This is a genomic window from Chitinophaga lutea (assembly GCF_003813775.1).
GTDB classification, from domain to species: Bacteria; Bacteroidota; Bacteroidia; order Chitinophagales; family Chitinophagaceae; genus Chitinophaga; species Chitinophaga lutea.
Genome location: NZ_RPDH01000001.1, coordinates 57672 through 115342, shown reverse-complemented (window position 1 = coordinate 115342; position 57671 = coordinate 57672). Strand labels below are relative to the sequence as shown.

Here is a 57671-nt window from a genome sequence, read left to right as displayed (position 1 = left end):
AGCGCATCACTGTGTACCGGTCGCGGTTACCCTGGTCGCCACCGATGCCGTTGCCGCTGATGGTGATTTTGATCCTTTCTTTCTTTTTCAATGACTGGGCCACGATGTAATAATATTGGCCGGGTAACAGGTTGGGGTAATAAAAGGTGCCGTCGGGCCCGGTGACCAGCTGCATCACCTTGCTGGTCCGCGATTCCACCAGCCATACCGTGGCGCTGACGGGCTGGTCTTTGTCATTCACCACACTTCCCGTCAGTACGTTCTGCACATCAGGGAAAAATTTCAGTTTGTTTTCCCGCTCGATCTGCGGGAGGTAATCGAAATAACGGTAGCCGTGCGTGAGCATCACAAGGTCTAACGCCGCAGTGGCTTTCTGTTCGTCTTTTTTGAAATAAAACTGGGGCTCGTCGATCTTTCCCCGCAGTTCGGAGCTCATCATCAACCAGGAAATAATATGGTCCTGTTTATCGTCTGCAAACGTCCAGAGTTTGTCGTCCATCACGGTCAGCGACAGGTTGGCCGGAACGGGGTTCCCTTTATCGTCTGTGGTTTTCAGCGTCATTGTTACCTTTTCCCGGGGCGTGTACGTGTTTTTGTCCGGCGTCAGCGACACATACAGCATCTGGCGGCTGTTGAGGAATATCACCCTTTCCGCCAGCGGCAGCCCGTTGGCCTGCGATACCGTAAACCGGGCGATGCCGGCGGGGAAGAGCTGCGGATCGATGGTGATGGACTGTGTGCCTTTCCGGAGGCGCATCTTTTTGGTGAAGTATAATTGCTCTTTGGTGGAGCCGGTGATATTGATATCGGCATTCTGTGTGGAGTGGATTTCCATCCGCAGTTCGTTGCCGGCCATCGACATTTGGAGAGACAGGCCTTTCGGTGCTGCCTTGGGCAGTTCGTACCGTTGTGTGATACCCGCCGGGCTGTTGAGCACCACTTCGTACCGGTTGCCTGCCTGTGGGGTGAAGGCAAACTTTCCCATCCCGCCGTGAAAACTCTCCAGCGTGGTCACCACGTTGCCGTGACCATCGCGCAGTTCACCTTTGATATCCACCGGTTTGCCGAACTCGTTCAGGGCCCTGAAAGCCACGTTGGCCGGCAGGCCTGCCACCAGGGCGCCGCCTTCAGGCATCAGCCCGAGGCCCACTTTGTTGAGGGTGATGGGAATGCTGCGGGAGATGGCTTCGGTATAGGAAGCGTATTGTATGGTAATGTTCAGCAGGCCGTCGGTGACGGATAAATCGGCCGGCAAACGGAACTGTATTTTTGTTTTGCCCGCTGCATCCGTTTGCAGATTCCCTGAGTGCAGTTCGCGCCCTGCGATGGATATCGTGTATTTGACGGTATGGTGCCGGATCGGTTTGTCTGACAGATCGCGGGCGGAAAAATCGGCGCTGACGTCCGCGCCGGGCCCATAACCTTTCTGCGGAAAATCGAGCTTCATCAGTATCCGGGGTGAGATCACGCGCTGTAGCGTCAGTTCTTTTACGAAGAAGGTGCTGTCTTTTTCGTTTTTCATCCACGAGGTGTACGCCCGCAGTTTGTACACGCCGCCTGCCGCCTGGGGCGAAAAGGAATAAGAGCCTTCGGCATACCCGTTTTGCACGGGATAAGTGCATTGCTGCACTACGTTGCCTGAAGGGCCGATCACGTCCACATAAGCGATGGTGCTCACGGAGGACGGTGTGTTATCGCGCGCGCTGACGAGGTATAACTTGAAGAACACATCATCCCCCGGTTTCAGGAATACATGGCTCGTGTGCAGGTATATTTTTTCCTTGTTGGACGCATAATCCAGCACCTGTCCGAAACTTTGACCGATAAAAGCGCCGATGCAGAGCAGCAGCAAGCCGCAGTATTTCATAAGATCAGAATTGAAGTGAAACATTGATGCCATAGGTGCGTGTGGATGGCAAGTTGAAAAAATCGAGGCCGCTGGTATGGTCGAGCAGCAGCTGGTTGGGATCCGTACCTTCACTGGCCGTCCAGAGGACGATATTCGTGGCGTACGCCGCCAGGTCGATGCGGCGCAGCACTTTGCCGATATTCCAGCTATATCGCAACTCTACCATATTGAGACGGAGGCTGCCCGCATCACGGATGTAGTCTTCCGCCACGCCGCTCAGCCCATAACGCACCCAGCGGTTTTCGTCCAGGGGGTTGGCCGGATCGTAAAAGCTGACCGGGATGGTGTTGGGATGGCCGTTTTCGAGCACGCCTTTAAAAACGTGCCCGGAGGTGTTGCGTTGCGCCGCACTTTCCGCCGAACGCCCGTAGTAATCCAGCGTCGCCTGTGTGCCGTCCCATATCTGGCCGCCTTTTTTCCATTCCAGGTCAGTGGCGAGCGTGAATTCTTTCCAGAAGAGGCTGTTGCTGAGCTTCATCACAAAATCGGGGAGGGGATTGCCGATCACGGATGGTGTTCCATCCACCAGCGGAAACCCGTCTGCGCCGATGATCACATTGTTTGCCGCATCGCGCCGGTAGCGGTTGCCCACGATGGCGCCCAGCGTTTCACCTGCGATCACGGCTTTGTGCACATTGGAGAAACCGGCAATGGGTGTGCCGTTGTAGCCGTCAGCCACCTGTGTTACACGATGGCGGTACCGCAGAAAGGAGAGCGTATTGCTGGTGCGCAACGTTTTTTTCTGGATAGGCGCATACTGGTTCAGCTGCAGTTCAACGCCCTGCCGCCGGTGCCCGGCGATGTTCTGCAGTTGGAGGCGGCCGTTATCATAGATGGGGAATGCATCGTCGCGCACGTCTTTCCGGAACCATTCCGCGCTCAACGCGAATTTATACTTATACCGGAATACCGCTCTGCCGGTATAGGTGCGGTTGTAGGCTGCCCGCAGCCGGTCGTAGCTACCGGTTTCCAGTAAAGGAAAATATTGCATGAAATGGCCGGTGGAGTATTGCAGCAGGTTCGTGTAGGCCATGGAGTTATCGACCGGCAGTTCGCTGTTGAGCGCCTGCATGGAACCGGTCACTTCCAGCTGATAACGGTTGTATCCGCCGAAATGGAACGACGCGTACACATTCACGAGCGGGGCGAACTGTTGTGGACGAACGGCCGTGTTGGAGAAATAAAACGCATTGCCTGCGGTAGCTTCCAGCAGCGTGTTTTGCAGGTGACGACTGACCTTGTACCGGAGCTGCAAATGACCATTGCTGCGCTGGTATTGATAGCGCAGTTGTTGTGGCTGGTAACCGGTGGAAGAGCGGTCGTCCGTGAACAGGAATATCCCTTCCACTCTCATGCTGCCGTGGTCCCAGTAGTTGGGGATCCGCGCGTCGGCTTCCGCTTTCAGATAATAGCTGCGGTCGGTTTTATCCCGTTGGGTGTTTATGCCAGCGGGGAAAAATGCGGCCCCCGGCTGATAGGTCTCCCCGCTTTTTTGCGCTATGTTCTCATACGCCTGCGTCACGATCACTTCCACATCGTTCCAGTCGTATTTAACCATCAGCCCCGCGTTCCGCTGCGTTTGCCGGTAATCGTTCCCGCTGTTGCCGAGCAGGCTCAATGGATTGTCTGCCCCGTTGCCATAGGCCCCGCTTTTGTAGCTATTGTCGAAGCTTGCCGGCGTCAGCAGGGCGTTCATATATGCGCGGTTCAGGAAACCGTTGCGGTTGCTGTTGGATAACTCATCGCGCAGGTACTGATAACTGCCGGTGAACGTAAAGTGCGGGATGGTTTTGGTAACGGAGGCAGAGAGATTCCGGGAGCTGTTTTCGTTGTGGCGGATGAAGGTGTTTTCGCGGCTGTAGCCCAGTTTGGTGTTAAATGCCCAGCGACCCTGCCGGGTAGACCGTATGCCGCCATTGAGGGAAAGGGATTGGGATAAATAGGACGCAGTTCTGAAAATACCGTTGTCGTAAGGTTTGGCGGGCTGGCCGTTGCCGGCGCCTGCCGGTACCAGTTTGCCGCCCGCATCGAAGGGATAAATACTACCGTCGAATTCCAGCGCCGTCATGGCCGGGCCGAAGCTGAACATTTCACCCGTTTCCGCGCCGCGCCAGGTAAGGGCACGGCCCTGGGCGTATGTATTTTGAAGGGAGGGCCCGCGGTTGGCCTGCCGCAATTCCAGCGCCGTATTCAGGCTGCCGGTGAGCCATCCGTTCAGGGTGTTGGCCGGCGCTAAGCTGACCGCATTGCCGCGCACTTTCAGGCTGCCCACGTTCGAATGGAAATAACCGCGGCGAGCCAGGCGGAAGATACGCATCGACGAATCCGCGACCGGTTCAAGCGCGGCGCGGGGCTTGCGGATAAGCTCGAGGTAATCGGCCGACAGCACCGGTTCCACAGGTTTTTCCCATTGGCCGTGCGCCAGGGAAGGCAGCAGGAGGAAGGGTAATAAATATTTCAAGGGACGCGCTTTGATTCAGGAGCAGGATGCCCGGAATCCCGCGAATCCATAAAACGCTGTTAAAATTTTTTAGTTGTCGGCGTATTCCCATGCGCTGCGGTATGCCTCCCGCTGCTCGGCATAGGCTATAAAGTTGGCGTAGAAGGGCAATTGCGACAGGGTGGCGCTGTCCCCGATCACCACGAGCTTTTTACGGGCGCGGGTCATGGCCACGTTCATGCGGCGTATGTCTGCCAGGAAGCCGATTTTGTTATCCGGGTTGCTGCGCGTCATGCTGATGTACACCACGTCGCGTTCCTGCCCCTGGAAGCTGTCGATCGTATTGACCGAAATTTTGTGCAGGTACGGCTGGAGGGCCGGGCTATGGCTGAGCTGTTCCTTCAGCAGCGCGATCTGCTGGCGGTAGGGCGAGATGATGCCGATATCCGGAAAGCGGTCTGCGGTGTAGTGCGGCGCCAGTTCGCTCACCAGCTGTGTGAGGTGTTTGAAGAGGAACGCCGCTTCTTCCGGGTTGGTGGTGCTGGTGCCTTCCGTAGTTTCATCGAACCCGCAGCCGGCCGTATCCACGAATGCCAGGGGCGTATCTTCCGGGTGGAGCAGGTGGCCGGCCACCGATGCGTGCGCCGTGAGCCGGCTCTGGTAAAATACGGAGGAAGAATAACCCATGATCATTTCGTGCATGCGGTACTGTTCCTCCAGCAAAACAACGGACTGCGGGTGCAGGGCCGCCGTTTTTTCCAGCAGGGTATTGGCGAGGCCGTTGCGGGCCGCTTCGGCGGATTTGATGGTGGGCGAGAGCTGGCAATGGTCGCCGGCCAGCACAACCTTCTCCGCTTTCAGCAGCGGTATCCAGCAGGCCGGTTCGAGGGCCTGGCCCGCTTCGTCGATCACCAGGGTTTTATACCGCAGGTTGCGCACCGTGTAATGATTGGTGCCCACCAGCGTGGCGGTGATCACCTGCGCTTTGGCGACGAGGTCGTCGATGATGTATTGTTCCGTGTTTTCGACGGATTTCATGATGTTGCGCGCTTCGTCGAAGAGCGCTTTCCGCTGGTCGCGTTCCGCCTTCCCGAAGTTGCGTTTGTATTTGTGCGCCATGTCGCGGAACTCGGCGGCCTGTTTCTTGAGACGTTTGATTTCTTTGGTGCCCGGGTGGGTGCTCATTTTCGCGTCGAGGGTGAGCGACATCAGCCGGTCAGACACCCTGGCCGGGTTGCCTACCCGTAATACGTTGAGGCCTTCGTCCGAGAGTTTTTCGCTGAGCAGATCCACCGCCGCGTTGCTTGGCGCCACTACCAGCACCTGCTGTTTTTCCTGCCGGATGATGGCTTTGATGGCCTGCACCAGCGTGGTGGTTTTGCCCGTGCCCGGAGGGCCGTGCACAATGGCCAGTTCGTTGGCAGCCAGGATGCGGTTCACGGCTGCCTGCTGCGACCCGTTGAGATTGGGAAAAGCGGCGGGCGCCAGCGTTTCGTTGAACGTGGGTGTTTTTTCGCCGGTGAGGATGCGGGCCAGGTGCCCTTCTTTTTTATCGTAGATGGCAGCCGCCTGTTTGAGGGCGTTCTGCATTTCGTCGTAACTGTTGTCGTCGAACAGCAGGTCGATGCCCAGTTTGCCGTTGCGGCTCCATTCCGGCAGTTCGTCCGTTTTGAGGGTGAGTTTGAGGCGGTTGCCGCTTTGCCAGGTTACGACCCCTTCCACCGTATCCGTTTCCGGATCGTGATTGGAGAACAGCATGGCGGACACACCGAAACGCAGCTGATGGGGCACGTCGTGGTGGGTGGTGCGTTCCAGTTCCACGGTGAGATAGTCGCCGCGCCCCATTTCAGTATCCCTGATCGCTACCGGGTACCAGCTGAGGCCTGCCGCCCGCCGGTCGCCCACCGAGCTGGTGGTAACCAGCTGCTGATACGATTTCCGGTCTTCTTCCCGCTCTGTCTTCAGTAAATCAAGGAGTGCTGAAAAATAATTCATCCCGCAAAGGTACGTGCGCGGGGCTGATTTAGGTTTATTTTAACATTAGATTGGGTAAATTAAAAGTAAAAATAATCCCATGCGATTCTTCAGGAGCAAACCCCAGCCGGGAAAGAAGAAATCGGCCCTGCGCGAGTGGCTCGATGCCGGCGTTTTCGCCATTATCGCCGCCACCATCATCCGCCTATTCATTTTCGAGGCGTATTGCATCCCCAGCGGTTCCATGGAAAAAACGCTGCTGGTGAACGATTACCTGTTCGTGACCAAGGTGGATTACGGGCCGAGGCTGCCCAACACGCCGCTGGCCATGCCGTTCGTGCATAACAGGATGCCGCTCACCCGGTACAGCCCATCGTACAGCACGGCCGTGCAATGGCCTTACAGGCGCCTGCCCGGGTTCACGGAAATACGCCGTAACGACATCGTGGTGTTCAACCTGCCCGAGGGCGATACGGTGGCGCTGGAGATCGAGGAGAACAGTAACTACTACGACCTGGTGCGGCGTTTCGGCCGCGAGGAGGTGTGGAAGCGGTATCATATCCTGGCCCGCCCCGTGGATAAAAGGGAGAACATCATCAAACGCTGCCTGGCTGTGGCCGGGGATAAAATCGAAATAAAAGACGGTGTGGCATATGTGAACGGCGCCGTTGCCGCCATCCCGCCCGACGGTAAAACCGGTTATTGGGTGCAGACCACCGGCGACCGGCTGAACCCTGCGCGGCTGGAGGAAATGGGCGTTACCGATCCCCCGCAGACCGGTCCGCGCGAGGGATTGTATCTCTATACCCTCACCCCGCAGCAGGCCGCCGCGTTATCCGCTTTCCCCATTATTGAAAGCACCGTGCCCGATGTCAGCAAGGGATTCGCAGACCCGGAAGTGTTCCCGCACGACACCGCGCATTACCGCTGGACGGTGGACAATTACGGCCCGCTGGTGGTGCCTGAAAAGGGGCAGACCGTGGCGCTGCATCGGGAGAATATCGCGATGTACGACCGTATCATACGTGTATACGAAAACAACCGGCTGGAGGAGAAAAACGGCCGGTATTACGTCAACGGACAACCCGCGGACCATTATACCTTCAAGATGGATTATTACTGGATGATGGGTGATAACCGTCATAATTCCATTGACTCGCGGTACTGGGGATTTGTGCCGGAAGACCATGTGGTGGGCAAAGCCTGGATAACCTGGTTCAGCCACGGGGAGGGCGGTATCCGCTGGAACCGGCTGATGCGGGGGATTCACTAAGGCGCTCAAACCTGTTTTACAGTAAAGAGAGGCTTATCCCCCGGTAGAAAAAGCGCGATCATTTTTATATAATTTTGCAGGGGCTATCATTAACACACTCCGGATGCATCATACCCTTGCGAGAATCAAATCTGTTTACCCGCTGTCGGACGACCGGCTGCAGCACCTTTCCGGCCTGCTCGAGGCTGTTGAGCTGAAAAAAGGGCACCTGCTCTTCAGGGAAGGCAAAACCTGCGGCGACCTGTATTTTATTGAAAAAGGCATTGCCCGTGCGTATTGCAGCAGCGGGCTCAGCGATCTCACGTTCTGGTTCGGGATGGAAGGCGATCTCCTCATGTCGTTCAACGGCTACATCAATAAAACGGCCGGTTACGAGACCATCGAGCTGCTCGAAGACGCCCTGTTGTACAAAGTGCCCATCGCCGAGCTCGAACATCTTTTCCAGACCGATATACAATTTGCCAACTGGGGGCGTAAGCTGACGGAGAAGGAACTTATCCAGACCGAAGAGCGTTTCATCGGCCGCCAGTCCAAAACCGCCACGGAGCGTTACAAATCGTTGCTCGAAGAAACGCCTGAACTGTTGCAGCGCGTGCAGCTCGGGTATATCGCCTCTTACCTCGGCATTACACAGGTTACCCTCAGCCGCATCCGGGCCGACCTGAAATAACTTTTTATCATTTGTAAAATATTTACCGGCCGTGAAGGCAGACCTTTGCAGGGCAATTAAAAGCACGAACAATGAACTGGATTATTTTGATTATTGCAGGGCTGTTCGAAGTAGCGTTCGCCACCTGCCTCGGTAAAATGAAAGCAACCACGGGTAATGAAACCATCCTTTGGGGTGCGGGCTTTTTTATCTGCATCACCGTGAGTATGCTGCTGCTGTACAAGGCGCAGCAGACGCTGCCCATCGGCACCGCCTATGCCGTGTGGACCGGTATCGGCGCAGTGGGTACCGTGCTGATGGGCATCCTGGTGTTCAAGGAGCCCGCGACTTTCTGGCGTTTATTCTTCATTACCACCCTTATCGGATCCATTGTAGGGCTGAAGGTGGTGGCTTCCCACTAAATTTTTCAGAACGGATGGATGCGCGCGTCCGCAACGGCTGCTGGCTGTTGCGGACGTGCCCCGTTTTGGGGTCATTATTTCCGTTCTTTTTCTTCCAGGATGGAAAGGATATTCCCTGCCGGATCTTCAAACCAGGCGATGAGCGGGCCGCCGCCCCGGAAGATGCCTTTCTCATCCGTTTTCAGCTCGCCTTCGTATTGGAGGAAACGTACGCCTTTGCCGATGAGCTCATCGGCTGTTTTGTCGATATCGTCTACCGGGAAGTTCAGCACCGTATAGGTGGCCGGCTTGTGATCCGGTTTATGGTAGATCATGATGCGGTGGCCGTCTTCCAGCTGCAGTTCCAGCAGCGGCATGCCCATTTCGTCGAGCGATTTGGCCCGGAGCCCCAGTGTTTCCCCGTAGAATTGTTTTGCTTTTTCGATATCATCAGCCGAAAAGCTGGTGAATGCTTTGGTGTGTGTAAACATTACTTCGCTGTTTGACGGTGAATAATAGCGGTGTTGGCACAAATTTACGGCCAAAAGGAACGGGCAGGAGGGAGCAGGATAGTTGAAAGCGGTGAATCGGTTAAATTGCCTTAACAAAAGAAAATTATCCCACGTCTACATTTTTTTGTCAACTAACAAGTTTGTACCTCATCTGTTAATGATTTCACTGTCAATTCATTGCTGCAACAACACAAAGCTGTTTGTGTGAATTTTTACGTTGGATGACTGTAAATTTAAAAAAAGACTTTCCTTTGTCGTTCACCCTGTACACTTCAAAATAGCGTCATAGTACAGAGCAGCTTTAGATTATGGATAAAGAATATATTCAGGAACTACTTCTCAAGGAACACTACGGCCTTCTTTCACCGGAAGAGCAGGAGGAGCTGAATGCTTTGCTTGCCACGAGTGAGGAGGTGCGGGAGATGCGCGAAGAGCTGCAGCGGGATGTGCCCAAGGGGGAAGCGATGGAAGCGATGGAAGCTTTCGACGTGAACCGCAACCTTGCGTATATCGAACATGAGGTAGCTGTTCAGCGTAGCCGCAGGCGCCGGCAGGTGTGGAGCAGTGCGGCAGCGGTGGTACTGGTGTTGCTGGGCGTTGCCTGGTTGCTGCTGAAACCCGGAGGCAGCGAAGAAGCCGTCCTGGCCGCGAACGGAGACGGGCCGGCCAATGGTGTTACGCTGAAGCTGGCCGATGGCAAGAAGATCGCGCTGAGCGACAGCGGCCGTCAGACCATTAACCTCGACGCCGCTACGCTGACCGCCAATAACCGGGTACTGGAGTACAGCGGCGAGGGGGAAGCGGCCGGTGGCTGGAACACCCTCACGGTGCCGCCTAAACTGGACTTCCAGGTGAAGCTGGCAGACGGGACGATTGTTTGGCTCAACAGTTTATCAGAGATAAAATTCCCGTTCCATTTTACGGATGCAAAGCGGGAAGTGTATATAAAGGGTGAAGCTTACTTCAAGGTGGCGCAGGATGCAGGGAAACCTTTTGTCGTGCATACCAGCAGTACCAGTATTACGGTGCTGGGTACGGAGTTTAATGTGAATGCCTATAACCAGGGGATCATCACCACGTCGCTGGTGAGCGGGAAAGTGGCTGTGTCGGCAGACGAGCGCCGGGTGGAACTGAGGCCCGGGACCGAGGCGGTGGTGCATGGGATGGAGGAGATCAGGGTGCAGCCTTTGAATGCTGACATGATTGCCTGGCGGAGCGGCACCTATTATTTTGCTGACCGGCCTATGCGGGAGATTGCCGCCATGGTGGAGCGCTGGCATGATGTGAAGGTGGTGATGGACAATGCCGCTGCGGGGGAACAGCGTTTCCGTGTGAAGCTGTTCCGCGGGCGGCCATTGCAGACGTTCATTGACAACGTGAACGAGACGGGCGAGGTACAATTATATTGGAACAATGGTGTATTACATTGCAAATAAATAACGCTTGAGCAGGGAGTCTATCCCTGATCGCTCTTTAAGTACATTTAGCACATAAATAGAAACCGGGCCTTTCCAGGCCCGGTATTTTTGTTAAAAACGGCCCCAAAACGGGGTGAAACGAACCCACTTTATTTTTAAAATACTTTTCCACAACCGGATGAAACGCCCTGCTGTAGCGGACTTTCTAATAAATACAATCAAGTTTGCGAATGAATTGTTAACGTTCGCTTAACAACATCTTCCGGATCAAATTAACATATTGCAGGTACATTTTACAATATTCATTGTTGTAGAAAAACGGACCAGCATCGACTCGTTTCTCTTTCAAAATAGCCCTTCAGACAAAAATGCGCGCCAAAAACAATCTATGAGTTCATTTATCGGATTTTTCATCCGGTTATGGCGGCCCTCAATTAACTAAAATCTAACCTCGTATTCAGGGTATGGAAGATGTATTATTATTGGAAGGGCTAATAAAAAAAAGACAGGAGGCCTACAGCGAAGTGTACCGAAAGTACGCAAAATTATTATATGCGAAGGCATACCAGATACTGCAGAACAGGCAGGAGGCGGAAGAGCTTGTGCAGGACTTTTTTGTGAACCACGTGCTCCGGTTTTCGAAGTGGGGCCAGGTGGTCAATCTGAAATACTATCTGCAAAAGGGTATTCATAACCTATGCATTATTTACCTGGACAAGCAGAAGCGCATCAAAAGAAACCAATTGCAATTTTTCAGAGAAGAGCATGCTGCGTTCCCCAACTCCGGGGAGCCGGTTACCTATCAGCCTGCGATCGAGGAGTACGAGAAAAGCCTGCTCGATAAGATCCTTTCCTCTCTGAGCGACCAGCAGCAGACCGCCATGCGGTTGGCCCACATCGAAAAGTGTTGTTACAAAGAAATTGCTTCCATTATGAAAGTCAGCAGAAATACCGTCAAAACGCATTTGCGGCTGGCGCGGAAGAACATTGAAAAGTACCAGGCGTACCTCCAGACGATTCTCCAAGTGGCTTTAGTGATTGTATTTACAGGAAGTTTCGATTTATAGGAATGTGCTAAATTGTTAGCTAAATCTTGTTAATGAGTGGTGTTTTCTTGCTGTTTTTTCAGTATTTTAAAAATTTGTTAGAAAACATTCACCCCAAATACCAAGGAGCTTAATCTAATGATAAATCGAACTCAGACTAGCTACTAAACATTTTTAGAATGGAATCTCCTTACAGTATTAGTTCCTTGAAAGGGAAACGGCTTCTCATTTTCGTTACTGTACTTATATGTCAGGTTGCGTTTATACTCCAGCAGGATCCAGGAGTAAGAAAAAAACTTTTCTTGGGCAATCCAAATGTGGAAGGGGATAAGTCGATAAACGGAATTGTTCTGGATGGCTCCGTATTCGTTTATGAATCCGAATCTAAGGAAGAAAACCATGTTATATTGGAAAATGATTGTTCGATGCATTTGGCGTTGTTGCCTCGTTGTATGATTATTCGTTCTAATAATCAAATGAATTGTTTATGAAGGCTATTTTATCAATTCAATTTAGGCGCAGGCTTATGCTGGGTTTGTCTTTTTTTATTTCACTATCTATTAATGCAACGGCCAGTCAGGATAGCGCTCGCATTACAATTAATGAAAGTAATATTTCTATTGAAGCTGTATTAAGAAAAATCGAAGCACAAGCAGGTGTTGCATTCTATTATGCAATAAAGGATCTTGACGGACACGATATTCTACCAAATGTCTCTCTTAAGAAAGCATCAATTGATGAGGCCTTATCTGTTATCCTTAAAGGGAGAAGGCTATCTTGGAAGAATACGGACGGGGGAATAGTCTTATTTCCTCAAAGGATACAGACGCCTCAAAAAAATATGATAGAGTCGCCAATTTATGATACGATTTCCAAGCCGTTGATAAAGGGTACTGTAATATCTGATGAAGGATTACCTATGGTTGGCGCAACAGTATTGATTAAGGGGACGAATATTGGAACTGTAACAAACTCAAATGGCCAATTTGTCCTAAAGGATGGAGATGCGGGAGCCATTGTGATTGTTAGCTATACGGGATATGCAAGTCAGGAGTTAAAAGTGAGACCGCGTGAGGTGTTTTCCGTACGTTTGAATAGGGAAATAGGTTCCCTTGATGAAACAATTGTAATTGGATATGGTAATACCTCGCGTCGTTTTAATACCGGTTCGGTTTCTAAAGTTAGTAGCGAAGAAATCTCGAGGCAGCCGGTTTCAAACCCCATATCTACCCTTCAGGGCCGTGTGTCGGGTGCGTTTATTACAACTCAAAATGGGTTACCGGGTGGGAATGTTAAAGTGGTAATTCGAGGTAAAGGCTCGATCGCTGCTGGGACGGAGCCTTTATACATTGTTGATGGTGTGCCGTTTACATCCACTCCACTAAATACATTTAATCCGGAGTTCACAACCATTAATGGACCTGTAAGCCCGTTAAATAGCATTCCTCCATCGGAGATTGAGAGTATTGAAGTGCTTAAGGATGCTGATGCAACGGCTATTTATGGTAGTCGAGGGGCAAATGGAATTGTTCTTATTACAACAAAAAAGGGCAAGCCTGGGAGGACTACTTTAAATTTCAATTCCTATATTGGATTTAGTAAAATTGCCCGGAAACCGAAATTTTTGGACTTGAATCAATTTCTTGAACTTCGGCGGGAGGGGTTTAGGAACGATACTTTAATGCCTACTAGGGCCCTGGCTCCAGATCTTGTTCTGTGGGATACTACGCACCAGACTGACTGGTTTGACTATATTCTCGGAGGAACTGCTCCAATCAATCAGTACGAACTTTCTCTTACAGGAGGAAATAAGCAAACCAATTTTTCTATCGGCTTAAATTACAGAAGAGAAGGAACTATTTTACCTGGTGAACAGAAATACAAAAGGCTCGGAAGCCATTTAAATTTAAATCACACGAGTATCAATTCAAACTTTCAAATTGGCCTAACCGTTAGCTTTAGTGCTGATAAAAATACATTGATACGAAATATTGATGCAGTTGGCATTGCCTCCCTCGCTCCAAATTACCCCATTTATAATATGGATGGTTCATTGAATTGGGAAATTCCACTTAATCCTGTCGCATGGTTAAAGCAGAAATCAAATTCCGAGACGGATAATCTTATTGCTAATTTGTCTCTTCGATATACCGTTGTGCCTGGTCTAAATTTGAAGTTAAGTGGAGGGTATTCACGTTTAAATATGGATCTGATGTCTACTTTGCCAAAATCTTCGCAATGGCCTGTGTTAAGCCCCGTTAGTTCAGCTTCTTTTGGTAATGGGAGAAATACTAATTACCTATTGGAACCACAAGCTGAATATTCTACTCAAATTAAGAGGAATAATTTCAAAGTTCTGATTGGTGGCACATTGCAGCACAATGTATCTCGAAATAATGCAGTCAAGGGTACTAATTATTCAAATGAAACTCTTTTAGAGAATATTGGATATGCTGGAAATGTAGAATATGCAACAAATATAAGGTCGGAGTATAAATATTTGTCTGGTTTTGGACGTATTAACTACATATATAATGCTAAATATTTAATCAGCGCTAATTTTAGAAGAGATGGATCTACAAGATTCGGAAAGGATAATCGATATGGAAATTTTTGGGCACTTGGTGCCGGTTGGGTTTTTTCAAATGAAGAGTTCGTAAGAGATTTTAGAAGCCTTCTTTCTTTTGGAAAGCTAAGAGCTAGCTATGGAGTTACAGGGAATGATCAAATCGGCAACTATCAATATCTTGCTACTTACAGTTCTGGGATGCAGTATCTCGGAGCGGCGACTTTGCAACCGAGCCTTCTTGCAAACGCGGAATATGGTTGGGAGGCAAATAAAAAGTTTGAAACGGCGTTGGAATTGGGATTTTGTAAGGAGCGCATCTTTTTAACTATAGCAAGTTACTTTAATAGGAGTACAAATCAATTGGTTGCTTACCCTGTTCCTTTTAGCTCGGGTTTTGGAAGCTATCAAGCAAATTTGCCAGCAGTTATTGTTAATCGAGGATGGGAGATCGATGTTTCGTCGACAAATATAAATTCAAATGGATTTCTGTGGACTACTTCCTTTAATGTAACATTTCAAAAAAATGTACTAAGATCATTTCCGAATATTAAATATTCAAGTTACGCCAACACATACGTAGTTGGGGAGGATCTCAGTGTGGTGAAAAGATTACGATTCATGGGGATAAATTCTCAAACTGGAGTAGCAGCATTTGAGGATGTTAATAAGGACGGAAAGTTGTCCTTTCCTGATGACTATATACCAGTGGGGAAGATAAGTCCACAGTATTTTGGGGGACTAGAGAATAACTTGGCTTATAAGGGGGTTCAATTCAGTCTTTTCTTCCAATTTGTTAAACAAGATGCTCTTGATAATTTACTCCTTACTGGAACACCACCCAATTCAAGTTCTAATTCATACGCTAATGTTTTGTCCAGATGGAGAAGTCCAGGTGATATTACCGATATTCAACGTGCAACTGTGAAAAGCGGAACCACGGCTTACAATGCAATTCAAAGCTTAAGAAATTCATCAATGCAGTTAATCGATGCATCATTTGTTCGATTGAAGAATATTTCGATGAGTTACTCGTTTCCTTCTAGCTTAACGAATAAAATAAAAATTCAGAAGCTTCGGATATATGCTGAGGGGCAGAATGTCGCAACATTTTCTATTGCAAAAGACGTAGATCCGGAAACAGTAAACGGTCTCAACTTAACTGTTCCGGTTCTTAGAACATGGGCCGCTGGATTTCAAATAACTTTATAAATTCGCGAAAAATGAAGCGATTATTTTTTACTGTATCTATATTTTTTTTCGTCGGCTGTAATAAGTTATTGGATATTGATATACCACAAGATCGACTTTCGAAGGACCTCGTTTTTTCTAGCGACGCAAGTGTGAGTTCCGCATCCTCCGGCCTCTATAGTACTATTAATTTTAATGATGTTTATTTGCCATATATAGGGCTGTATGTAGACGAAATCTTACCTAATACTTCTGCTGCAGAGGCGCTTGTGTATTCAAGCAGCATTATTCCATCTAATAACACCTTTGTGTATTCTTTATGGAAAAAGCTATATGCAGGAATTTATCAAGCAAACGTGATTATTGAAAATGTACCAGATAATCTGCTCCTTTCGGATACTGTTAGGGCGAGAGCAGAAGGAGAGGCTAGATTTGTTCGCGCCTTTCAATATTTTCATCTAGTCAATATCTGGGGGGATGTTCCATTGATCAACTCGAGCGACATTCGCTTTGGGTTAAATGCTCCAAGAACAGAAGCGAAGGAAGTATATAAGTTTATCCTTTCCGATTTAAAAATCGCTAAAATTCTGCTAAAAGAACAATATCCAGGGGAGGAAAGAGCTCGGGCTACAAAATGGGCGGCGATTGCTCTCCTTGCTAGAGTTTACCTAACATTGGGTGATTGGAGTAATGCAGAATTAGAGGCAAGTTCGATTATTAATTCTGGCTTTTTTACTCCTTTACCCATGGCTTCGACAGCCTTTTTTAAGGGAAGTAAAGAAACTATTCTCCAGATTTGGAATCAAGGCGGTTTTACAAGTTTGGGTGGAGCGCTTGTTCCGAGCACAGCAAATACAGTACCTACATTTTCAATAACGGATTCTTTGATTATGTCATTTGATACTGCCGATGAAAGGAGGAGAAGTTGGATCAAAGATGTGTCTATTGGCTCGAAGACATATAGATATCCGTATAAGTATCGAAATCGCACAGTTACATCTGGAACAAATGGGGAGTATTTGATAATTCAACGAGCGAGTGAGATGTACCTTGTCAGGGCTGAGGCAACGGCTCAGCTCGGTAAAATGGGTGATGCTGCGAGAGATATAAATGTTGTTCGAGCGAGAGCAAATGTTAAGCCCATGGATTCTATTCTTTCAAAGGAAGACTGCTTGGCTATAATATTCAAAGAAAGAAGAAAGGAATTTTTTGTTGAAGGTTGGTTGAGATTCTTTGACCTGAAACGAACAGGACAAATTGACCACGTTATGAAGAAGGTTAAGCCTACCTGGACGACTGAGGCTGAATTGTTCCCGATTCCCCTAGAGGAAATCGGTCGAAATCCTTCATTGGTACAGAATAGGGGCTATAATTAAGACTTATTGGCTATTTCATCTAATGGTTGCATGAAGCAAACATTTGAAACGGTTTTGACTCCTTAATTGCGGCTCCCACAAAGCGAATTACTATATCTATTAGCCATTTTTTTGGTAGCGAACTCTGTCAATTAAAGAAACTGGTTGAAATGACTTTTTTTGACAAATGAATGAACTAATAATTCACCCAAAAAAAATGTCAAGATATCTAATATATGAAGAAAGATTCGCGTCTTTTTGACACATCGTGGTTGCTGGTTCAGAAGATAGCGCGACGGCGCATCGGAACGGGCTAAAGCATAGAGGTCTATCAAAATTGTAGGGGCGAAAATACCGTTAATTGAGAGTTAAAATTTAGAATATGATTATTCGCAGTATAGCATTTTTCCAATGCTTTTTGTTTTGCGTGATTGCGCGAGGACAAATGGCTGATACTCCTCGGCCAATCGATATTGGGGAGAAAATGCCAAATATAGTTATGGGTAGTTTTTATAATTATGGAACTCCTATGGATTCCGAAAAGGAGCCCAACAAATTATCGAGTTTTTATAAAAATAGGGTGCTGATTATTGATTTTTGGGGGCCATATTGTTCTTATTGCGTGGCAAGTATGCGAAGGACGGATTCACTTCGGAAGATATACAAAGAGGATCTGGAGATTATTATGGTTACTGAATCAAGTGGCCATACTGTAGATTCCTTTTTTAAAAAAAGACCGGATTTAAGGAGTTTGCAAATTCCAATGATTATAGGAGATAGTTTATTAGGGGTTAAGATGTTTCCTCACCAAGGGAAACCACACGTTGTCTGGATTGATAGTAAGGGAACTGTTTTTGCAATTACCGGAGGGAATTACATTACAGCTGAAAATATAGAAGCAGCGATAAGTGGTAGATCTTTTCGATTTGTAAGGAAAGTCGATAGTATGAATTTTGATGTTGCAAAAGAATTAGATCGAGGAAATGAGAATAACTTCATTTATCGATCTATATTGGAAAAGTCAGATTTATCAACTCCAGGAGCTATCTATGCTGAACCGATTTTCCCTGCCCATGTCTTGAACCCGAAAGTTAGGCGGATACTTGTTAATAAAGCTAGCATTAAGGAACTGTATTTGATTGCTGCATTTAAAAGGAAATATTCAATTTTTAATCCTTATATATATTCAATGGAACTATCTGATTCAACCAGGTACATTAATCCAATGCAACATAAGGAAGAATTTAAAAAATTTGGGTATGATCTATTGGAGGACTGGATGTCTGATAATATGTATACATATGAATTGATCTTACCTGAAAGTGTTCTGTATTTGGCCTTTTATGAGAACATGTTATCAGATTTGAACAGAGTCTTTTCTGTAACAGGGAAGATGGAATATCGCCCAACCCCGTGTTATGTAATCAGGCAAGGAAGTACGGTTTTAATGAGGACATCGGGAGGAGAATCCAGATTTATACATACGCCCCGAAAAACAAAATTTGATTATTTTGATGGAATACAAAACAAAAAAATTTCTGAACTTGTTGAAATGCTCAATTTAAATAATTTGGGTAAGCCGATTGTGGACAAAACTGGAATTGACTATCCTGTCGATTTGGAGATTAGTCTAAATATGATGAAACCAGATATTGGCGAGATTAGATCTGAATTATCAAAATATGGGTTGTTGATAGAGGAAGAGATTATACCTTTTGAGGTGCTTGTCATAAAGGAGAAGCACTAATTTTGGTCAGTAATTTGTTATTTTGAACCATTTTTAGCTTAAAAATTATTTCCAGTAAGGAATCTTCTGTTGTTGTGGTGGTGTTGCCGTTGTGCTCGTGTTATTCTTTGTATGTAAAAGGGGAAGCTCATAAAAGCCTCCCCCTTTAGATTTAGTTCCTAATGCTGTAAATTAGGGTTTGTAAACATCCAGAGCGGGCAGTCTGTATGCAGGATCACCAGCGTGACCAACTACATATGCTTTTGCGCAGATGGGGTTCAGTACAACCGGACAACCAAAAAAAGTAGATGCCTGAGCACGGGTGCCGGTAAATTCAATTGTCTGGTTGTCTTCCAGAATGTAGATAGCTTCGTCTTCAACGGCTGTTTTAGCCTGAGAAGGTTGGAAAGCGAAGGCTGCACAAGCAGCAACTGCGATTGCAAGAGCGGAAAAGCTCCATTTTGCTGTTTTCATGGACTTTTGTCTTTTAAAGGGTGAGAAATTTTAATATATGGCTGCTTGGGACAGGGGAGCCGTGCCCTGTTATCGCGCGAATATGTTTTATTATCTTTTTGATATTCTACCACATGTCTTTGTAAATATCTAAGGACGGTACTCTGTATATAGGATCATATTCATGACCTACAACATATGCTTTTGCGCATAGATTGGTAATTCCGTAACAATTATAGTATACTTTAGCACAATCCCTTGTTCCGATGAACCAAGTGGGATCAGATGGATCGGCGGAAACAAATGAGAATTCCATTCCTTCTGCATTGCACTCATTTTCAAGGTTGCCTGAGAAATTGTAAATTGGTGAAAGAGAGACAATTATTGATAATAAGATGCTATACGGGTTCATTTTTCTAGTATTTTCAGGTTCATGTTAAAACCTTTATATCTCGGTCTTTTCGATGAATAAGAAGAATTGCAATGACTGATGCTGCGATAAAGAATAAATTGAAATATAAATGCTGGACCCACGACATTTTGGAGATTATGCCACCGCACGTACAAGGGAGCTCGCTGCCAGAAAGAAGCATTGCGGCTATATATACGGTAAATATCGACATTAAAAAGAGGTTACTCCAAAGACCAATCAACTTTGTTCTTTTAATCATCAGAAGTATGATTATTGATATTTCGACCAAGGGAACTAACAATGCTACAAGATATGCGTTGCTGCTGAGTAGATGAAATGGTGACAATCCGAGTTGAAATACAAATTTTTCAAATTCTAAAATCTTACTTAAACTGGCGTACGTTAGGAGTAGTACTAGTAAGGAGATTAGCGTTTCAAGAATAAATCCCTTTTTCATTTAAACAGTTTTATAATAGCCCGGAGATAGTTATTTGGTCTCTTTGGGGGTTAGTTAATTCCCTATCGTTTCGTAAATTTCCATCATCTCACTGCGATAGTTATGCAAGCAAAAGAAAAAAATCAAATTTATTTTTGCGGTATGAGTAAATAGCTGATTTGCTTATAAGATTAGTAAATTTTCTTATTTTGGTTTGGGGGTTTTTCGTTTGTTGGAGGGGCTAGCCATGTTCGTTTTTGAGTTGTTTAAAAAAGGTCTCCATGACTCTAAGTAATATTCTAGTTCAATCCATTTTATAAGACTCTAAGCCTTCATGTAAATTCTATTTGATACTTGATATTATTAAGTTGATGCTGATTTTTCCGTCAGATACCAATGTTTGCTTCCTGAACCTGTTGTTCGGATTTCAACCAGTGAATATATGAATAATTGGATGGGTTTCTGAAGGGTCGAAGGTTATTAGGTATTTTCTAATTCGTACATAATTTCTAGTGATGCGCTTATTGTGGAATGTCTCGTTAAGACTATTTGGATCGCCGATTGCTGCAGCGAAAATATTCTGTAGATTCTGATTTCGAATTTTTGAGACCTGTCTGAAATACGAGGGTTTTTATACTGTCGGAAGGTGATGTGTTCGGTAATGTAATTTCTATTATAGGACGAATCCTACGCATTAAAGTGGCATATTTTCCAAACTCGGATTACGTCAGACTACGGCTATTGTTTTCTCAGACGTATTTGTTGATGAGGTGTTTCTTTTTCAAGTTAAGCGCAACACCACCATGGTTTGTTACTAATTCTTTGTCTAGTAGAACTTCGAATGAGGAGTCGAACGTTAAAACATCCTTGCAGAAATGATTTCTAAGTGTGTCAACCGATATGGATTTACTGCCCCAAAATCGACGTCTTTCAAGCGTACGTAAAATTTCCCTAGCTCCAACATCAATATCCATAGTGTTTGAAAACCCAACAATTGATGAGTTAATGTCCTCAAGCACTTGCCCGTCTGTATGATTCAAACCAAAGTAATGACTGTGGGTTTGTCGGACAGTCGTTACCTTAGACGAACCAACTAATACCACTTCAAATCCGTTTTCCGAGGTGTATCTGTTTTCGAAATCTACATATCTTTTTATGGCGTCTTCAGGATCATTGGTTATTAGTTCCCAAGTGACGAACGAGCCAATATTCCAGTTAAACACAAATATCCAGTTGTTGAGACCCGGTTCTGTCATTCGCTTTTCTTTTTCTTCTAGGTCCCTAATTACACCTTCATTCACATAGCTGCTGAAAACATTCTTTTCATCGGAACTTTGAATGATCTCTTCTGATTTTATTCGAAGCTCTTCTACTTTTGTTCTTAATGCGGCATCCGGATTTCTTCCTGATTCAATCTCATAAAACAAATCTGATAAGGTTTTGAAGTAGCGAATTACCATAGGGTCTCCTTCAAGCTCTTTTATGTAATGTCCATAAACTATAGAAGTTCGCTCTATTGCTTCTGCCCAATAGTGTTGAATTTTACTTCGTATTTGAAGCTCCATCTTGATGCCTTCTCGTTCCAAGATTACATGATAGGCCCGGTAACCTGAATCTTCTCTTCCTTCACCGCGATAGTCCGTTTGTCTGATCACTTTTAGTTCCTTGTTGCTTTGAAACCTTGTAATAAGGAAGTTTGCAACTTCATCCACGTCACTATTTTGATCTACTATTATTCTCGCGCCACCAATATCTTGAAGTTGGGAAAGCCGTATGCTGAAACGCAATAATTTTCGTATAATTTGAGGCTTTCGCTTTATTCGTTGAGCGATAAAATATTCCTTTCCATATAGTGATAGCCACTGTTGGACTTCAATTGTCGTTTTGGAAAGTGGTTCCAAATGGTTTTTTCTATATTCATCAAACGCATCCATGTATTGAATGTATTTGTCTACATCCGTTTCGTTTTCGCGAGATAGTGCTTTGCCGGCAGTGTCTATAAGATTTTTCGAAAGCTTCAATTTGTTCATTATGCTCCGGGATTTTTTGTATGTTGTTTCGAGGGCTGACGATAGCGGTTTGACTCAACCTATGCTATATACAGATTTTTTACATTGTTTTTAGGGGGTAAAATGAGTTTTTAGTGGATTAAATTTAATGATACTTTTCTTTTTTTAACGCTTATGCAGATAGTTTTTTCATTGGTGGAGTCAAAAAATCCTAAATGGCCGTAAGACGTAAAGCGAACATTTTTGTTTGGCGGCTTCACCCTAAAAAGCCTAAAATTTGTCTTATAATGATAACGGGCAGCTCAAATTGTTTATATGCAAAGATTGGCTAGGCTACAGGTACTGAATGATTACATAATTACAAAGAATAATACATCTCATATATGAAAAAACTTTCAGCCCTCCTCCCCTGGAACCTTTGCTTACTACTCACCACCATCAAAGTCGTCACCGAAGGAATGACCAACCCCACTTTCCACCTACCTCTCCTCGGCCCGGCATATACCGTCAGCGGGCAACCTGCTGTTTTCCTCTATGGCATGCTTCTTTGTGTCATGCTGTTCTGCGCCTGGGCGAGCTATAGGATACTCTTTAACCAGAAACACCATCTGCTGGTCGATACCATACCCAATTATCTCATTTTCCTGGGCACCAGATATTTTATCCCCCTGATCATTCTGGAGTTCATCTCCACCGATGAAAACTCCATCCTCCGCCAGCCGGTGATCACCAATCCGATATTCTGGATGACCTTCGGGTACTTTATGATGACGGATACGGTGATTTTCTGGCGCAGATTCCAGCCGGACGATAGAATCAGCTTCCGGGTGTTCGGCCGGCAGTTTGAAGTAAAGGTGCGGTACCTCTTCTGGCTCTCCGTACTCGTGGAAACGGTGTTCTTCACCACGGAAATGAACAAATACTCCCATCCGGCCAAATCAAAAGATGCCAACAGGGAAGAGCTCCCCAGGGACAGAGAAGGGTAGCGCCTGGAAGATACCCTACGGAAACTAAGCACGCAGGAGCTGTATGGTCGCTATCGCTTTAGGGCGTAGGATTATTCGGTATGTTTTACGTTGAAGACATGATAAAAAAGTCAAAAGAAAGATTTCAGTAAGCTCACCCATTTTTTCAGTTTGATAGTCTTAGTAGTATGAACATAAACGTTTAATATTTCTCCGGCAAACCATCGCTTAAGAGAAAATTTTCATAAGGCTTCACCCACTTTTTCGGGAGAGATAGTCTTATATATATTGAAAACGGGCCAAACTAATATGCAGCACTAGGCAACAGAAATTCTCAAATTATCACTACTAGTAAAAACCAAACCATAATATCCTGCTTTTGCAGGGTGTTGAACTATTGAACTATGTGCCGGTAGACGCATGCCGTGTACCCATTAATCCCCTTTGTCCTTGCATTAATTAAAATTGAAAATTTTATTCAATGAAACTGTTTACGATGAAACGACTGTTTAAAGTCTACATCCCCGTTATTCTAGCCTTGACAGGGATAGCCATTAAAGCGAAGCAAATGGCAGACGTATACGCAGCGGAAAAGAAGAACGGACTTGAAATTTTGACATTAGGAAAGGTAGATGTAGTCGATTTTAACAGAGACTTGAAAGAACTTAATGTAAGCTATGACAACACTGATCTGAAAACAACCAACCAGAATATCGGTATTTATACAATCAGGGTCGCAAATAATGGAACGGAGCATATCAGGCTGGAAGATTATGACCCCGATGCCCCGATAGGACTTAGAGTGCTCAGTGGAAAGATCGTCGATGATCCCAGGATCATATTTGAAGGAAACAGGTATCTGTTCCAAAGCGTGAAACTGAAAAAGCAGGGAGAAGACAGTATCACCATGTCGAGCGTAATCCTCGACCCGGGTGAATTCTTTACAATGAAAGTATTAGTGCTGTATAATATCTTCAATGAACCGGAATTGACGGCATTCGGAAAGGTAGCCGGGCAGAAAGAGGTGCCGGTCATGTATGCTGCAGACTCGGGAAACGCTACCGTATTCTGGAAAGAAGTACTGGATGGAGAACCTTTGATTTGGGCTGCACGGATTGTAGCCCTTTTTATTGCAATAACTTTCGCGGTTTGGATAGTATTTATCCTGGTCAGCATCTGGTGGAAGGTAAAACGGAAAAGAATAGTAAACGGTTTTAAACGTAGCAACGGAAAAGATGCGGCACTATTAGGGAATGGCTTGTTTGGATCATTTATCATCAACGGTCCGAAAGTTCTCAGGGATATGCACAGGATGATAGCCAGCGATCTGATACTGCACGGTATTTACGTGGCGTTGAAACAGGCATATAAAAATACGGAAGAAGGGGAGGAGATCATCGAAGACTATGAGCGGCCGTCCCACGCGATAGATTGCATGCTGCTGTATAAGATTGCAACGGAAACGAACGGCAGGCTGAGCATTAACAAACAAAAGAAACAGGCCCTCGCGCGTTTCCGGAGCTATGTCCGGAAGCAGCGGGCGCATCGATATAAAAACGGTTCCAGGCCGATGGACTACCTCATCCAGAACTTCACCCCGCCGTTTCTTCGCAAATTGCTTTGAAATTCCGGCTTTATCCGCTAAATTAGATCTGTACCGGGTACGTTACCGTAAATTGCGCGATTTACACTGAAATCCTCATGCCGGCACTCGAAAAGAGCGCCGGCGGACCCTTCTTTTACCAACAAAACCGTTATTATGAAAATCGTATTACAGACTATTCTCACGTTTGCTGTGACGGGATTGGTGTATTGCAAAAAACCTGAGGTAAAACCATCGGAACAGCCGCAGGGACAACGGTCGGAGAGCCCCGCAGCACTTTTGTCAACCACCACTTTTAATGTCTCGCCTTCCACCAGTTTCAATTCTACCTTCTGGTCCAACGTGCAGGCGGCCCTGGCAACGGGCCCGGTGGATATCATCTTTGCGGACGGCACCTACACCCGCACCGCCACTCTCAGCTTGTCCAACATCGGCGACGATACGAACCTGCTGACGCTCAAAACCGCGGTAACGGAAGGAGGGGCGGTATTCAACGGCAGCATCGCCAAACTGATGAACGTCAACCTCTGCAAAAACATCAAACTGCTCCGCCTGAAGTTTACGGGCGATGTAACGGGTTATGCGCTGACCATCGTCAACAGCCAGGACATCACCGTGGAGAAATGCCAGTTCGTGAATTTGCCGGCCGTGTCGTACGGGGCACTGGGTGTGCATTACGCCGCATCCAACCGCATAATAGTCAAATACAACACGTTCGAAAACGTGGGATACGACTCCCATGCCCACATGATCTACGGCGCCTACGGCATCCAGCGGCTCAGCGTGGTGGCCAACACGTTTAAAGACTGCTCGGGTTCGTTTGTCCGCTTCCGGGGCGATTTGTCGGATAAGGGAGTCGTGTATGACAACGACTTCATCTCCACCGGCACCTATCTCACGGGCATCAACCCGGTATTCATCGAAGTGCCGGTGTTTAACGACGTGAACCCGGGGAACGAAAGGATGGGCACCAGTTTTATGATCACGAAGAACACGTTCAACTACGCCACGGCCGGTTCACAGGCAACGCGTTACGCACTGGTGTTCCATCATACGGGCTTCAACCCCGTTGACAGGAATTACCTCATCAGCGCCGCAGACGCCACCACCCTCAACAGCGGCACCGTGACGCAGAAGCGAAACATCATGTCCACTCAGCTGGGCCTCGACGGAGATTCCATCCATTTCGGGGGCAACACGAACACCAACGTACAATACAATGTAGTTTACCGCTGCTGGAACGGTTACGGCTCTACGGGACCGTGGACGGGCATCGCCAGCATCGGCACGGCGGTGAATGCCACCGGGCTGGCCACTACGGAAGCGGCGGCGATCGGGTATTATCCCTGAGGTGTAAAGTAATCTTTGCTGTCATACAGTCTGGATATGACGCCATGGCGGCTCCCCTGTGTTATGTGCATTGCGCCCGGATGATTTCCCGGCTGGCAACCGCGCCTGCTTCAGCTAATAACAGCCTCCCTGCCGCAGGGAGGCTGTTTTTTTACAGGATAACCTTATATTGAGAAACGATTCAAAAACGTTATGAACAAACGACAGTTTTTTGTATTGGCCTGCCTGGTCATCGGTGTGATCGCCCTTTCCCGCTGCGGCAACAGGAAAGCCGGCGGCGCAGACCCACGAGGCGAAACATTCGCCGCGGCCAATACCTGCGCGAACTGTCATCAGGCAATCGTTGCATCTTACGCCGCCACCGCGCATGCGCACACATCCGCACCCGCTTCCGCGGCAACGGTGAAGGGCAGTTTTACATCGCCGGATAATGTATTCCATTTTCCCAATGGGAATGAAGTAAAGATGGAGCGGGAAGACAGCATCCTGTATCAGGCGGCTTACCAGAACGGCACGCTGCAACAGAAGCAGCCTTTCGACATTGCCGTAGGCTCGGGCAGGAAGGCGCAGACATTCCTGTCGTGGCGCAACGGGCGGTATTTCCAGCTGCCCATCTCATATTTCGTACCGGCCGCCAGCTGGGCGAACAGCCCGGGGTTTCCGGCAGACCATCCCAAGTTCGACCGGGTGATCCCCAGCACCTGTTTCGGTTGCCACAGCTCGGCAGTGAAAGTCAAGGAGGTGCAGGAAGGCATGGGCCTGAAAGAAGTGTTTGAAAAAAGGGAAATGATCGCAGGCATCGATTGCCAGCGCTGCCATGGCCCCGCCGCGGCGCATGTGAACTTTCACACCGCGCATCCGGAAGAAAAGGCCGCAAAAAATATCGCCCGCATCGATACCATTCCCAACCTCCGGAAACTGGACATGTGCGCCCTGTGCCACTCCGGTTTGAAACCCTTTCAGAAATCCCCGTTCCGCTTCCAGCCGGGCGACGCACTGGCGGAGTACCTGCTGCCCACCGTGCCTTTCCCGAGAAAACCGGCTGAAATGGACGTGCACGGCAACCAGCACCAGCTGCTCGTAGCCAGCCGGTGTTTCATCCAGAGCAAAACCATGAACTGCTCTTCCTGCCATAACCCGCACACCACGGAACGCGACCTGCAGATGTTCGCGCAGCGCTGTATCAGCTGCCACGAGCAGGACACGCATAAAAAAACGAAACTCTCCGCCGAAGCGCGGCAACAGGATTGCATCAACTGCCACATGCCGGCGCTGCCCTCTAGCGCCATCACACTGCTTGCCAACGGGCAAACCAATCCCACCCCGGATTCGATCAGGACGCACCTGATCGCCGTGTATGAAGACGCGGCGCAAAGCATCCTGGCGAAACTGCCCAGGGGGAAATAAAGCGTCGGGCCGCCTGCGGAAACTGTTTTTCAGCAGCCATCCGTGCTCGTCCCGGTTACTCCAGTTCCTTTCCCGGACCTTTATCGCCTTGCTGCCGGATTTGCTCCACCCGGTCGTCTACCATGCGGATGAAACGCCACTCGTCTTTGCCGGCCACGCCCGGCTGGCACTGCGGCAGCAACCACGACAGGTCGCCGGCAGCCTTCAGCCGGCCGAGCAGCTGCACCAACGGTGTGGCCCCATCCGGTCGCGGTTCTGCCAGATCATGTTTGACCAGGTACGCATACATCTCCCCGGTTCCCACTGTGTACTTGTTGTAATTGAGCCTGAAATACTGCTGGATGGCCTGCGAAAGCCGCAGGGCTTGCTGGTAATCTTCCTGGGTACATTGCATATAAACTAGTTAACGGGACAAACAACGGAAGGGGTTTTCGCCATTTAATTTAGCGAAAAATCAATAACAATAAAAAATATTATAAAAGGAAATGTTAAAGTGTTCATTCAATGATAGTTATCATGTTTTGTGTTGTAGCGAAGCGGTAATTTTATGAAGTGTAAAGTAATAGTGTGTTTTAAATAGGCAATAGCGGCTCCCGGAAGGGGGCCGTTTTTGTTTGAAAGCGCATACCCCGCGGGTTGGCCATTGGCATCGGTCCCATTCAGGACGGCCCGCCCATTTCCCCCGGTTACTCATTCGTCCCCGCCAATGAATCAATCGGCATGCAGGATTGAGCGGATTTTGGTAGTTTTATGCTCATGCGCCGCATTCTCCTGTTATTGTTTTGCTGCTCGCTTTTCTGCCTGCCTTCCCGGGCGGATTCGGAAGAGGACTGCCTGCGTATTATCCGTGCGGGCAACGGGTACCTCTGGCGTTTTATGCCCAAGGAGGCCTGGGATGAATATCACAAAGCCATGGCCATGTCGCAGGCGATGCACAACGACTATCTTTTCGCGGAGTCGCTGTTTGGCGTGGGGCAGGCCCTGTGGTATAACGGGCAGTTCGGCCTGGCGGCGGACACTGTCGGTCTCAGCCTCCGGTACTACCGCCGCGTGGGCGCGAAAGGCGGCGAGGGCAGGGCTTTGCGTATACTCAGCAATATTTACGACGACCAGGGGAAATACGAAGAAGCATTCAAGACCGTAACGGAAGGCCTGGCTATCTATGAAGGTAGTCAGGATAACCATACCTACGTGCTCCTGTTGGCGCAGATGGGCGCATTGTACAAAAGCATGGGCGATTATCAGTCGGCCCTCGAATACATGAGAAAGGCGGAATCCCTTCGTCCTTTTAAAAACGAATACCCCTACCGCGAAATGTACAACCGCATGGGGGAGCTGTACGCGGCGATGGGCTCCATTCAGCAGGCCCGCCGATGCTACCAGCTGGCACTTGCGGGCACCTGGAAAAGCAAGATCGTGCGCCTGAAAATGGGCCACACGTACCTGCTGGAAAAGAATTACGATATCGCCTTCAAATACTACGACTCGCTGTACCAGGAATCGTCCCGGGTAACGGACCGGAACATCCTCATCGGCAGCATGCTGGGCCTGGGAAGGATCTACCTGCAGCGAAACGATCTGCAAAACGCGCTGGCCATGGCGGAAGGCTCCCTGGTGCACTCGGCCCAATGGGGCAACGCACGGCAGAATACGCGGGACGGCTATGGACTGCTCAGCGCCATTTATGAAGCGGCAGGGAACGATCGCAAAGCGCTGGAGTATCATAAACAATACGAGGCGATGAAAGATTCCGTGGTGTCGGACAATTTCAAAAGAACGCTGTTCGGTTTCCGGCAGGAAGCGGAAGCGGGCCGCCTGAAAGCGCAACGCAATACCCTCATCGCCTGCACGGCCGGCGTGGTGCTGCTCGGGCTCTTCGTCGTGCTGATCCTCCACCTGCGGCATAAAAACGAAAAGCTCAACCTGCGCCAGCGGGCGGCGGAACTGGAAATGAAGGCGCTGCGGGCGCAGATGAACCCGCATTTTATTTTCAACTGTCTCAGTTCCATCAACCATTTTATCCTGAACGAAGAAAGCGACAAAGCCTCCGAATATCTCACCCGTTTTTCCAAACTCATCCGCACGGTGCTCGTCAACGCGGGTAAAACCACCATCTCGCTGGAGGAAGAGCTGGCGATGCTGCGCCTTTATCTGAACATGGAGCAACTGCGGTTCAGGGAGGCATTCGATTACGCGGTGGAATTCGAACCGGGCCTGCATCCATCCATGATATTCGTGCCCTCCTTCATCCTGCAGCCTTTCTGCGAAAACGCCATCTGGCACGGCTTGCTGCACAAGGAAGGCAAAGGCCGCCTGAGCATCCATTTCCGGATGCACGACGATGTGCTGATCTGCACCATCCGCGATAACGGCATCGGCCGGGAAGCGGCGGCGGGCGTGAAGCCGGGGCCGGTGGAAAAAGGCGCTTCTTTCGGCAACCGGCTGAGCGCGGAACGCCTGGCGCTGTTCAACGGCAACCAGCAGGACGCTTCATTCGTGACGGAAGATGTGAGAGACGACAGGGGCGCCATCGCCGGAACTAAAGTAATTTTGAGGATCAATAATAAACAGGTACATGATTAACGCGGTTGTGATCGACGATGAACATTATGCTTCCCGCGCACTGGTGACGTTGCTGCAGAAACATTGCCCGGATGTGACGGTAACCGCCGTATGCAACAACGCCAGGGAAGCGGTGCGCCTTATCCGCGACACACGGCCGCAACTGGTGTTCCTCGACATCGAAATGCCTTACCTCAACGGGTTTGAAGTGCTGGAAATGCTGGCGCCGGTTTCGTTCGACTGCATTTTCACCACCAGCTACGACCAGTACGCCATCAAAGCCATCCGTTTCAGTGCGCTGGATTACCTGCTCAAGCCCGTCGACCCCGAAGAGTTGAAATCGGCTGTGGGCAGGGTGACGGGGAAACAGTCGAACTCCCTCCAGCAGCAGATGGAACTGCTCCTGTCGCGTTTCCAGCAGCCGCAAACCCTGATGAACCGCATCGCCCTGCCCACCCTCGAAGGGCTGCAGATCGTACCGGTAGATTCGATCCTCTACTGCACTTCGCAAAGTAACTACACCATCTTCACACTGACCGGCAACCAGAAACTGACGATCTCCCGTACGCTCAAGGAAGTGGCGGAAATGCTGGAAGAACACCAGTTCCTGCGGGTGCATCATTCTTACCTGGTGAATCTCCACGAAGTCCGTAAATACAACAGGGGAGAGGGCGGCAGCCTGCTGATGAGCGACGGCGCCGCGATAGACGTATCGCGATCAAGAAAAGAAGAGCTGCTCCGCAAACTGCAACCGGGTAAATAATCCTTCAACTGCTCATTCATCACCGTCAACTGCTCAATCGGGCTAGGGATCCGTTGTGTTGTGCAATAGCTTCACGGCATGAAAAAGGCCGTTTTCATAACGATGATATCCCTGCTGCTGACGATGGTGCAGGAAATGACCGCGCAGCAGAAAAAAGATTCGGTCAGAACGCTGTCTGAAGTGAACATCTCCGCCAGGCGGCCGCTGGTGATCCGGAAGGCGGACCGTTATATCATCGACGTGGAAAACAGTTTCCTCGGCAACGGCCACTCCGGCCTCGAGGTGCTCCAGAAATCCCCCGGCCTCTGGGTAAGCCCGGACGGGAATATCCGCATCACCGGCAACCAGTCGGTTACCGTGATGATCAACAACGTAGTGCAGCGCATGTCGCCCGCTGAGCTCGCGGAATTTCTCCGGACGCTCCGCTCCGAAAACATCAGCAAAATAGAAGTGATCGCCAACCCGCCAGCGGAATATGAAGCTTCCAGCTCAGGCGGCATCGTGCACATCATCCTGAAAAAGGCGCGGGAACAGGGCGTGAGCGGCAGCGTGTTTGCACGGTACATGCAGCAGGGGCGGGATCCCAATACGGGCGGCGGCGTCTCGGTGGATTATAAACTGAAAAAATGGTACCTGTTCGGCAGCTACAATTACATGCTGGACAACAGTTTTTATACCGGCCACACCATTACCGATTACCCGGACAAACTTCATATCAGTAATCAGACGGAGCGGGACAACGACAATACCCAGCAGCAGGCCCGGGCAGGCATCGTGTACGACTTTTCAAAGGCGCACAGCCTGAACGTTCAGTATATGATGAACCGCGGCCGGCTCGATCAGCATTTTCATTCCGCCCTCACGTACCGCCGGCCGGATAGTACCACCACCGGCGAAGCGAATACCAACTGGGTGAGAACGCCCCGCTTCAGCAGCACTACGCTGAGCTACGCCTGGACCATCGACTCGCTGGGCTCATCGTTAAAAATCATCGGTGATTATTCCTACGCCGGCCGCGAGGAATCCAACACACTCGTGTCGGTATATACAGACACCACCATGAGCCGGGGCCTGCGCACCTTCACGCCCAGCACCACGGACATGTACAGCGCACAGGCGGATTACAGCCATGCCATGAAAGGAAAGGCAGCCATCAGGGCCGGGCTGAAATACGTGCAGACCAACCGCCACAACTCCATTGCCGCCGAAGAGGACAGTGATGGGGGGTGGATTAAAAGTCCCGCCCGCAGCGATGATTTCCGGTACAACGAGCACCTCCTGATGTTCTACGGCGCTTATGAAAAACTGATCAAACGAACCGCTGTCAAAGCCGGCCTCCGCGGCGAACAGACATATTCGGAAGGCATTTCCCTCATTACGGGAGAAACCATCAGCCGGAAGTATTTCGGCTGGTTCCCGTCCCTGTTCATAGATCATACGCTCGACGAAAAACAGGGTAATTCCATCCAGTTCAACTACGCCCGCCGCGTAAGGCGGCCGGCGTATAACGATCTGAACCCTTACCGGTTGCAGGTGAACGACTTCGCGATCCTGACCGGTAATCCCGATCTGCAACCCCAATACACACATAGCATCCAGGCAGGTTATACCTGGCGCCGGGAGTATTCGGCAGCGCTGTATGTCAAATCTACCACTGACTATATAGCCCAAACTGCCCGTACTATTCAGGAACGGGTGATAGAGCACATGTCGAAGAATTATCCTTATCATACTGAAGTGGGGATGTCTTTGAACGCACCTGTCACCATCCTTAAAAACTGGCGCTCGAATAACGGTCTGTTGCTATATTTTGCTACCACGGATATAGATGAGGTACGGATCTCCCGTACCTCTATTTCCCTCAAAACCAGCCAGCAGTTCGAGTGGAAGAAGGTGATGGACGTAGACCTGTATGCCGAATACAACTCGCCGTATATCGTGGCGAATGCGCGGAAGGCGCATGTATTTTTCACGGACCTGGGCATGTCGAGGAAAGTTTGGAAAAACGGGCGGGTGCGCCTGAGCCTGACAGACATCTTCAACACCTTCCGGGAAAGGGACATCACGGAATACGCCGGCACCCGGATCGATTTTTACCAGAAACGGCCCACCCGCAAAATAGGGCTGTCGTTCGTCTGGAATTTCAGCGCGGGCAAAGCGTTCACCAAAAAGAAAATAGAGACGAACAATTCGGAGGAGCGGAGCCGGATGGGGAACTGACGGGCGATGGGCTGGTATTTTTTTATCCTTTGGTGATCGTTTATTGCCATGCGGGTTTTAAATAAGCAGTATTGCATATCTTGTGTAGTACTCTCTATCATGATCGGGGCCTGGCAGGAAAATATTGCTAAATACAGTGATACCAACGCTTTTAAGGCGTTGTACCTCCACATGATGCCCTCACTTTCCCGGTTTGCCGCTTCGTTTCTGAAAGACCGCCAGGCCGCTGAAGACGTGGTGGCCGATATTTTCGCCACACTCTGGAATAACCGCAGCAGCCTCGGAAAAATAGACAACCTCAAAGTATACCTGTACGCCAGCGTGCGGAACGCCTGCCTGAGTTATCTGCAAAAGCGCAACCGCATTACCTTTTACGCCTTCGACGAGATGGACGTTGAACTGGAGCAACTCATCCGTCCGGATCAGCACCCGGAACAGCAGCTCATCACCCGCGAAATGACGGAGGCCGTTCAGGCGGCCGTGGAAAAGCTGCCGGTCAAATGCCGCATGATCTTCCGCCTCGCCCGTGAAGAAAAGCTCCGGTACAAGGAGATCGCGGCCATTCTTAATATCTCCGTCCGCACCATCGACAGCCAGATGGCGATCGCCTTTCAGCGCATCCACCAAAGCATTGCGCAGCACCTGATTCAATAACCGGATGGGGAGTGGTAGTTTAATGCCGCGCTCCGGGATCTCCTGCCCGAAATTTTTTTTCAATTCTTTTAGGTGATTTTTCCCGCTGCCTGGTCATAGCAGCAGAAGGAATATTATGCCGATAGATCGATATTGGGTTTTAACCGCCAGGAAAACAGCCGGAGAAGCTACTCCGGAAGAACTGGCCGAGCTGGCCGCCCTCGCAGCCCTGCGGGATGAGGAGGCGCGCACAGGCGAGATGCTGGAGAAAGTATGGGATGGCCATACCCCACAGCCTGTGGATGCGGCGGAAGAAGCCCGCCTGCTGGCGCTGCTCGGCAATCGCCTGCCTGAATTTTCGGAAAGGGCGCCGGGCCGCCGGAAAATGCTCCGGCCGGGATCCGTGGCGTTTATCGCCGCCGTCTGCGTGGGCATTTTCGCCGTTGTTTTTTACACCCTGCAACATCGGTCAGTCAGTAAACACGAAGTGCTGGCAGACCGTGGCTCCCGCACAAAAGTAAAACTGCCCGATGGTACCCGGGTGTGGCTGAACGCGGGCAGTAAACTGACCTACGACGACACCTACAGCCACGGAGAACGATCCGTGCAGCTCGACGGGGAGGCGTTTTTTGAGGTGGTAGGGCAGGCGGGCACCCCGTTTGAAGTAACGGCCAAAAATGTGAAAGTACAGGTGCTGGGCACCACCTTCAATCTGAAAGCATACAAAGAAGACGATATCGTTGAAACCGCACTGGTGACAGGCAGCGTGATGCTGCACTACAAAAGCACGGGCAGCAATGAAAGCACGCTGCTGAAGCCCATGGAAAAACTGGTGCTGAAAGCGGATGCGTCTACCGGCGCCTACACACCGCAACGCGCGCCGATCATCGTGCCGGAAAAAGAAACGATCAAAGAGATCGCCTGGAAAGACAACTGGCTGAGTTTCGACAACGAGCCGTTCTCTGACCTTGCAGTCCGCCTGGGACGCTGGTACAATATCCGCGTGGTATTTACCGACGACAGCCTTCGCCATTTGACATTTACCGGAAATATACAAGGAGAGGGAATCAAAGATGTAATGGATGTGCTCAGCCGCTCATCCCGGGAGTTTGTATACTCCTACAACCACGTTAGCAGGGTGCTTACAATCAGCAAGCCTTAGTTTTTATTGACCAACAACCAAAATGACAGTTATGAATTTTACGTTCCATTAGACTTTTTGCAGCCAACTGAAAAGGGGAATGGTATCAGCATCCCCCCAAAGTTTTAGAAACAGACATCCTTGCTTGGTAAGGAAAGGGGTGTCTATTGTCCAAAATCTCCAAAACAAATGTATGAAAAATGAATGCAGAAGGCAAATACTCTTGCCTTCACGCCCTTTAATCCTAAAGAGCATCCGTATTATGAAAATAACTGCAATGCTACTGATGGTTGCGGGCCTGCAGGTGCAGGCCGCTGCCGTGTTTTCGCAGAACCGGATTAACATGAAAGTGAAAAACGCCTCGGTAAAAGAAGTGTTGCGCCGCATCAAAGCGCAAACGGATTACAGGCTTTTTTACAACGACAATGCCCTGCCGGACGATAAAAAAGTAACGCTTCGCGTGAATAATGCTACACTGGCGGAAGTGCTGGAAGCCACATTCGCCGGTACCGGTTTTTTGTATGAGATCCGTCCGTCGGGTCTGGTGCTGATCGAGCGCGCCAACCAGCCTGATATACAGGTGTCGGGCATCATCAAAGACGAAGCGGGCGCCCCGCTGCCGGGTGTGGCAGTGGTGCAGAAGGGTTCTCCGAAAGGTACCACTACCAACAACGAGGGCGCTTTCACGCTGACCGTGCCGGCGGATGCCGTGCTATCCGTCAACCTGCTGGGATATTCCCCGCAGGAGGTGCCGGTGAATAACCGCAGCGCCATTAACATTACCATGCAGCGCAGTACCAGCCTGCTGGAGCAGGTGGTGGTAGTGGGCTACGGCACACAAAAGAAAAGCAATCTCACCGGCGCCATCGGCACCGTTAACGTGGCGCAGGCCATGAATGCGAAGCCGGTGACCAATGTACAGGAATTGCTGGCAGGTACTGTGCCTGGCCTGAATATCCGCAAGACCACCGGGGCGGTAGGTGCAGCGGCCACGGTCAATATCCGTGGCACGGCAACGCTTGGTTCGAGCTCGGGCGTACTGGTGCTGATAGACGGAATTCCGGGTAATATGCACACCCTTAACCCGAACGATATCGCTAACATCTCCGTTCTGAAAGATGCCGCCAGCGCCGCCATCTACGGCTCCCGCGCAGCCAACGGCGTGATACTGGTGACGACGAAAAAAGGGCAGGGCAACGGCAAGCCGGTAGTGGAAATCGTTTCCAGCATCGGCCTGCAAAAACCGCAATTCATGGTGGATTTCATCGGGGCGGCGGATTATATGCGGCTTTGGGACCAGGCCATGGTGAACGATAAAAAACCCGAGGTGTACGGCCAGCAGGGGCAGGAAGACCTGAAGGCAGGCAAATACGCAGATACCAGGTGGTATAAAGAAATCTATAAGAAGAACACCGTTATCAGCAATAACTACATGTCGGTATCCGGCCAGAAAAGCGATATCACCTACCGTCTTGCGGGGTCGTACGACTACCAGGACGGGACGCTGCCCAATAACGACTACCGCCGTTATATGGTGCGCCCGGATGTGACCATCAAATTAACCAAAGACCTTTCGCTGTCTGCCAATATCCAGTACACCGAAACACAGATTGGCGAGCCGCAGGGCGGTACGGAAGGCTGGCAATCGCAGGCCACCCGCGTGGCGCCCATTTCCTTTATAAAAACGAAGCAGGGCCGGTATGCGATCGGTTCTTCCATGGCCGGCAACCCCATTGCAGGCGTATACGAAGGCGGGTTCAATAAAACGAAAGTAAAGGAGCTGATGAGCATCTTCGACGTGAGCTGGACACCCCTGAAAAACTGGAACATCAAGGGCACTTATTCCAGCTATGCCTACGATTCATGGGTCACCAACCGGGTGAGCACATATTTCCTGTATGATGATCAGGGGAATGTGGTTTCCACGCAAAACAAGGTGAGCAGCCTCCGGAATGCATCCAGTAGCAGCCAGCGGAATCTGCTGCAGCTGGTCACGGATTATACGCATCACCTCCGCGACCATCATTTCAAGATACTGGGCGGCTATTCCCAGGAGTTATACAACATTGGTAATTTCTTCGCGTCGCGCGACGGGCTTCCTTTCCCCGGTATTCACGTGCTGGATGTGGGCACGCTCAACAAACAAAGTGGCGGCAGGGCGGATGATGTAGCCATCCAGTCGGTATTCGCCCGGCTAAACTACGATTACGAGGGGCGTTATCTTTTTGAGGCCAACATTCGTGGCGACGGCTCCTCCCGTTTTGCGCGCGGCAACCGCTGGGGCGCTTTCCCTTCTTTTTCGGCGGGATGGAACATCAACCGGGAAAAATTCATGAGCGGGCAGGCTAACTGGCTCTCCGAACTGAAGTTGCGTGCGTCGTGGGGCATTCTGGGCGATGCAGAAAAGGTAGGGTATTATTCCACTTACGAGCTGCTGAAATACGCTCCCAATACCTACGGTTTTAACGGGGCCATGGTGCCTGGTGCGTTTGTTGAAACGGCAGTGAATAAAGACATTCAGTGGGAGCAGTCCCAACTCGCCAACATCGGCCTGAATGCTGCGTTCCTTGATGGTAAAACCGGGTTGACGGTGGATTATTTCATCAACAACAGGAGCAACATCCTCTACCCGCCGCCCGTTCCGCTGGAATTCGGCCTGAAACCGCCCACACGCAACCTGTTGAAAATGGAGAACAGGGGGCTGGAAATATCCGCCTGGTACAAAGACAGGAAAGGCGACTTGAACTGGGGCGTGGACGCGAACGCCAGTTTTTCCCGCAACAGGGTGTCTGACCTCGCAGGCACCGGCCCATGGGTAGACGGCAGTACCCTCACCAGTCAGGGAGACCAGTACCAGCTGCCCTACGGGCTGGAAGCAACAGGCCTGTTCCAGAGCGCGGACGAGGTGGCCAAAAGCGCCAACCAGGGGCCGAATGTTTTTGCAGGCAATATCAAGTACAAAGACCAGAATTCGGACGGGGTGATTGACGGGAAAGACCGGGTGGTACTTAACAGGAAAGTGCCCTTGCGCTTCGGCCTCAACCTGAATGCGGGGTGGAAAGGATTTGACTTTGCCGTCAATGTGTATGGTACGATGAACACCATGCGCTACATCAGCGGTTACGAAGGATGGGCGTTTTACCTGTCGCAGAATGCCAGGCCGATGCACCTGGATTCGTGGACGCCGCAGAATCCCGGTGGCAAATATCCCCGCCTTTCGATGCAGTACACGTCCAACGATCAGAAATACTCCAGCTTCTGGCTGCGCAAATCGGATTACCTGAAACTGCAGAACATGCAGCTGGGTTATACACTGCCCAAAAGCTGGCTAGATCGTGCGAAGATCAGCTATCTGCGGGTATATGTATCCGCGCAGAACCTGGCGACCTTTACCAGGTACGAAGGGTTCGACCCGGAAGGAGGATATTATCCCATTTCCAGAACAATGGCCTTCGGCGCAAACTTTAAATTCTAAAAACAGCATCTGATTATGAAAAGATCTTTTGTCTATATATTATTGGCGGCCGCGGCATTGATGCAGGGCTGCTCCAAGTACCTCGACAGGGCCCCCCTGTCCGAGCCCTCGAATGAAACGTTCTGGAAAAGCGTGGCCGATGCTGAAGCCGGGGTGAATGCCGTGTATGCCACTTTGCCATCGAGCCGGGATTTCTGGAAAGATTGCCAGAGCGACAACTCCGTGATGACTAACGCCTGGGGCGAAGGCGGATTGGGTTATATCAGTATGGGCAGCCAATCTGCCGCCGATGCCTATCTGCTGGAAGAATGGAAATACGATTTTATTTACCGTGCGCTGAATGCGCTTGACAAGCTCAGGGAGATGGAGCTCGATGCCAACCTGAAAAAACGCATGAGCGCAGAAGTACGGTTTGCGCTGGCCATGCGGTACTTCAGGATGGTGAAACATTTCGGCGATATTCCGCTTATCAGGGAAACGCCGGTGAGCCTCGAAAACGCCGCCCTTTCGCGCAGTCCCAAACAGGAAGTGCTCAATTACGTGTTGCAGAATGTCGATTCCGCCGTGGCGAACCTGCCGGTGGTATACACAGACGCGAAAGACATGGGCCGCGTCACCAAAGCCGGCGCGCTGATGTTGCGTGCCGATGTGTACCTGTACATGGCCAGCTACCGGAAATTTCATGCCGGGCAGGACGAACCGGCCCTCTGGAAGGCCGCCGCCCAGGCGGCGCAGGAAGTAGTGAACATGCAGCGCTATCAGCTCGAGGCCGATTACAGTTATCTTTTCAGGCATGAAAGCAACAACAATAACAAAGAAGTGATTCTGGCGTACCAATATGTGCCGAATGAGATCGTGCACATGCTGCCCGTGTTGTGCCTGCCCAATGGTTGCTCCATCACGGGGCAGGGCTGGGCGAGCTTTTGCCCTACCCGCGACCTGATCGATTCCTACGAATGCACTGATGGCCAGCATATCCGCGTGTCCCCGCTGTACGACAAAGCCAATCCATGGGAAAACCGGGATGCGCGTATGAAACAGACATTCCTGTTGCCCGGTGTGCCTTGCCTGCGGCCCGACGGCAAATTCAGGCCGTACCAGCCTCATCCGTCGTACAAACAACCCGAGAAAATGAACAGCGAAGGTGGCGGTATCACCGGGTATATGTACCTTAAGTTTGCGGAACCGGAAAACCCCAATCCGACGCGTTCATACACGAATTTTCCGATTTACCGGTACGCGGAGACATGGCTGATGCTTGCCGAAGCACTAAATGAATATGAGCCGGCCAACCCGCAGATTGCGGTGGCTATGAACGAGGTGCGCAAACGCGCCGGGCTGCCGGTGGTAAATGCGCTGCTGGGCAACCAGGCCGCTATGCGCGAAAAGATACGGGAAGAGCGCCGGCATGAGTTCGTGGCGGAGCACAAACGGTATTTCGATATTCTCCGCTGGAAGATCGCGGAAAACGTGCTGAACAAACCCGCATACGGCATCAACAGCGAAGTGTCCGATGCTGTTGGGGACTGGACCAAACCCGCTTTTCTGGCCCAGAACAGGACGTTCGATAAAACAAAACATTACCTCTGGCCGATCCCTGAATCCGCAACAGACAAGAATAAAAAACTGCTGCCGCAGAACCCGAACTGGTAAAAGTTCAACGGGCACCAAGACTGGAAAAATCAAAGATGATGGAAAAAAAACAAGAGCATCCGAGAAGAGAATTTCTGAAAATCGCGGGCCTGTTTACCGCAGGCCTCGCGGTTGCCCGTATCCCAGTGTGGGCGAGGGGCGTGGCGTTTGAAGAATATCCGCTGCATAATATTCCTGCAGACAAAGGCATCGATACCGCCTGGCTCAAATCCCTTTACGAACGGGGAACGGCAACAGCATACCTCAAAAGCCGCAATGAATTGCAGTTTCTCGGTATGCCGGTGGGCGGCCTGCATGCGGGCACCGTATATGTGGGTGGCGACGGCCGTCTCTGGCTGTGGCAGGTGTACAATGAAACCATCGAAAGCACCCACGAAGGCATCGATCCCAAAACCGTGAACTGGCACGATGGTACAAAGCTGCGTAAGATCCGCGTCCGCGATGGCGCCGCATACGTGGAGCCCGCCATGGCGGACAATAAACGCGTGCTGGAACAGGGCTTTGCCGTGAAGGTGGAGCAGGAAGGGAAAACCTGGGTGCGAGAGCTCAGGGAAGACCACTGGGACGAAATCCGTTTCGAAGCTGCCTATCCCATGGCGGTGATTACCTATACCGGCAAAAACGCGCCGGTGGAGGTGCGGCTGAAAGTATATTCGCCTTTCGTGCCGCTGAATGCGGACGATTCATCGTTGCCTGCCACCATCCTGCGCGCGGAGATCAAAAATATTTCCGGTAGACCCATGCAGGCGAGCCTGGTGGGCTGGATGGAGAACGGTGTGAATAAGATCACCGCCAAAGCCGGTAGCGGCAAAAAACAAAGCAAAGTAATATCCGCTGATACTTTTACGTCCATCCATTTTGGCTACAACACTTCGGATGCCGAATTACTTACCGCCAAAGATGCCGGAAGCATGAGTATTTCCCTGATGGGCAAAGCGGCGACGACACATGCGTCCTTCAACCCCTGGCCGGTGACGGCGGAGTCGTTCGGTAACAACACTGCTGCAGCTGCCGAAGCCGATGGCGACGATAAGCTGGTGGGCGCACTGGCGGTATCGCAGCAGATGGCGCCAGGCGATACAATGGAGGCGGATTATTTCATCACCTGGCATTTTAACAATCCGCATCCCGGCCTGAAAAAGCTGGTGAAAGATGCGGACGGCGGTTTTGAGTATGCCGTCCGGTTTAAAGATGCGGCAGCTACGGCGGCGTATCTTGCGGCGCATTTCAAACGGCTCACCACCCTGACGGAGCGCTGGCAGCAGACCTGGAACGATTCCACGCTGCCGCACTGGTTCCTCGAAAGAACTTTCGTGAACATCGGCACATTGGCCACCGCCAATACGTACCGCTTTGCCAGCGGCCGCTTCTGGGGCTGGGAAGGTGTAGGCGCCTGCGCGGGCACCTGTACGCACGTATGGCAATACGGGCACACCGCTGCGCGCATATTCCCCTCTATCGAAAGAGACCAGCGCCAGCGCGTAGACCTGGGGGTGGCTTTCAAAGAAGATTCCGGCGCCATCATCTTCCGGGCCGAGAATGAAAACCGCCCCGCCATCGACGGGCAGGCAGGCACCATCCTCCGTATTTACCGGGAGCACCAGATGAGCAAAGACGATGCTTTCCTGCGCGCCAACTGGCCGAAAATCAAAAAGGCCGTTCAGTTCATGCTGGCGCAGGACAAAAACGGCGACGGCATGACGGATTCTCCCATGGAGAACACCCTCGATGCGGTATGGGAAGGAGAGATCGCCTGGATAGTGGGGCTGTGCATCGCCGCCGCGCGCGCCGCGCAAAGCATGGCGGAAGAAACAGGTGATACCACCTTTGCGAAAACCTGTGCGGCGTATGTGCAGAAAGGGAAGGCGAATATGGAAAAAGAGCTGTTCAACGGCGAATATTTTATCCACCGCCCGGATGCCGTGCAGGGAAGAAAAAAACTCGGTTCTTACAACACCTGTCACATCGACCAGGTATACGGCCAAAGCTGGGCTTTCCAGGTGGGCCTGCCACGGGTGCTGGATAGAGACAAGTCGCTGTCGGCGTTAAAAGCGCTGTGGAAATATAACTTCACGATGGACGTAGGACCTTACATCAAAACCCACACCGGCGGGCGGCCGTATGCGCTCGAAGGGGAAGGCGGCATGATCATGAACACCAACCCGCGCAACGAGCCCAAACCTTACGGTGAGGACGTGACCTGGCAGCTGGGATACTTTCATGAATGTATGTCGGGATTCGAGCACCAGGTGGCCGCGCACATGATGGCAGAAGGTATGGCAGACGAGGCCCTTGTGCTGACGCGCGTGATCCACGACCGGTATCATGGCGCCAAAAGAAACCCCTACAACGAAATAGAATGCAGCGATCACTACGCTCGCGCGATGGCCAGTTACGGCACTTTCATCAGCGCCTGTGGTTTTGAATACCACGGCCCGAAAAAGTATATCGGCTTTGCGCCGCGCGTCAGCCCGGAAAACTTTAAAGCGGCCTTCACTGCTGCGGAAGGCTGGGGCACTTATAGCCAGCAGGCGGGCGCGGCGGGCCAGCAGCACGAACTGAAGGTGGTTTTCGGCAACCTGCCGGTTGGTCGGCTGATGTTTGAGCTGGTGCAGGAATGGAAGCCCGGCAAAGTCACTGTACGCGTGAACGGCGCCGCCGTGCCCGCCCAATTTAAAACGGAAGGGAAACGCGTACTCATCCGGCTGAAGAACACCGTAATGGTGGAAGAAAACGGTACCCTTCAAATCGGTATCGCATGAGGAAAATGTTTTTTTTACTGTTACTGGCCGGTTGTACGGCCGGTGAAAGAACAACGATGCCTGCGGAATCCTGGCAGCGCACCGTTGAACAACAACTGCCATTGCTCGGCCACCGCAACTGGGTGCTGATTGTGGATAAAGCCTTCCCTGATCAGACCAACGCCGGCATCCTTACGGTGAACACCGGCGCGGCCATGCCGGAAGTGCTGGAATTCGTGCAGCGGCAACTGGTGGCCTCACCACATGTAAAACCCATCGTGTACCGCGACGCGGAACTGGCCTATATGACGGATTCGCTGTCACCCGGCATTACCGCGGCAGAAAAGGAGATCGCCACTGTGCTCGGTCCGCAGAAAGTGAACGTGATATTGCACGATACGGTGTTCGGGAAGATGAGCGCCGCCGCCGGAACGTTTTCGGTACTGGTGCTGAAAACGGAATCGCTGCATCCATACACCTCCGTATTTTTTGAACTGGACTGCGCGTATTGGAGCAATGAAAAAGAAACCGCCTTACGTCGGAAAATGAACCCATAACCTCATGTTTGTATGAAAAGCGATGCCCCGGATTTTTCCGGGGCTTTTTTTGTAGGGTATGTTACAAAACGGCTGCCCGGCAACGCCAGCTCGCAGCTATCCCCCAAAGCGACAATGCCCGCTGGCTAAGTCACACGGCCTCTAAACAATTTTCCCCCGGAATTTAAAAAAGAAATTAAATTTACTCCTTCAGTGAACATATGGACAAAGACTCAGTGGTACATAACGAAGCGTATCTCTTCCGGCAGATCGACGGAGGGGACGAAACGGCATTTCGGCAGTTATTTGACCTGTACCGGCTGCGGCTGTTCAGCTTTGCATTTGAGCTCACCCATTCCCGCGCCGATTCGGAAGAGATCGTGCAGGAGCTGTTCCTGAAGCTGTGGCGGCGCCGCGGCACCCTCTCCGGGGTAACATTTCCTAAAAAATACATCTATACCATGGCGCATAACCTGGTAATGGATCACCTCACCCGGCTGGCGCGCGATAAAAAACTGCGGACGCAGGTATGGGCCAATATCCAGGAAGAGGTGGAGTATACCGAACAGGCGGTGCTGGCCGCCGAAACCGCCAACATCGTCGGGAAAGCCCTCTCCAGGCTATCTACCCGCAAACAGACCATTTATCACTTAAGCCGCCGGGATGGGCTCAGCCACCAGGAGATCGCCCAGCGGCTGGGTATATCCGTACCCACCGTCAAAAACACCATGGTGGAGATTCTCCGCTTTATCCGGACCTTCCTGCACACCCAGTACGAGCCCGCCGTACTGCTGGGGATTACCGTTTTTACCGCTTTTTATTAATTTTTTTGAGTTTCACCAGTACTCTTTTCTTTTAGAACAGTCTGTATGATGTGGGGGATCACTTTCCCGCCGATAATTATGACTATGCCATCCAACGACCGGCTTCGGTACCTGTTAACACAATACACGAATAAAAACTGCTCCCGCGAGGAGCTGGAAGAACTGTTCAGTGAACTGCGGGCACCCGCGGGGAGGGAGGCGCTCAGCCAGCTGATCAGCGGGCAGTACAGTGAGCTGCCGTCTGAAAAGGAAGGGGGCGATATCGACTGGGACTTTATGTATCAGACCGTTACCGCGAAGGAACGCCCTTCGGTGCGGTCGCGGATCGTGTTCTTTTCCAAAATTGCGGCGGCCGTACTGGTACTGGTGGCTGCGGGCTTTTGGTTGTGGCGGGCACCCGCCCAACGGGAAAAGACGCCTGCAACGGCTACAGCCATGCCGGCCGGGGATGCTCTTCCGGGCACCAATAAGGCCGTGCTGGTGCTGGCAGACGGTACAAGCGTGAACCTCGACAGTGCGGGCAGCGGCTCCGTGGGCCAGCAGGGCAATACGAAGATCATCAAACTGCCGGGTCAGCTTACCTATAATGCCGGCACAGGCGGCAATGAAGCGCCGGTTTTTAATAAAGTGGCCACCCCGCGTGGCGGGCAATACCAGCTAACGTTGTCGGACGGCACCAGGGTGTGGCTGAACAGTGCGTCGTCTATCCGCTTCCCGGTCGCCTTTACCGGCAGCGAGCGGTACGTGGAGGTAACGGGAGAAGCTTATTTTGAAGTGGCCAGGGCGGACAAGAACGGCCAGCGCATACCGTTCCGCTGCAAGGTCAACGATATGGAGATCGCCGTGCTCGGCACTCATTTTAATGTGAATGCTTATGCGGATGAAGCCGAAATACGGACCACCCTGCTCGAAGGCAGCGTTCAGGTAAAGCAGGGCGCCGCCACGCAGCTCCTTGCGCCCGGCCAGCAGTCGCGCGTGGGGAAAGACGGCCAGATAACGCTGGCCCGCCAGGTGAACCTGGACGAGGTAATGGGATGGAAAAACGGATTTTTTGTTTTCGAGGAAGCAGATATCCGCCAGATCATGCGGCAGGTTGAAAAATGGTACAACCTGGATGTGGTGTACGAAGGCCCCGTGCCGGATGGCCGTTTCAACGGCCGCGTTTCAAGGAACACGCCGGCTTCCCAAATGATGAAAGTACTTGAACTGAGCGGTATACAATTCAGAATAGAAGGCACCAGACTGATCATCAGATCGTAGCCGTAACAACAATGATTTATTCACATTCAACCAAACATCTAATTATGCCTACAGGGTAAATTATCACCTGCGTTTTACTGTATTCCACACACACCGGTCCTGCAAAATGAAAACCGCTTCATGTACGAGATGAAGCGGCAGCATTTGGACCGAACGGTATTCCTTTTCTCAGAATGTTCATTTAAATCCAAACAACCAAAGCTATGCAATTACATGCTTTCCCTGAAAAAAACTTTCCGGGAGCAGGCGGGGGATACGTCCAAGTCCCGCTGTTCCGAAACAGACTAACAAAACTGCTACTCATGAAACTGGCGGCACTTTTATTAATCATCGGTCTCGAGTTACCCGCCATCGCCAGCTCGCAGACCATTACGATACACGAGCGGAACATTCCGCTGGAGAAACTGTTCTCCAAAATCGAAAAACAGACCGGCTACTCTTTCTGGTATAATGTAAAACTCCTGAAGCAGGCCCGCAAGCTGGACATCCAGGTGAGCAACGCTTCGCTGCAGGACGTGCTGGCGCTTTGTTTCAAAGACCAGCCGCTGGTATACAACATCGTCGACAAAGTGGTGGTGGTCAACCAGAAGGAAGTGGTGGCCACTGCCCCCGTGCGCATCGGGGTAACGGGCCGGGTAACGGATGAAAGCGGCCTGCCGCTGCCCGGGGTGACCGTGCAGGTAAAAGGCACCCGCCTCGGCACCAGTACCGACGCAAACGGCAAGTACACCATCCAGGTACCGGAGAATGCCGCCCAGGCGCTTGTTTTTTCCTTCATCGGCAAGGAAACGAAAGAAGTGGCCATCGACGGCAATACGACGGTGGACGTGGTGCTGAAAGAGCTGGTAACGCAACAGCAGGAAATAGTGGTGATCGGCTATGGTTCCGTGAAGAAAAAGACGGTGACCGGTGCGATCTCTTCCGTAAAAACAGCTGAACTGAACACGGCCGCATCCACCAACATCGTGCAGGCACTGGCGGGCCGTGCGTCCGGCATCTCGGCGATCCAGAGCAGCGGCCAGCCCGGCGCGGGTGTGAGCCTGCAGATACGGAGCAATCCTTCCTTTGCTTCGCCCGGCGCGCTCTATGTGGTAGACGGGGTGATCATCAACGACAACGCGGGAGAACCTTCCTCGAGCACCCGTTACGGCAGCTCGGGCGTAGACCGTTCGCCGCTGAACTTCATCAACCCGAACGACATCGAGTCCATCGACTTCCTCAAAGACGCCTCCGCCACCGCCATTTACGGCGCACGGGCAGGCGCGGGCGTTGTGCTCATCACCACCAAACAGGGGAAAGGCGACAAACCTAAGCTGGAATACGACGTGAACCATTCTTTCCAGGACATCTTCAAGTTCTACGACATCCTGAATACGAAGGAATATATGGAGCAAAGGAACAAGATCGGGTATGAGAAGTGGATGTTCGATAACAAGATCGCTCCGTACGGCAACACCGATCCGGCTACCGTTACGCCCTTCAAGCCCAAGTATACGCAAACGCAGATCGATACCACGCGTATGCAGCCCAATGCCGTGGATGCCATTACCCGTAAGGGATTCACGCAGCAGCATAATATATCGCTCTCCGGCATGGCTAACAAAACCCGCTATTATGTTTCGGGCAACTACCTCAACCAGCAGGGCGTACTGGAGCATTCCAATTTTACCCGCTATGGCGGACGCATCAGTCTCGACCAGGCGATCTCCCCGTTCGTGAAAGTAGGCGTGAACGTGATCGCGTCCGGCTCCAAGGCGGACAACGCCAACGTGGGCACACAGCAGAACGAATACTCCGGCATGGTGCTGTCCGCATTCTATTATCCCGCTACCATGCCGCTGAAAGACGCGCAGGGCAATTATCCCATCAACCCGGATTATCAGAATTCGCCGAACCCGCTCTCTTTCCTCGACATCACGGATTACACGAAAAGCAGCCGCCTGCTCACTTCCGGTTATGCGGAATGGAACGTGATACCCTCGCTGAAACTGAAGTACAACTACAGCTACGATCAGTCTGCCAGCAAGCGGTACGCCTATCTGCCCAAATCTTTCCTGTATGGCGCCCGTTCAGGCGGACAGGCCTCCATCAACGAGAGCAACTCCGTGTCCAAGCTGTCTGAAATAACCGCCAACTATACCAAACAGTTCGGCGACATCCACAGCATCCAGGCCCTGGTGGGGCATTCTTACCAGGTAAGCGACTGGGACGGCCTCGGCCTGTATAACGACCGTTTCCCGACGGACAACTTCCTGTTCTACAACATCGGCTATGGCACCGCGCCCAGGCCGGGCGTGAGCTCTTACCAGAACCCCACCCGTATCTGGAAATCATACTTCGGCCGCGTGATCTATGAACTGGCGGACAAATACATCCTTACCGCCAGCCTCCGGAGAGACGGCGCGTCCAACTTCGCCGCCAACAAAAAATGGGGCACCTTCCCCGGCGTATCCGCCGCGTGGATTATTTCCGAAGAGAACTTCATCAAAAATCACATACCAGCCATCAACTTCCTGAAACTCAGGGCAGGGTATGGCACCACCGGCAACAGCAACATCGGCGGCAGCGCGTTCTCCTATTACACCTCCAACAGCCCTTACGTATTCGGCAACACCAGCCTGCCCGGCGTTACGCTCGACCAGCTCAGTAATGAAAACCTCAGCTGGGAGACGCAGCGGGATATCAACGTGGGTCTGGACTTCCAGGTGCTCCAGAACAGGATCAGCGGTTCGTTCGATTATTTTAACAGAACGATCGTTGACCTGCTCACCAAAGTGCCCCTGCTGACGGACTTCCCCGTATCGCAGGTAGCGAGCAATGCCGGTAAAACACGCAGCCGGGGCTGGGACGTGAACCTGAACACCAAAAATATCGTGAGCAACAAGGCCGGAGGTTTTAACTGGTCTACCACCATCAACGTATCGCATTACTTCAATTCATGGGTGACCCGTTCCCCCAATGCGTTGCAGACCCTGCCGAAATATGAAGCGCCCGACGGGCCGTTCAATGCCATTTACGGGTATGTCAGCGACGGTATTTTCCAGGGAGGAAAAGCGGCGCCTGCACACATGCCGGGCATATTACCCGGCGGCATCATGGTAAAAGACCTGAACGGGTACGACACCAACGGGAACCTCACGGGCAAACCGGACGGCAGGATTTCATCCGCAGACCGCATATTGCTGGGCATCAACGGGCCCCGTTACAGTTTTGGTTTCAACAACACTTTCAGCTACAGGAATTTTGACCTCGGCATCTTCATGTACGGGTATATACAGAAAAAATACAACTCCGACCTTGCGTCTTCCTTCAGCACCTATGCCCAGCTCGGGCAGTTCGGATGGAATGTGTTGAGCGTTGTGAAGGAACGCTGGTCGTACGACAATACGACGGCAAAATATCCCACCGGCCTGAACGATCCTTACGGCAGCTACGCAAGCGATTCCGATTACTGGCTGGAGAACGGGAGTTTCCTTCGCTGCCGCGATATCACACTGGGGTATACTGTCGGCCACGGGCTGATCAGCAAACAATCCGTGCTCACCGGGCTGCGGCTGTATGCGAATGTGCAGAATCCCTTTATCATCACAAAGTACAGGGGCATCGATCCGGAATTGCAGAACTATCTCGCATACCCGATGTCACGTTCCTTCACCATTGGCCTGAACGCTAAATTCTAGCCGATCTGTTCAATTTAAATCCATGAAAATGAGACGCAAGCAACCATACAATAAACTGATACCCGTGCTGCTCGCCTGCATCCTGGGATATACTTCCTGCGAAAAAGCACTGGAGGAAAAAACATACGACAAGTTCTCTTCATCCACGTTTTACCTCAATGCGGAAGACGTAAAAGCGGCTGTTACCGGCATGTACGGCGGGATGCTGAACCGGGGCCACTACGGCGGCGGCTGGGGAGGCGCCAACGAAGGCTGGGTGGCGCAAAGCAGTTTTATGACGGACGAGCTCGTCTGTTCCTGGGGCTGGGACGGCTGGCGGAAATTCAACCAGCTGAATTTCTCCGAAGACTTTTCCCAGCTGCTGAACCACTACAACGGCCTGATGCCCATGGTTTCCGAGATCACCCTCAACCTGGAGAAAATCCCGACGGTCAAGATGGACGAAACGCTCAGAAACCGTTACCTCGCGGAACTGAAAGCATTACGCGCGCATTACTCCTGGATACTGTATAACTTTTATGGGCCCGTGCCTATCCGCATAGACGCGAAGGAGGCTTCCAACCCCGCCGCGGCGCCGATTCCCCGCCCGGACAAACAATGGATGGTAGCCCAGATCGAAAAGGATTACAAAGAAGCCCTGGCCGTGCTGCCCAAAGCCAGCGAACTGGCGGCCGCAGACTATGGCCGGTTTACGAAAGACGCCTGCCTGATGGGCCTGATAAAGCTGTACATGCATGAAAAAAACTGGAAGGAAACCATCAACCAGTTCAACGTTCTCAAAACGTACGGCCACGACCTGCAGAAGAATTACGCCGATATTTTCAAGTATTCCAACAAGGGGAATACCCTGGAAGTACTGCTGGCGATTCCCTGCCGGTTCGACGCGGACAATAGCAACCTCTGGCTCGCCATGTGCATGCCCGGCAACTACGTTGACCCCGGCGGCCTTTCCATTACGCAGTGGGGTGGCTACAAGATGCCCTGGAAAACATACGACCGCTTTGACCAGAACGATAAACGCCTGAGCGTGCTGCTGGCCAAATGGCCGACCAACGGCGGCGCCACCTTCGACGCCCGTGCGAACAACTACATCGGCGCCATTCCCATGAAATACGGCCCCGACCCGGGCGCCATCAGCGAAACGCAGGGCACCGACATTGTGGTGTGGCGTTACGCGGATGCCATGCTGCTGGCGGCTGAAGCCATCAACGAAGACCAGGGCCCCGTACAGGAAGCCTACAACCTGCTCAACGCCGTACGTACCCGCGCCGGCGTGCCCACGTACACGCTGGGCCAGTTCGACAAAGATGCGTTCAGGAAAAAACTCATGGACGAGCGGCTGTTTGAATTATGGTGCGAAGGCGCCCGCAGGGAAGACATGATCCGGTGGGGCACCTTCATCCAGCGTGCGAAAGACGAAGGCTCCGTTTTCACCAAACCGGGCTACGTACTCCACCCGCTGCCGAGGAAGGTGATCAATGAAACCAAAGGCGTTGTAAAACAAAATGAAGATTACTAAACATACCCGCATGAGCCTGACCATCGTCAGGCTCATTTTTTTTCTGGCACTCGCGGGATGTGCGGAAAGGAGGAGCGACGGCGAAGCTGCGGCCCGGAAATACTGCGCCGCCTGCCACGCGTTCCCTGCCCCCGCGCTGCTGCCGAAAGCGGTATGGAAAAACAGCGTATTGCCCGCCATGGGCGCTTTCGCGGATATTTATACAGACCGCAGCGGCGAATACAAAATGCTCCCGCCACAGCTGGCGCATCTGCGCGACCCCGTGATCGCGGGTGTACGCACCGCTATTCCGCTGGATGAATGGAAAAAGATCGTGGCCTGGTACCTGCGCCAGGCGCCGGATCAGCTGCCGGAACCTTCGCCGGAAAAAGTGAGGCCCGCCGCCGGATTCGCGTTGCGCCTCCCGGACAAAAGAGCCACGTCGTTCACGGCCTGCATCTATTTCGACGAAGCAGCACAAATCCTTTTCCAGTCGGACATACACAGCGGCGTATTGCGCATTTTCGATCCGCAGCTGCAGCAGGCAGACAGCCTGTTGCATACTTCCGTGGCAGACGTTGCCCCGCTCGGCGAAGGCCGTTACCTGCTCACGAACATCGGCCAGATCAACCCCGGCGGATTGAACAGGAACGGCAGCGTGGAAGAGATCGTTATCCGGCAGCGGAAGATCGTGAGCCGCCGCCTGCTGTGCGACAGCCTCTACCGGCCGGTGCAGGCGCTGAAAATGCCGGAGGGCCTGTTCGTGTGTGAGTTCGGGTTTATGGAAGGAATGCTGTCCGTTTTCACGGCGGCGGGCAAAAAGACCATCGCGGCTATTCCCGGCGCCATCAGGATGTATGCGGAAGATGTGAACCACGACGGAAGAACGGACATTGTCGCGATGTTCGCGCAGGGAAAAGAATGCATCACCGCGTTCATCAACGAAGGAAACGGCAGGTTCCGGCAGCAGGATCTGCTCACGTTCCCGCCATCGTACGGTTCCTCGTACTTCCAGCTGGCAGACATGGATGCCGACGGCAGAAAGGATATCGTGTACACCTGCGGCGATAACGCGGACCAGTCGCCCGTATTCAAGCCATATCACGGCGTATATGTTTTCCGCAACACCGGCGCCGGTTACCGGCAGGTGTATTTCCGGCATCTCGATGGATGCTACCGGGCCATACCGGCAGACCTCAACTGCGACGGGCAAACCGACCTGGCGGTGATCAGTTTTTTCGCGGACTTTGAACGGAAGCCTGTACAGGCGCTCGTGTACCTCCTGCAAAGGCAGGCATGGCAGTTCGATGTATATGCGGACGAGCAGGTGGCCGCGATGGGGAGATGGGTTTGCATGGACGTCAAGGATGTGAACGGCGATGGCCGGCCGGACATTCTCGCCGGCAATATGGCCGCCAAACCGGGCAACAACACATTGTTAATGAACCGGTGGCTGCAAGGCCCCGAATTCATCATCTGGGAAAACCGATTCTGAACATCACTTAAAATCACCCAATGAAAAAGCTTTTGTTCTTTATATCATTCCTGCTGGTGGCGGTAACCAGCATCGCACAAACGCCAGCTGCTCCTACAGCGCTGAAACTGACAGGCACCAGGAGCTGGATACGCCTGAACTGGACGGACAATGCGGCCAATGAACAGGGGTACCGGATCTACTGGTCCACCGCCAATGTCAAACCCGGCACCCCCAACGCCACCATCGGCGCTAATACCGGCCGGTATTACATCTCCACCGTGAACGCACTGACGGACTATTACGTTTGGGTGGAAGCCTACAACGCGTCCGGCGCCAGCAGCGCACTCACCGGTATGGTGAACACCACCAAAGCCTGGGTACTGGACCCCGCCGAAACGGGATCGCTGTCCATTCCAAGCTCCGCGGCGGTGCCCGCCGGCATGCAGTTGTACTGGCACGACGAGTTTAACGACGCGCTGCTGAACCGCAACAAATGGAGCACGAACTATTACTCCACCATCGACTACCGCGACACGACCAACCTCACCAAAATGCAGACCAATACGTTGCCCCAGCCCGCATACCGGATGACCGGCAGCAGCATACAGCTGCTGGTATCGGCGGCCGCGCCGGCACAGGCATTCTGGCCCAACGGGAGGAAGGTATCGTCGATACAGACGTACGACTGGCAGAGCAACGAAAATTACCTCGACAACAAACGCGGCGGTTACTACGAGATCAGGGTGCGCCGCAGCAATACCACCCAGGTGACCAACCTGAATGCCGCCTACTGGTTCGATTCACCCGGTCCCGACCTGAAATATTATGCCGAACTGGGCAATACCTTCACCTCCAAAACCGGCCCTGTAACCGGTGTGCGGCCAAGGGGGCAGGTATTCGAGATCGACGTGTTCGAGCAGGGCGACAATGCCGCCACGTCTACCATCACCCCCTTCACCATTCACGGCAACGTGGCGGCCGACGGCACCTTCCAGGGCAACCTCGGTACCTACAACGCCACGCTGACCAACCAGACCAGCTGGGCCACGCATGGCATGCTGTGGACGCCGACGAGCATCAAATACTACATCAACGGGGCGTTGAAAAAAGAATGGTCGGGCAAAACCGATATCAAATCTGCAAACCATTTTATGAATGTGTTCCTGGGTATTTACGGCGCGGGCGACAGCGCCAGCATGGAAGTGGATTTCATCCGCGGTTACCAGTGGCCGGTGGTGAACGGCAACGAATTGCCGAACGGCGGCGCCGAATACGGTACGCAGTTATTACCCTGGGAAGGGACCGCTACCGTTTCCGCTACGGCGCAAAGATCGGGCAGCAACGGTTTTGCGCTGACTGCGGGGCAAACCCTCACGCAGTATGTATACCTGGATAATAATCAGAACTACCAGCTGAAGTATTGGGCAGCCGGGGCGGGTAACCTCGAAGCGAAAGTGGAAAATATCACTCCCGTGAAAGGGACCACGCAAAACATTTACCTGGCGGCGGCAGCGGTGACTGCCTCTTTTTCACAATCCGTACTCGATTGTAAAACCGGCACGGAATACGGCGATCATGTGAAAACGGTGAAGGTGACTTTCACCAACACCGGCACCGGCCTCATTAAACTCGACGACATCGCCCTCGAAAAGGGCGGCACGGGAGGTTCCGCGTCCTATTGCACCGCATCCGGCGGCACCCACGCAACGGACCGTTATATTACTTCGCTGACCAGCACCGGGGCAGGGCATAACATCAGCTACAGTAACAGCGCATACCCGGCGAACGGTTATGGTTATTATACGGCGGACTCCATTGCGGCCGCGCAGGGAAATTCCTTTACGCTCAACATGACGAACAGTAACAACACCAAATGGTCGCGGGTGAATGTGTATGCGGACTGGAACGGAAACGGCAGCTTTACCGATGCCGGCGAAACCCTCTTTACCGCAGGTAACGCCAGCCAGGACAATAGCGCCACGGTGCTGAACATCAGCCGGACGGTGAGTGTGCCGGCATCCGCGGTTACCGGCAATACGCGCATGCGCGTCCGCTTTTATGATGCATGGAATACAGACCCCGGCCCCTGCGGGCAGGCGGATTATACCACCGCGCACGACTTTAAACTGCGCATCACACCGGCCGGCGGCGGCGGCGCTTTGGCCGTGGCGCATACGATGCCGGCTGAAGAACAAAAGACCGAGGGCATCTTCAGTATTTACCCTAACCCCGCAAGCGGCCAGTTCACGGTGAAACATGAGAGCACTGCCGCCGCACAAGGCAGGCTGAACATCCTGAACATGGCCGGCGAAACCGTTCAACGCCGCGACGTGAGGGTAGAAAAAGGCATGAACCGGTTTACCGTGAGCATCGCCGGTATTCCCGCCGGTATTTATGTGGTGGTGCTGGAAGCGCACAACAGGAAAAGCACACAAAAGCTTACTATCCGGTAAGTAGCAGGAAGGATATTGTTCCAGGGGGCCGGCCAAAAAAGGTCGGCCCTTTTCGGTAAAGAAAAGGACCGGCATCCGGAGTTTGATCATGCATCTCCGTTCAAAAATTGTTTACTGTATCTCATTTCTTTTCCACCACCATGCACACCACCGACATCGGGGGCAACTGCACTTTTATCTCCTTCGAAGCAGCGGCGCTAAACGCCTTCACGTTCGCATAATCGGCAGGCCCGCCTGCAATGCCGGTGGGCCCATTGCCATTCACGAACACCTTCCGGGAAAAGCTGCTCACGCCTTCGCCGCCCGTCAGCACGTACCAATAATACCGCCCGCCGGGATTGAAGTTTTTAAAACTGAGCTGCACATCCCGCGTGGTATTCGTCTTGTTCACAAGGGTTACGCCCGCCTCGCCGGAGCTGAAGGTGGACGCGTAAGCGTTGATACCGCTGTCTGTACCGGAAATGCCGGTATGGATGAAGCGGTCGCCCAGGCACCGGCGGAAGTAGTAGAGATAATAAAACGCCGGCCGCGGCTCCCAGCGCTGTTCACCGGAGGGGCCTTCGCCCTGGCTGAACAGCCCGTGATCGTTGCCGTTTTCCCAGGCGTTGGCGAGGTCCCACCGGCAGGCCAGCCCGAAGCGGTTGCGCATCAGTTCGCCGATCACCAGCACGGCATGCATGCCGCTTACCTGTGATACCATTTGCTGCGAGCCTACGGCGAAAATATTCCATTCCGTCAGCGCCACGGGTTTCATGGGTACGCCGGCCGATTGGGCCGAAGCCGTCACGTGATCCACCATGGCTTTGGTGACGGTTTCGGCGGAAGCCAGTACTTCGGGTGGATTGGAGTTGGTATTGTACGGCGTATAATAACTATGGATGATAAAATAATCCGCCGCAGCGCCCGCCTGCCGGAGCACCCCGGTATTCCATGTTTTGTCGGTGGTGGTGGCCCAGATCGCCGGCTCGTGCTCCAGCAGCTGCGCGCCGATAAAAATAGGCTTCCCGTTTTCAGCGGCGGCTTTGCGCATGGAGTCCGCGAATACTTTAAAATGTTTGCCGTATAGGTCTCCGTTGACCAGCTGTGGCTGGCCGTCTTTATTGCCGGCGCCATCGATCCGGTATCCCGCCTGCCAGGTGCCGTTGCTTTCATTCCCCACTTCCCAATAGCGTGTGCGGCCTTTGTCGGCCCGCACCCATTCCGCTGCGAGGTGCGCGGCCACAGCTACGGGATCAGTGCCGGTGCCGTAGCGGGCATAACCGTAGTTGACGGTGATGATGCCCTGGTTGCCGGTCAGCTCCAGCATCCGGTAATAATTGGCGACGGACATCGTCCAGTCTGCCGTGTTGCCACCGTACCAGTAACCCGCTTCGCTGAGCCGGCCGTCCGCATCCGCCAGTTGTGCCGGCGCGTCGGCGGGCGGCTGCCCCGGCGCGGCATTCCAGAAATACACGCTGCTCAGGTTGCCGCCGGGAAAGCGGATGATGCCGGGCTGCAGCTGTATGAGGTGATTGATCAGTTTGGGCTGGTTCACCACCTGGCTCATGAAGATGTTGCCGTTGTTCCCGAACAGCGCGGGGGATACTTTCGTGGCGACGGCAGACGCGTCGACCGTTACCGTATAGGCGGCCGCGGCAGGGGGGGCCTTTTCCGTAAAGGCGGGGGCGGTGAATGTGCGTTCCCGCCACCCGTCCATGAAGAAGCCGATTGTATTGGCCGTGGGCGGATCATCGGGTTTCACCAATGTTCCGCTCGTGTCTGTTCCTCCCAGTTGCCCGCCGTTGCCGCGGTCTCCTCCGTTCCTTTTGTTACATGCTCCCGCGGTTGCGGATACCAGGCATAACAACCAGATTCCTCTTATTACATTCATGCTTAATTGACCTTTATTATCCTGAAATTATCGAACGCCGCGTTGAACACTTCTATCGGCGCGGCGGCTGAAATGATGCGGAAACCGAAAGGCACCACGCCGCCGGCTTTGAGCAGGTCGCCCATGGATGCGGCGTTGGCGCCGGTGCCTTCCACACCGTCCGCGGCTTTCCTGAACTCGCTCAGCCGCACGGTCACCGTCTGCCATTTGTTGGCCGTGTGGAACGATTGGCCGGGCGCGCCGGTGAACGGCGTGAAGCGGTACGCATAGTTATCGCCGAAACGCAAAACACAAACGGCGGTGGTCCAGGGTTCTTTCGTGTTGACCTCGAACTTCAGCGCGTAGTTGGATGCCTGCTGCGTCATGATGGCGGCGGTAAACATCGGGGCGTCGTTGAAGTTGCCGGAGCGGCCGTTGTTCCACCAGGCGCCGTCGTCGGCGCCTACGCCGCCGAACAGGCAATGCAGGTAGTGCCCGCGGGTGCCGGGGAACAACGCGGCGTCGTTCTTGCGGTCCGCACCCCACCAGGCCCAGTTGAAGCGCGGCAGCTCGCCGGTTTCCCCTTCGTCGGTGAGGTTGCTGAATACATCGCCGCTCTGGTGATCGTTCAGCGGCCCGTCTGAACGGGTGCTGCCGTATTTGGCGACGATGGTGATGCGGCCCGTGTCCGTGCCGAGGTCGGGCATGATGAGGCCCACGCGCGTGCCTTCGGTGTTGCCGTTCAGCGCGGTGACGGTGCGCCCGCCGGGGAACTGGATCTTTTCGATCAGCCAGAGCGCGGAGCCGTAGATGATCAGCGAATCGCCGGGCAGCGCATTTTCGTTGGAGATGGCGGTGATGCTGGGTGGCGGGATGTCTACCACAAAAGCATAAGTGGTTTCACCGTGCGTGGTCACGATGCGTATCTGGTTGGGTACGGCCGGGTCGGTGGCCTCCGTGGGCGCTTCCTCCGGGATGGTAATGATGAGGTGGGTATTGGTGTTATAAGCAGGATTGAAATAAGCTTTCATGCCGTTGAAATACACCTCGGTGATGCCGCCCAGGTTGTCGCCGGTGACGAGCAGCAGCGTGCCGGGCAGGGCACGGGTGAAGGCGCTGTCCTGCTTCGTGGAATCGAGCAGGGTAACGGCGCGCACTGCGGGCGGGCCGCCGGCGCTGTCGTCTTTCGAGCAGGCCCAGAGCAGGCCCAGCAGCAGGATGCATATGATGGATGGCAGTTTGTTCATGTCGTTGTTTTTTTGACTTTAGAATTTGTAAGGCACAGGCGGTTTGCGGAGGTTGGGCGCGGCAGACAGTTCCACGGCCGGGTACGGCAGGTAGAAGTTACTTTCCGTCACCGGGTAAAAAGCCGGCGTGTCCGACGTGATCGTCCAGCTGGTAGCGTTGGTGGCGGCGTTCGGCACGATGCGGTAGGTGCCCCTGTCCTGCGAAGCCAGCAACTGCAGTGCTTTCTGCGGGGAGTGGTAATGCATGCGCACCACGTCGTACCAGATCTGCCCTTCCATCGCCAGTTCCAGCCTTCTTTCGGTGAAGATGTCGTCGGCCGTGATCACCGTCTTTTCCGGAACACCGGCTCTTCTGCGCAGTTCGTTGAAGTACCGCAGCGCGGTAGCGTCCGCTGTGGAAGCGGCCGCGCCCAACGCGGCTTCCGCATACACGAGGTACACATCTGCGAGGCGAAGCATATACGTGTTGATCTCCGTATGCTGCTGCGTCACTTTGCCTTCATTGTCTTCCGGCCGGCCTACCACATATTTTTTCACCCAGGCGCGGGTGTTGTACCGGTCGGT

38 protein-coding genes (2 of these 38 cut by a window edge) are annotated in these 57671 nt (G+C 51.9%); 27 read left to right on the top strand and 11 right to left on the bottom strand.

The annotated features are described in order from the left end of the window. From EGT74_RS00375 to EGT74_RS00365, 3 genes are all read right to left on the bottom strand, one after another. On the bottom strand, positions 1-1867 hold the beginning of the coding sequence (locus EGT74_RS00375) for a TonB-dependent receptor plug domain-containing protein (RefSeq protein WP_158617943.1). 2606 nt of this gene lie to the left of the window's left edge; only the first 1867 of its 4473 coding nucleotides appear in the window; the start codon lies at positions 1865-1867; the stop codon falls past the left edge of the window. A 4-nt stretch (positions 1868-1871) separates the two neighbouring features. Further along, complete coding sequence (locus tag EGT74_RS00370; protein WP_123844464.1) at positions 1872-4370, bottom strand: TonB-dependent receptor; 2499 nt, start codon at positions 4368-4370, stop codon at positions 1872-1874. A 69-nt stretch (positions 4371-4439) separates the two neighbouring features. Next, positions 4440-6344 carry an AAA domain-containing protein gene (locus EGT74_RS00365; RefSeq protein ID WP_123844463.1) on the bottom strand — a complete coding sequence of 635 codons (1905 nt, stop codon included), beginning with the start codon at positions 6342-6344 and terminating at the stop codon, positions 4440-4442. Between the two features lie 79 nt (positions 6345-6423). Here EGT74_RS00365 and lepB point away from each other — a divergent pair, with 79 nt between their 5' ends. From lepB to EGT74_RS00350, 3 genes are all read left to right on the top strand, one after another. Continuing rightward, the gene (gene lepB / locus EGT74_RS00360) at positions 6424-7596 is read left to right on the top strand and encodes a signal peptidase I (RefSeq protein ID WP_123844462.1); all 1173 of its coding nucleotides are present in this window, start codon (positions 6424-6426) and stop codon (positions 7594-7596) included. Between the two features lie 103 nt (positions 7597-7699). Continuing rightward, positions 7700-8266 carry a Crp/Fnr family transcriptional regulator gene (locus tag EGT74_RS00355; protein ID WP_123844461.1) on the top strand — a complete coding sequence of 189 codons (567 nt, stop codon included), beginning with the start codon at positions 7700-7702 and terminating at the stop codon, positions 8264-8266. 71 nt (positions 8267-8337) lie between these two features. Next, a complete protein-coding gene (locus EGT74_RS00350) occupies positions 8338-8667 on the top strand; it encodes a DMT family transporter (protein ID WP_123844460.1) in 330 nt (109 codons plus the stop codon). Between the two features lie 74 nt (positions 8668-8741). Here the strand turns inward: EGT74_RS00350 and EGT74_RS00345 are convergent, their stop codons facing one another. Further along, positions 8742-9137, bottom strand: coding sequence for a VOC family protein (locus EGT74_RS00345; protein ID WP_123844459.1), 396 nt, complete (start codon positions 9135-9137; stop codon positions 8742-8744). A gap of 329 nt (positions 9138-9466) precedes the next feature. Here EGT74_RS00345 and EGT74_RS00340 point away from each other — a divergent pair, with 329 nt between their 5' ends. The 5 genes from EGT74_RS00340 (at position 9467) to EGT74_RS00320 (ending at position 18481) form a co-directional block, all read left to right on the top strand. Beyond that, positions 9467-10594 (top strand): FecR domain-containing protein, encoded by a 1128-nt coding sequence (locus tag EGT74_RS00340; RefSeq protein WP_123844458.1) that lies wholly within the window; start codon positions 9467-9469, stop codon positions 10592-10594. Between the two features lie 446 nt (positions 10595-11040). Next, positions 11041-11643: an RNA polymerase sigma factor gene (locus tag EGT74_RS00335; protein ID WP_123844457.1), complete on the top strand. Its 603-nt coding sequence runs from the start codon at positions 11041-11043 to the stop codon at positions 11641-11643. 466 nt (positions 11644-12109) lie between these two features. Beyond that, positions 12110-15400: a SusC/RagA family TonB-linked outer membrane protein gene (locus tag EGT74_RS00330; protein WP_123844456.1), complete on the top strand. Its 3291-nt coding sequence runs from the start codon at positions 12110-12112 to the stop codon at positions 15398-15400. Between the two features lie 11 nt (positions 15401-15411). Next, a complete protein-coding gene (locus EGT74_RS00325) occupies positions 15412-16755 on the top strand; it encodes a RagB/SusD family nutrient uptake outer membrane protein (RefSeq protein WP_158617942.1) in 1344 nt (447 codons plus the stop codon). A gap of 361 nt (positions 16756-17116) precedes the next feature. Next, complete coding sequence (locus EGT74_RS00320) at positions 17117-18481, top strand: TlpA family protein disulfide reductase (protein ID WP_123844454.1); 1365 nt, start codon at positions 17117-17119, stop codon at positions 18479-18481. Between the two features lie 171 nt (positions 18482-18652). Here the strand turns inward: EGT74_RS00320 and EGT74_RS00315 are convergent, their stop codons facing one another. The 3 genes from EGT74_RS00315 to EGT74_RS00305 all read right to left on the bottom strand — a co-directional run bounded on the left by EGT74_RS00315 (position 18653) and on the right by EGT74_RS00305 (position 21791). Then, on the bottom strand, positions 18653-18934 hold the full coding sequence (locus tag EGT74_RS00315; protein ID WP_123844453.1) for a hypothetical protein: 282 nt from the start codon (positions 18932-18934) through the stop codon (positions 18653-18655). A gap of 410 nt (positions 18935-19344) precedes the next feature. Further along, positions 19345-19782 (bottom strand): MauE/DoxX family redox-associated membrane protein, encoded by a 438-nt coding sequence (locus EGT74_RS27310; protein ID WP_123844452.1) that lies wholly within the window; start codon positions 19780-19782, stop codon positions 19345-19347. Positions 19783-20510: 728 nt separating this feature from the next. Then, positions 20511-21791 carry a RelA/SpoT domain-containing protein gene (locus EGT74_RS00305; protein WP_123844451.1) on the bottom strand — a complete coding sequence of 427 codons (1281 nt, stop codon included), beginning with the start codon at positions 21789-21791 and terminating at the stop codon, positions 20511-20513. Between the two features lie 362 nt (positions 21792-22153). Here EGT74_RS00305 and EGT74_RS00300 point away from each other — a divergent pair, with 362 nt between their 5' ends. The 4 genes from EGT74_RS00300 to EGT74_RS00285 all read left to right on the top strand — a co-directional run bounded on the left by EGT74_RS00300 (position 22154) and on the right by EGT74_RS00285 (position 27095). Further along, complete coding sequence (locus EGT74_RS00300) at positions 22154-22756, top strand: hypothetical protein (protein ID WP_123844450.1); 603 nt, start codon at positions 22154-22156, stop codon at positions 22754-22756. 475 nt (positions 22757-23231) lie between these two features. Next, positions 23232-24359: a hypothetical protein gene (locus EGT74_RS00295; protein WP_123844449.1), complete on the top strand. Its 1128-nt coding sequence runs from the start codon at positions 23232-23234 to the stop codon at positions 24357-24359. 135 nt (positions 24360-24494) lie between these two features. Then, positions 24495-25688, top strand: coding sequence for a hypothetical protein (locus EGT74_RS00290; protein ID WP_123844448.1), 1194 nt, complete (start codon positions 24495-24497; stop codon positions 25686-25688). Between the two features lie 192 nt (positions 25689-25880). Further along, positions 25881-27095, top strand: coding sequence for a multiheme c-type cytochrome (locus EGT74_RS00285; protein ID WP_123844447.1), 1215 nt, complete (start codon positions 25881-25883; stop codon positions 27093-27095). Between the two features lie 55 nt (positions 27096-27150). On the opposite strand, the gene EGT74_RS00280 is transcribed toward EGT74_RS00285, so the two are convergent. Continuing rightward, positions 27151-27489 (bottom strand): hypothetical protein, encoded by a 339-nt coding sequence (locus EGT74_RS00280; protein ID WP_123844446.1) that lies wholly within the window; start codon positions 27487-27489, stop codon positions 27151-27153. A 362-nt stretch (positions 27490-27851) separates the two neighbouring features. Between EGT74_RS00280 and EGT74_RS00275 the strand changes: the two genes are divergently transcribed. The 15 genes from EGT74_RS00275 (at position 27852) to EGT74_RS00205 (ending at position 54011) form a co-directional block, all read left to right on the top strand. Next, positions 27852-29678, top strand: a complete 1827-nt coding sequence (locus tag EGT74_RS00275; RefSeq protein ID WP_158617941.1) for a tetratricopeptide repeat-containing sensor histidine kinase — start codon at positions 27852-27854, stop codon at positions 29676-29678. Further along, the gene (locus tag EGT74_RS00270) at positions 29671-30420 is read left to right on the top strand and encodes a LytR/AlgR family response regulator transcription factor (RefSeq protein WP_123844444.1); all 750 of its coding nucleotides are present in this window, start codon (positions 29671-29673) and stop codon (positions 30418-30420) included. Before EGT74_RS00275 ends, EGT74_RS00270 begins: the two co-directional genes overlap by 8 nt. Before the next feature lie 78 nt (positions 30421-30498). Continuing rightward, complete coding sequence (locus tag EGT74_RS00265) at positions 30499-32640, top strand: outer membrane beta-barrel family protein (RefSeq protein WP_123844443.1); 2142 nt, start codon at positions 30499-30501, stop codon at positions 32638-32640. Positions 32641-32739: 99 nt separating this feature from the next. Further along, the gene (locus EGT74_RS00260; protein WP_158617940.1) at positions 32740-33294 is read left to right on the top strand and encodes an RNA polymerase sigma-70 factor; all 555 of its coding nucleotides are present in this window, start codon (positions 32740-32742) and stop codon (positions 33292-33294) included. Positions 33295-33409: 115 nt separating this feature from the next. Next, positions 33410-34435, top strand: a complete 1026-nt coding sequence (locus tag EGT74_RS00255; RefSeq protein ID WP_123844441.1) for a FecR family protein — start codon at positions 33410-33412, stop codon at positions 34433-34435. A 256-nt stretch (positions 34436-34691) separates the two neighbouring features. After that, on the top strand, positions 34692-37889 hold the full coding sequence (locus tag EGT74_RS00250) for a TonB-dependent receptor (protein ID WP_220392783.1): 3198 nt from the start codon (positions 34692-34694) through the stop codon (positions 37887-37889). A gap of 15 nt (positions 37890-37904) precedes the next feature. Further along, positions 37905-39542, top strand: a complete 1638-nt coding sequence (locus EGT74_RS00245) for a RagB/SusD family nutrient uptake outer membrane protein (protein WP_123844439.1) — start codon at positions 37905-37907, stop codon at positions 39540-39542. Positions 39543-39580: 38 nt separating this feature from the next. Continuing rightward, the gene (locus EGT74_RS00240; RefSeq protein WP_123844438.1) at positions 39581-42304 is read left to right on the top strand and encodes a GH116 family glycosyl hydrolase; all 2724 of its coding nucleotides are present in this window, start codon (positions 39581-39583) and stop codon (positions 42302-42304) included. Then, positions 42301-42840, top strand: a complete 540-nt coding sequence (locus EGT74_RS00235) for a hypothetical protein (RefSeq protein ID WP_123844437.1) — start codon at positions 42301-42303, stop codon at positions 42838-42840. Before EGT74_RS00240 ends, EGT74_RS00235 begins: the two co-directional genes overlap by 4 nt. Before the next feature lie 200 nt (positions 42841-43040). Further along, positions 43041-43643, top strand: a complete 603-nt coding sequence (locus tag EGT74_RS00230) for an RNA polymerase sigma factor (RefSeq protein WP_123844436.1) — start codon at positions 43041-43043, stop codon at positions 43641-43643. Positions 43644-43727: 84 nt separating this feature from the next. Next, positions 43728-44903, top strand: a complete 1176-nt coding sequence (locus EGT74_RS00225) for a FecR family protein (protein ID WP_158617939.1) — start codon at positions 43728-43730, stop codon at positions 44901-44903. 302 nt (positions 44904-45205) lie between these two features. After that, positions 45206-48583, top strand: coding sequence for a SusC/RagA family TonB-linked outer membrane protein (locus EGT74_RS00220; RefSeq protein ID WP_158617938.1), 3378 nt, complete (start codon positions 45206-45208; stop codon positions 48581-48583). Positions 48584-48611: 28 nt separating this feature from the next. After that, entirely contained in the window at positions 48612-50102 is a 1491-nt protein-coding gene (locus tag EGT74_RS00215) for a RagB/SusD family nutrient uptake outer membrane protein (protein ID WP_158617937.1), read from the top strand. Next, a complete protein-coding gene (locus tag EGT74_RS00210) occupies positions 50089-51576 on the top strand; it encodes an FG-GAP repeat domain-containing protein (protein WP_123844432.1) in 1488 nt (495 codons plus the stop codon). Before EGT74_RS00215 ends, EGT74_RS00210 begins: the two co-directional genes overlap by 14 nt. 20 nt (positions 51577-51596) lie before the next feature. After that, the gene (locus EGT74_RS00205) at positions 51597-54011 is read left to right on the top strand and encodes a GEVED domain-containing protein (protein ID WP_123844431.1); all 2415 of its coding nucleotides are present in this window, start codon (positions 51597-51599) and stop codon (positions 54009-54011) included. Positions 54012-54132: 121 nt separating this feature from the next. Here EGT74_RS00205 and EGT74_RS00200 read toward each other — a convergent pair whose 3' ends face one another. The 3 genes in view from EGT74_RS00200 to EGT74_RS00190 are tightly spaced (at most 18 nt apart) and all read right to left on the bottom strand, a layout consistent with a single transcriptional unit that may run on beyond the window. Next, positions 54133-55881: an alpha-L-arabinofuranosidase gene (locus tag EGT74_RS00200; protein ID WP_123844430.1), complete on the bottom strand. Its 1749-nt coding sequence runs from the start codon at positions 55879-55881 to the stop codon at positions 54133-54135. Between the two features lie 2 nt (positions 55882-55883). Further along, positions 55884-57107: a glycan-binding surface protein gene (locus EGT74_RS00195; protein WP_123844429.1), complete on the bottom strand. Its 1224-nt coding sequence runs from the start codon at positions 57105-57107 to the stop codon at positions 55884-55886. A gap of 18 nt (positions 57108-57125) precedes the next feature. Continuing rightward, positions 57126-57671 carry the final stretch of a RagB/SusD family nutrient uptake outer membrane protein gene (locus EGT74_RS00190; RefSeq protein ID WP_123844428.1) on the bottom strand. 1095 nt of this gene lie beyond the right edge of the window, so the window shows 546 of its 1641 coding nt (coding positions 1096-1641); its start codon lies off the right edge, out of view — the gene reads right to left on this strand; it ends in the stop codon at positions 57126-57128.

Coding starts and splice junctions, on each gene's coding strand:
- EGT74_RS00365 (WP_123844463.1), bottom strand. CDS start 6,344: ATGAATTATTTTTCAGCACTCCTTGATTTACTGAAGACAGAGCGGGAA.
- lepB (WP_123844462.1), top strand. CDS start 6,424: ATGCGATTCTTCAGGAGCAAACCCCAGCCGGGAAAGAAGAAATCGGCC.
- EGT74_RS00355 (WP_123844461.1), top strand. CDS start 7,700: ATGCATCATACCCTTGCGAGAATCAAATCTGTTTACCCGCTGTCGGAC.
- EGT74_RS00350 (WP_123844460.1), top strand. CDS start 8,338: ATGAACTGGATTATTTTGATTATTGCAGGGCTGTTCGAAGTAGCGTTC.
- EGT74_RS00345 (WP_123844459.1), bottom strand. CDS start 9,137: ATGTTTACACACACCAAAGCATTCACCAGCTTTTCGGCTGATGATATC.
- EGT74_RS00340 (WP_123844458.1), top strand. CDS start 9,467: ATGGATAAAGAATATATTCAGGAACTACTTCTCAAGGAACACTACGGC.
- EGT74_RS00335 (WP_123844457.1), top strand. CDS start 11,041: ATGGAAGATGTATTATTATTGGAAGGGCTAATAAAAAAAAGACAGGAG.
- EGT74_RS00330 (WP_123844456.1), top strand. CDS start 12,110: ATGAAGGCTATTTTATCAATTCAATTTAGGCGCAGGCTTATGCTGGGT.
- EGT74_RS00325 (WP_158617942.1), top strand. CDS start 15,412: ATGAAGCGATTATTTTTTACTGTATCTATATTTTTTTTCGTCGGCTGT.
- EGT74_RS00320 (WP_123844454.1), top strand. CDS start 17,117: ATGATTATTCGCAGTATAGCATTTTTCCAATGCTTTTTGTTTTGCGTG.
- EGT74_RS00315 (WP_123844453.1), bottom strand. CDS start 18,934: ATGAAAACAGCAAAATGGAGCTTTTCCGCTCTTGCAATCGCAGTTGCT.
- EGT74_RS27310 (WP_123844452.1), bottom strand. CDS start 19,782: ATGAAAAAGGGATTTATTCTTGAAACGCTAATCTCCTTACTAGTACTA.
- EGT74_RS00305 (WP_123844451.1), bottom strand. CDS start 21,791: ATGAACAAATTGAAGCTTTCGAAAAATCTTATAGACACTGCCGGCAAA.
- EGT74_RS00300 (WP_123844450.1), top strand. CDS start 22,154: ATGAAAAAACTTTCAGCCCTCCTCCCCTGGAACCTTTGCTTACTACTC.
- EGT74_RS00295 (WP_123844449.1), top strand. CDS start 23,232: ATGAAACGACTGTTTAAAGTCTACATCCCCGTTATTCTAGCCTTGACA.
- EGT74_RS00290 (WP_123844448.1), top strand. CDS start 24,495: ATGAAAATCGTATTACAGACTATTCTCACGTTTGCTGTGACGGGATTG.
- EGT74_RS00285 (WP_123844447.1), top strand. CDS start 25,881: ATGAACAAACGACAGTTTTTTGTATTGGCCTGCCTGGTCATCGGTGTG.
- EGT74_RS00280 (WP_123844446.1), bottom strand. CDS start 27,489: ATGCAATGTACCCAGGAAGATTACCAGCAAGCCCTGCGGCTTTCGCAG.
- EGT74_RS00275 (WP_158617941.1), top strand. CDS start 27,852: ATGCGCCGCATTCTCCTGTTATTGTTTTGCTGCTCGCTTTTCTGCCTG.
- EGT74_RS00270 (WP_123844444.1), top strand. CDS start 29,671: ATGATTAACGCGGTTGTGATCGACGATGAACATTATGCTTCCCGCGCA.
- EGT74_RS00265 (WP_123844443.1), top strand. CDS start 30,499: ATGAAAAAGGCCGTTTTCATAACGATGATATCCCTGCTGCTGACGATG.
- EGT74_RS00260 (WP_158617940.1), top strand. CDS start 32,740: ATGATCGGGGCCTGGCAGGAAAATATTGCTAAATACAGTGATACCAAC.
- EGT74_RS00255 (WP_123844441.1), top strand. CDS start 33,410: ATGCCGATAGATCGATATTGGGTTTTAACCGCCAGGAAAACAGCCGGA.
- EGT74_RS00250 (WP_220392783.1), top strand. CDS start 34,692: ATGCTACTGATGGTTGCGGGCCTGCAGGTGCAGGCCGCTGCCGTGTTT.
- EGT74_RS00245 (WP_123844439.1), top strand. CDS start 37,905: ATGAAAAGATCTTTTGTCTATATATTATTGGCGGCCGCGGCATTGATG.
- EGT74_RS00240 (WP_123844438.1), top strand. CDS start 39,581: ATGGAAAAAAAACAAGAGCATCCGAGAAGAGAATTTCTGAAAATCGCG.
- EGT74_RS00235 (WP_123844437.1), top strand. CDS start 42,301: ATGAGGAAAATGTTTTTTTTACTGTTACTGGCCGGTTGTACGGCCGGT.
- EGT74_RS00230 (WP_123844436.1), top strand. CDS start 43,041: ATGGACAAAGACTCAGTGGTACATAACGAAGCGTATCTCTTCCGGCAG.
- EGT74_RS00225 (WP_158617939.1), top strand. CDS start 43,728: ATGCCATCCAACGACCGGCTTCGGTACCTGTTAACACAATACACGAAT.
- EGT74_RS00220 (WP_158617938.1), top strand. CDS start 45,206: ATGAAACTGGCGGCACTTTTATTAATCATCGGTCTCGAGTTACCCGCC.
- EGT74_RS00215 (WP_158617937.1), top strand. CDS start 48,612: ATGAGACGCAAGCAACCATACAATAAACTGATACCCGTGCTGCTCGCC.
- EGT74_RS00210 (WP_123844432.1), top strand. CDS start 50,089: ATGAAGATTACTAAACATACCCGCATGAGCCTGACCATCGTCAGGCTC.
- EGT74_RS00205 (WP_123844431.1), top strand. CDS start 51,597: ATGAAAAAGCTTTTGTTCTTTATATCATTCCTGCTGGTGGCGGTAACC.
- EGT74_RS00200 (WP_123844430.1), bottom strand. CDS start 55,881: ATGAATGTAATAAGAGGAATCTGGTTGTTATGCCTGGTATCCGCAACC.
- EGT74_RS00195 (WP_123844429.1), bottom strand. CDS start 57,107: ATGAACAAACTGCCATCCATCATATGCATCCTGCTGCTGGGCCTGCTC.